Below are 57,671 nucleotides of genomic sequence, written 5' to 3'. Positions count from 1 at the left end.
GCGAACTTTTTCGCCTACGAGAGGGCTTTCCGCCAATATATAGCGGTTTTTTCCCTTTTCGTTCCGGATTTTTTGCAATAGTTGGACTTGCGAATTCGGAGTCAATTTGGAGAAATTCTCTACGACAATCAGAAAGCCTTCTTTTCCTTCGAGAGAAGAAAAGATCTCGTTCGACTCCGCATCCGATTCCGCCAAACCGAAATCCACGAACTGAAAGCCGGGAAACTTTTCCCTAGACAAATCGTGAAAGATACGTCCGATAAAACTCTTACCGGTTCCGACATCGCCTAAAACCAAAACCGGAAGTTCGGACGTAGAAGTTTGCCGGATTCGATCCAGAAGCTTCTTCGTCAAGGGAGAGAGGGCAACGAATTCAAAATCTTCCATTTGTAGTTTCACGGGCGGGCGAGCTCCAGGATTTCTCCGCGGACTAGGCAATCAAACTTGGACTTTTCCGTGTTTTGAAAGTAGTTTCTCACAACCGAAGGATCGCAATCCAAAGTTCGGGGAGGGGAATAAGGATAATTTTCCACCGACTCGGGCAATACTTCCACAGCTTCCGAAGAATAAGGCGAGGAAAGAAAGGTGGCCTTCCAGATTCCTTTTTTTCCTTCCGAAAGCTCGAAGAAGCTGGGAAATTGCATCCAAAATGCTTTTCCTTTCGCTCTAACTAATGCTTTTTTCCCCGAAAAAAATTCGGGTTCTTTGGACGTGTAAGTTACCGATTTGCCGAACAAAACGGAGAAGTTGCTGCGAACCGGTTCGGAGGAAATCACCTTTTCCTTACGAATTTCTTCGTACAGGCTCGCTAGAGCCCAGGGATTCAGACTGTCACCAGAAGAATAAACCCCGCTCAAATCGACTTTTTCTAGGACACTTTCGTCGATTTCCGCCCCGGAACCTAAAACTTGGGGAGTTACGTACAATCGTCCCCCCTGAAAAACCAATGTCTTGGAATCCCGACTCGTCGCGATTCTCTGAAAATAGGTAACTTCTTTAAAATCCGCTCCCCGTACGGACGCCTCTTTCTGCGCCCTTCTAGATTCCGGTCCGGAATATGATGAATATAGAATAGTCACTTTACACCCAATTTGTCGAAGCGCTTCGATTGCAGCGGAATAACTGCCATCCGATTTGCCTTCTTTTGCGTTGGTTAGTATGATTACGGATAAAACCGGTTTGGTTCCCATTTTATCTTGCGAAATTAGAATTCTTCTCAGTCTTACCAGGGCATTTGCGATATCGGAAGTGACCGACTTTCCGGCAGGTTTCCACTCCTTCCATTGGGCAATCATCTCTTTACGAGTCGATTCGGGATAAATTTTAGAACCGCTCTCTCCGAAAATCGCCAATCGAAACTTCGTTTCAGGTCGCCAAGAGAAAGACTCTATTTGGGACATAAATTCTTTTCTCTCCGGAGCGAAAGAGAAAGATCCGTCGACGACGAAAATCTGGATTTGAGGAAGCGGCTTGGATTCTATTTTAACTTCTTTTTGGGATTTACGCGGAACGAAAAGGAGAGAGTTGCGGGTCAACCTTTCAAGGACTTCGAACAAATCCTTTTTACCAACGGCGGAGAATTCCTCCCAACGATACAGATTACAATCGAATACGGTGCGGTCGATTCGGATATTTATTTGAATCTCGATCGCATCTCGGACGACATAGTCTGTTTTAAATCTTAAACAGGCATCCTTGAAAGATTCCTTGGAAAGTTGCGGGCGAAGGTATTCTTGCATCTCGACCTCGGCACGACTTGAAAACACTTCTTTGATTTTTACGGAATAGACGTTGTTAGCGTAAAATTGACCCAGTCTAGCCAACTCGAACGGCTTCTCTGTCGTACCTTCGATGGCTTGCGGCGCCAACCCTTGCCAACTGCCGGGAAGAAATACGATGGTCGTCGCTATTGCGTCGCTTATCGGGAGAATTAACAGAAAAGTCCAATAAAGGCAGAAATTTTTTGACAATTGTGCGCTGCGAAGAAATTTTTTATTCCTGACCGCCGTAGCAAAAATAATTTTAAAACGATTCATTAAAAATAGCTTGCGAAATCCGTTTATTGGATATATTCCTCAAATCCATCTGATCAAGGAGAAAATGATGATCAAGAAACTAATCGCTATTTCACTAGCGGCTGTACTCTTCTCCTATTGCGGGCCTAACACTGCGCAAAAGGATGCTACCTCCGTTGGTGACGGCGGATGGTCTTTCGAAGGTTGGGGCGGACCCCCTGAACAAAGAAACGATGGGAAAACTCCTAAGGATACCAATCCTAAAGACTACTACTACATGAAGTTTTCTTCTCGCGCTTCCGCTAAAGCTGTGGCTAAAAAAAGCCCTGCGATGATGCAATCCACTTGCCGAGAAGCGTCTCGTTTACAGGGAGCTTCCGACGTAGTTAAGAAGATGGTTGGAGAAACCGTTGAATCGGCTTCCGGAGTGTCCGACGGTGAAGCAACTGCGAACGTAATCGTTTCGCAATCTGCTGGTATCGTTAAAGGTGTGGGAGTTTACGAGTGTAAAGCTACCGGTCCGGGTTCCGATCCGAAAGATGTTTCTAAAGACAACTGGGAAGAATGTCAGTGTGTAATCTACGCTAAATTCCCCGGTGGTCGCGACGCTCTTGTTGCAAAAGCTCAGGAAGTCGGAAAATAATTTAGGGTAACTTTTTTACTTACTCATTTTAAAGAAAACCCCGCCTTAATATAGGCGGGGTTTTTTATTGTACGGATTATTTTATAGAACCGTTTTAAAAGAAAAAGCCCGGGGAAAATGCCGCCAGGCTCACTCATTCCTTTTAGTTACCTTTTTCTATACCAATCCGTTCCGAAATAAAGTCCAGTGTGCAGATCGCGATTGAATATTGTTACGGAAACAAGAGGCGATTTTTCCTCATTCGGTTAGGGTAAGGCCGTACTCGGTAGCGATTGAATTCGCATCATCCAAAAACTGATCCCCTTTTTCGACGACCGACTTTAAGGCTTTCGTCGCTTCCGATTTTAACTGCTCTTGCTTAGTCGCATCCTGCATCTTTGCCGCTTCCAATAACTTGGTGCTCGCACTCCGCAGATTCCTGAGCGTATCTCCCAACAAAGGATCTCTGGAGAGGCTCGGGGAAGACGGTTGGATCCAAACGTCGTGCAAGTCGATAAGCTTACCGCCTTTTACGATCGATTCGTAGCATTTTACTTTAGCGAATTCTCCGCTTTCCTCTATTTCTAGACAGTACATTCCTCTTTGCAGCTTTCCCTTTGAAGGAGAAGTTAAGGAATTTTTAGCGAAGGCCTGCCCACCTTCTCCCACAACGAACAAGATCGCGTCGAAGAAATTCTTAACCGGAGCGAATCCTTCCTTATTGTCTACCGTCTTAAGTTTTAAGTATTCCGTTACTTTCTTATTTCCTTTTTTGTCGATCTCTTCGTGAGTAATCACTTCCAGACCGGTCACCTCTTCCATACCGTAAACGAGAGTGACCTGTTCCGCTTTACCGGTAGTCCCGGGTTTCTTATAAATCCACTGGTCCGAACCGGAATACTTAGTCCCTACGATCTGGCTCTGCGGTGCAGGTTGCTCTTTTTTGCATGCGGAGAACATGAAGGCGATCATAGCAACCGTGAGGAAATTTTTTATATTCATCGGATCTTATACTCCTTGATTGAACGGGTTTAATGAAGGACGAGCGATGATTCCTGTCAATCGGAATCGAAGAAGAAAATTAGACGGCGAATGCGGTCGTCGAAAACGATAACTCTTGTAAGCTTGATAAGGATTCTTTGATTTTTTCCGGAACCGTCTCTTGTAGAAGCCCTATTTTGAGCGGAATAAATTCGGGTCTTCCGTGAAAATAACGGACCATATGTTTTCTGAATAGAATCGGACCGAATTTTTCGCCGAAATTTTGGACCATCAGATCCAAGTGTTGGATCGCGACTGAAACCAACTCTTCCAGCCGAACCGATTCTCGAGAACTTTCAGAAAAAACCCAAGGATTTCCGATCGAACCTCTTCCGATTAGTACCCCGTCCACTCCGGATTCCCGTTTTCTACGAATCGCTTCCTCGTAACTAGTCACGTCTCCGTTTCCGAAGATGGGAACCTTTCTGGCGGCTTTGATATCCGCGATGGCATCCCAATCCGCTTTTCCGGAATAGCCCATTTCTCTCGTTCTTCCATGCACGGAAATCGCAAGCGCTCCCGACTCTTCCAAGATTCGGGAAACTTCCATATAATTACGGGATGTATCGTCCCAACCGAGACGGATTTTTGCGGTTACAGGTATGTCGAGCGCGGCCCGCATTGCCTCTATGATCTTTCCGGCATAGACAGGTTTTCTTAAGAGCCCGACTCCGGAACCTCTCATAGATACGTTTTTCGTAGGACATCCCATGTTTAAATCAATGATGTCCGGATTTAATTCGCGGATCCTTTTTGCCGCTTCCACGATAATCTCCAGTTTGTTTCCGAAGATTTGAAAAGTGACGGGCCTTTCTTCTTCCTTAAATTTAAGTTGTGAAAGCGCTTTTTTCGAGCCGACCGCCAAGGTGTCCGTAGAAACGAATTCCGTGTAAGAAAAGGCGGATCCGAATCTTCGTGCAATCGTACGTGTAGGACTGTCGCTGATGCCAGCCATAGGAGACATGGCCAACCATCCCGGAATTGCGACGGACCCGATACGAATCATTTTTCCTTACTCTCGCCGATCACCGTGCAATCTTGGACTCTATCCGTTCCTTTAATATCCACCACGCGTACTCCTACGGCAGTGCGTCCCATTTTGGAAATTTGGTTCGCTTCCGTCCGAATGATCATCCCTTGTTGAGTAACTAGAATGATCTCATCTTCGGAACCGACGGAACTCACTCCGACCGCAGACCCGTTCTTTTCTCCGACTTTTAGGAAGGCCATCCCTTTTCCTCCGCGACCTTTCGTGGAAAATTCCTCGAATCCGAGTCTTTTTCCGTAACCGTTTTCGGAGATTACGAATATATCATCCCCATCTACAACTTTGGACAATCCGACGATCGCGTCATCTCCGGCGAGACGCATTCCCGTCACTCCTTGTGCCGCTCTCCCTTGTGCCCGAACGTTATCCATTTCGATCCGTAAAGCCAATCCTTTTCTGGAGAAGATCATGACATCGTCGCCTTTGATCACGGATTGCACTGCGATCAATTCGTCCTCTTCCCGAAGACCGATCGCGATGATTCCTGATTTTTTCACATTCGCGAATTCGGATAATTCTACACGTTTTATGAATCCCTTTTTCGTTACCAAAAGCAGATCTTTGTGTTTGTCTTCCTCGCGGAACGTGAACACTGAGGAGATGTATTCGTTTTCTCCCAGACCTATGATCGCTTTTAACGATTTTCCTCTGGCTTCTTTGGAAGCCTGGGGAAGTTCGTATGCCTTCATCATATACGCTTTTCCGACATTGGAAAAGAACATCACGTTATCGTGCGTCATCGCCGATTTCATGATTTTTATGATATCATCCCGCTTCTGGGAAAGTCCTTGGATACCTTTTCCGCCTCTTCTTTGCCGCTTGAACGTATCGATGGGTAGGCGTTTTACGAATTGGTCGAAAGTGATTTGAAGAACGATTTCCTCGTCGGCGATAAGATCTTCCGCGTTAAAACCGGAGGACTCCACGCTTTCCAAGCTGATTTCCGTTTTCCGGACGGTTCCGAATTTATCCGAAACTTCCAGAAGTTCCGTGCATACTATATCCGAAACCCGATTCGGACTGGATAAGATATCCTTCAAATCCAGAATCAATATGCGCACTTCTTCCAATTCATCGATGATTTTCTGCACCTCCAGAGAAGTAAGTCTCTGGAGTCGCATTTCCAAGATCGCTTCCGCTTGGACTTCCGACAATACGAATCGGCTCATCAATTGTTCTTTCGCTTCGGGGGCATTTTTAGAAGCGCGAATGACCTTAATCACTTCCTCGATATTTTCGAGAGCGATTTTCAAGCCTTCCAAAATATGAGCGCGTTTTTCGGCCTTATCCAAGTCGAACTTGGTTCTTCTTACGATGACTTCTTTGCGATGCAAAGAATAGGCGACCAGGATCTCCTTTAGGTTAAAGATTTTAGGCTTGTTATCCAGGATAGCAAGCATGGTGATTCCATAACTTACCTGAAGCTGGGTCAGTTTCAACAGCTGGTTTAAAATCACTTGAGCGTTGGAATCCTTTTTACAATGGATCTCCACTCTAATCCCCTTCCGGTTGGAGAGGTCCAGGATTTCCGATATTCCCTCGATCTGTTTTTCGTTTACCAGTTCGCCGATTCTCTCCAAGAGAGTTCGTTTGTTGACTTGGTAAGGAATTTCGGTGACTACAATCACCTCTCGTCCCTTCTTATTCTCTTCTATCTCCACCTTGGATCGGATTCGGATCGAACCTCTTCCGGAGTGATAGGCGGAAAGGAGCCCTTCTCCCCCGATGATGGTTCCGCCGGTCGGAAAATCCGGTCCCGGCATGATCTTTAGGAGTTCCGGAATCGTAATCTCAGGGTTTTTTATAACTGCGATGACTGCCTGGATCGATTCCTGCAGATTGTGAGGGGGAATATTCGTAGCCATCCCCACTGCAATCCCCGAAGAACCGTTTACCAACAAGTTCGGAAAATTAGCGGGAAGTACGTCCGGCTGTTCCTTGGTATCGTCGAAGTTCGGAGAATAATTTACCGTCTCTTTCTCGATATCTCGAAGCAATTCCTCCGCGATTTTTTCCAGCTTCGCTTCGGTGTATCGATAAGCCGCAGGATTATCTCCGTCTACGGATCCGAAATTTCCTTGGCCGTCTATCAAAGGAACTCGCAAGGAGAAATCCTGTACCATTCTTACCAATGCGTCATAAACGGCGCTATCGCCGTGAGGATGGTAATTACCGATCACTTCTCCCACGATCTTAGCGCATTTCACGTAAGGTCTATCGCTTCTCCAAGCACGTTCGTTCATTGCGTGAAGAATCCTTCTATGTACTGGCTTAAGACCGTCCCTTACGTCAGGAAGCGCTCGGCCCACGATTACGCTCATCGCATAACCCAAATAGGCCTCTTTCATTTGGTCTTCGATTTCCACCGGAATTACACGAACTCCGTTTTTAAGCGCGTCACCGATATCGGGTTTAGACGCAGGACTGAATCCCAATGTTTTTACTTCGTTTTCCATCTCTTGGCTCATTCGCTTTTAGATCTCCTGTCTTTCTATTTTTCAGAGGTCCAGGTTTGCGACTTTTGCCGCATTTACCTCGATGAACCTGCGCCGAGGAACGACCTCGTCGCCCATAAGAATATTAAAGGTGTCTTCCGCTTCGACATAGTCGTCGAGTTTGACCTTCAAGACCACTCGCCTCTCGGGATCCATCGTCGTTTCCCACAATTGCTCCGGATTCATTTCCCCTAGTCCTTTGTATCTTTGGATGACGGCTTTCTCGGAACCGATCGTTTTCAAGTATTCCTCTTTTTCCTTATCGGAATACAGGTACGTGGAATTTTTTCCGTGTCTGATCAAATACAGAGGCGGCTGGGCCACGTATAAATATCCTTTTTCGATCACGGATTTCATATATCGAAAAAAGAACGTCAACAAGAGAGTCCGTATATGCGAACCATCGATGTCGGCGTCGGTCATAATGAAAATCTTATGGTATCTGATTTTATCCACGTTGAATTCGTCCTCGCCGATACCGGTACCCAAAGCCGAAACCAAAGTCCGAATTTCCTCGTTTCCTAAGATCTTATCTAAACGTGATTTTTCCACGTTCAAAATCTTCCCTTTCAAAGGAAGGATGGCTTGGTAATTCCTGTCTCTTCCTTGTTTAGCGGAACCGCCGGCGGAATCCCCCTCGACGATGTACAACTCGGAGGCAGCAGGATCTTTTTCGGAACAATCCGCGAGCTTTCCGGGAAGTCCTCCACCTTCCAATACGGTTTTTCTTCGGGTCAGATCCCGAGCTTTGCGCGCGGCTTCTCTTGCTTTAGCCGCAAGAATGCACTTTTCCAGAATCTTTTTAGTGACCGAAGGATTTTCCTCGAAGAACAAAGACAGACCTTCGCCCGTGAGTGTTTGCATGATTCCTTTTATTTCGGCATTTACGAGCTTCTCTTTTGTCTGCGAATTGAATTGCGGCTGCGGAATCTTTACGGAAATAACCGCAGTCAATCCTTCCTTCAAATCGTCTCCCGAAAGGCCGCTTGGTTGCTTCTTGGAAAGTTGCTGCTCTTTTTTAAGATAATCGTTCAGCGTTCTGGTCAGTGCGGCTCGGAATCCTTCCAAATGGGTTCCGCCAAGGTTATTGTTTATATTGTTCGTAAAACAAAAAATATTTTCGGAATAAGTGTCCGAATATTGGATCGCGATTTCCGCAACGACATCGTCCTTATTTCTCTCGAAATGGATCGTCTTGTGAAGAGGGTGTTTGTTTTCATTCAGATATTCGACGAAAGAAACAATCCCACCGTCGAACAGGAATTCGTGAGTTTCCGGCTCCGGTTTTCTGTTATCTTTCACGATAAGTTTCAGGCCTTTATTCAAAAAAGCCAGTTCTCGGAAACGGGTGGTTAATACGTCGAATTGGAATTCCGTAGTCGTAAAAATGGAGGAATCCGGTTTGAACCGGACTAAGGTTCCTCTATCTTGAGAATCTCCTCGTACGGATACAGGCCCTTGCGGGACCCCTTTTGCGTATTTTTGATAATGCACTTTTCCCTGTTGGTAAACTTCCACCTCAAGCCATTCGGAAAGAGCATTTACAACGCTCACCCCGACCCCGTGAAGCCCGCCCGAAACCTTGTAAGCATCGTTTTCGAATTTTCCACCTGCGTGAAGGATAGTCATAACGACTTCGATCGTGGATATGTTTTTGTCCGGGTGGATCGCAGTAGGAATTCCTCGACCGTTGTCTCGAACTTCTATAATGTTATTGGGAAGAATAGAAATAGTAATCTCGGAACAATGGCCGGCCATCGCCTCGTCAACGGAGTTGTCCACGACTTCATAGACCATTTTATGGAGCCCGCTCTCGTCCTGTGTACCTATGTACATTCCTGGACGTTTTCGAACAGCTTCCAAACCTTCTAAAATCTTTATCTGACCGGCGCTGTAACTATTGTCTGATTGGCTCACAGGGTCCTCCAGGATCTAGGAATAGTTTTCTCGAAAACGCTAGGGAGGCAAGGAAATTCGTTCTGGTATAGGGAAAGAATAGAGTTCGATTAAAGGTATTCTATCAGTTCCAAAAGACGCTTTTTTGCAATCGGATCGGTCTCTTTTTCCAGGATTTTAAGCAAGTCGTCTTTCCCTACCAATCCCGTCTTAGGGGCCTCCGAGAAGGTCTTTCTTCTTTCTTTTTGGGATAAATTTCCGATCCGAACCTGTATCGCTCTTAACACACCCATTCCTAACAATCGTTTCGAGTGAGATAATATCCTTTGCTTCAAAAAGAACAGTTCCTGTTTATACGCAGCATGAGAGACTATTATGATTAAAGTATCACCCGAAATGGAATGAGGTTCCGATTCCAAAGAAAAAATCGGACCTACGATATCTGACCATCTTTGGGCAATCGTTCTAAGCGAAACCTGAGAATGGATATTTTCTTCGGACCAACCCAAATCCTCGAGTAAGTCCTTTAAATCGCTTATTTCGATTTTTTCGGGCTCTTCAGGCCCTTTTGTCGTAGGCATGGACGATTCCCTTATCTACCGAAAAAATCTGTTTTTCATGGGCAAGTTTGCCTACGTATTCCGAGATCCCTTCTAAATCCGTCGTGGTAAAGAAAGCCTGCCCCGCGTTCAGGACTAATTCTACGAAATATTCCCTTCTCTTAACATCGAGTTCCCGTATGACGTCGTCTATAAGGAGCACCGGTGTAATATCCAAGGTCTTACGGTAGTATTCAAAAGACGCAGCCTTTAGAGAGATGACGGTACTTCGTTTTTGTCCCTGGGACGCGAATTCCGTTATGTCCTTATCATCTATGCCGATAAAGATATCATCCCTATGCACGCCTACCGAGGTGTATCCTAATCTTTGATCTCTTGAGAAATTTCTTTGTAGTCGGGTTTTAAAGTCGTCCGGATCGGAAAAACTGGGTTTATACTTGATAAACAGTTCGTCTTTACCTCCGCTAAGCTTTATCAGATTTTGCCGATAAATTCCATCGAAGTCGTTTATCAATTTATATCTTTTTTCGTGAACAGATACGCCCTTTTCCACCAGCCTGGAATCCCAAATAGAATAGAGTCCCGCATCTTTCGATCCGGATTTTAACAAAGCGTTTCTATGTTTTAATATCTTATTATAGTCGATCAGGTCGTTAAGATAATCCCTGTCAATGGAGGATAAAAGACCGTCTATAAATCTTCTCCGTTCGGATGGTCCTCCTTCTGCGATCTGTAAATCGAGAGGTGTCATCAAAACGGTTATGAATTTTCCGATCAAATCTGATCTTTTTTTGATTTCTTCCTGATTGAATTTTAGCTTTCTTCTGACAGTAGGCCTTTTGGAATATCCGATTTCTATAAAGTCGACTTTATGGTCGGATTCCACTTCCGCCTTTAAATAAAAGCCGTCCGATTCCCAGCGGACTAAATTTCCGTCTTCGGATTCCCGAAAACTTTTCAACCAGGAAAGCAGAGCTATTGCTTCGAGAAGGTTCGTCTTTCCTTCTCCATTTTCACCTACGAAAAAAACCAATCTCGAATCGAATTCGAGGCTGACGTTTTCATGGTTCCTGAAATTCAGAAGCCTAAGGCTTCGTAAAAACATCGCGGAGCCGTTTTATATCTTCATCGGCATAATCACGGAAATAAAGTCCGGATCCGACGGGTCTTTGAATACTACCGGAGAACTTGAATCGCTGAATTCTATCTTAAATTCGTTATCATCGATGGATTTAAAGACGTCGGACAAATATTCCCCTTTAAAAGCGACGGTAATTTCTTCTCCGGAATATTCTATAGGCATATTTATACTGACTTCGTTTACGCCTTGCGTCTGCGCGTAGAAGTTCAGATTGTCCTTGGAAAAAGTAAGACGTATTTGTCGAGTCGGTTCCTCGGCGGCGATAAGAGCCTGCCTAAGATAGATTTGAAAATTCTCCTTAGGGATAGATGCGGAAAATTTGGAACTTTTCGGAATGACTTGTTCGTAATTCGGAAAATTGCCTTCTATCAATTTACAAAGTAATTCGGCCTGATTTGCGGTAACGTATATCTGATTATCCACAATTCCGATCTTACCGGTTTCGGCAGTCGTAATCATCTTGGAAATTTCCCGTATCGCTTTTGCAGGAATGATAACCGGATCTTTGAACATCAAAGGGGAAGGAAGATTCCTTTCTATCTTACAAAGTCTCCTTCCGTCGGTGACCGCAAAGATCAGTCTATCCTGTTTCGGAACCATATACAAACCGTTAAAGATATAACGTTGGTCCTCATGTGCGATGGCATATCCCGTTTTACGTATCATTTCTCCCAACAAGGCGGTGGGAAATTCCGAAATCAAAGCTCCATCCACTTTCGGGATCGTTTTGATTTCATCCGCATCCATACCGTTTAACTTGGTCTTATAATCGTTCTTCTGGGTGGCGTCCGTAATATATGTTACGCTCGAATCGGAATCGCTATCTTCTTTAGTAAGAGAAGTTTCCTCGAAGTGAATCGTTTTGAAAATACTAGACAACTGCTTTGCGGGAAGAGAAACACTTCCTTGTTGTTGAACTTCCGCATTCAAAGAAGTCTTTATCGAGATTTCTAAATCGGTTGCGGAAATTGAGACCATAGACCCTTCGGCTTCAAGTTTAAGATTTGATAATATAGAACGAATTTCCCTAGCGGAAATAACTCCTTCGACTGCGTGTATCGATTTTAAAAATTCGGATGTATTCACTTTGATCTTCAATTTACTTACTCCCTTTTAAATGCGTTAGCTTTGTATAAAGGTACTTCTATATATATTGTTGTTGTAGTTGTACTTGTTAATATGTAAAAAAACTATGTAGCTTTAGAGAATAAGGAAATATGTCGCATTTATATTGAAAAGAACAATTTCCAGAGGTTGGAAAAAACTCCGGATTCTCTGTAATAATAGCGGTGCCTTTTTTGAATATAAGGGACAGTAATTTGTTTTTATGTCTTATTAATAGTTTAAGCACATACAAATCAGAGTTTATTGATAGTTTATCTACACTCATTTCTCTGATTTTGTACGTATCATCGATAGGGAATTCATTGGAACTGGAAGCGCATTAGAATTTCTTCTACCTTACTGGAGAAATTCTTATCTTCTTTCATCAAAGATTCGATTTTACGAACGGCATGGATCACCGTCGTATGCTCTCCCCCAAAAATTCGACCAATCTGACTTTTGTTCATACGATAGCATTTGTGAAGAATGAACATGCAGAGATGCCTGGGGATGATGAGTTCTTTTTTACGGCTCTTTCCCATGATTTCTCTAGGATCCAGATTGTATAAGGAAGAAACGTATTCGATGACTTTGTCCTGGCTTAACTGAAGGTTTTTCTTTCTGAAAATTCTGTTCTTCAGGATTTCTTCGATCATCGAAGCGGTAAAAAATAAATGGGAAAAAGCGCGTTTGTGCAGAGCTAAATCGTTCAAAGCGCCTAAAAGAGTTCTCGTATCGTCTTGGATCAAATCGGCGATCAATTCCACCGCTTCCGTGGAAAGACCGAGATTTAAAACATTACCTTGTCTTTCCAAAATCCGGATTCGAATTTCGCGATCGGGAGGTTGGATGTCGGCTTGGACTCCGGTTACGAATCTGGATTTTAACCGATCTTGGATCGGCAATTCGGAACTAGGCCGATCCGACGCAATTACGATCTGTCTTTTCCTCTCGAAAAGAAAATTAAAGATCGTAAAGAATTCTTCCTGAGTTTTTTCCGCGCCGGTATTCAGAAGTTGAATATCATCTATTAGAAGACAATTGTACGACTGGTACTTGATTTTAAAGGATTCTATAGCTTCGCGAGATTGTAGCGCGAATAAGAATTCGCTCATGAACGTTTTTATGTCTACGTAGTAAGCCGTTTTCCAAGGATCTTTTTTTAGTATTTCGGATCCGATCGCATGGAGAAGGTGAGTCTTGCCCACTCCCACTTTGCCGAACAAATACAACGGATTGATTTCGGCAGGGCTGCGAACACAGTCGATAGCCGCGCTGTAAGCGAGACGATTCGAATTTCCCACTACAAAGTTTTCAAAACTATAATCAGGATTAAAGGAATAGGAACCGCCTCTGAAATTTTCGTTTAGAACTGTCTTTAAAGTTCCCGAAGATTCCAAAACGAGTTCGACAGGAATCCGAGTACCTATCGTTTTAAAAATCGCATCTTCTATGTAAATTTGGTATTTCTTTTCTACATGTGTTTTGATATTCGAAGACGGTGCGATCAGGATACATTTTTGATCGCTCAAGCTATCTAACTGGAGCGTATAAATGAATTTATCGAAATAAGTAGGCGGAATTTCTTTAGAAACTTCGTCTAGTATACGCTTCCAGCTTGTGTCCAAGCAAAACACTCCTTCCTTGAGTTTTAAATTCGCGATCCCCGGTCGTTTTCTTTTTAAAAGTTGGATACGCCGGAATGTAAAATAGGAGAAGTCGGAGAAAGAAAATACCCTCCGACGAGAATACACTATTTTTCCGAGGAGGGTCGCCTACAAATGAAAATTCGGAAATCGTTCGAGAAAGCTTAGTAAAAACGAATGAGATTGGCGATAGATAAAAAATTATGTCCCTTTCTTATATAGCAAAGATTCGAGTAGTAAAACCTAATCATTGTTAAACGAATATAGAGCTATAAACCGTAATTATCTTACGAAAATGGCAGACGAACCGATGTTGATTTACCGGCTAATTAGAACGGAGAATTTATTTTGCGGCTAAGAGACTCAGCTCGTGCATGAGTTTGGACAGGATGATGTTTTCCTGACCGTGAATTCTTTCATGCAGTTCTTTTTTGAATCTGAAAATAGCATCGAGCTTGGGAAAATTTTCTTCAACCTGCGTTTTCGAAAATTCCTGCAATAGAACAAGTCCGACTAAATCCAGTAGATCCTTAAAGGAAAATCCTTCTTTCCATTCCGGATGATCGTCCTTATAATCGATAATCCATTCCTCGAGATGCAATATATGTAAAGGTGTGAAAACTTTATCCCGTACTTTAGAAATGATTAAATCCAGTGCTTCTTTGGGACAGTCGAAGGTTTTCATACTGCCCCCTTGGAATGTAAAATATTCTTTTTCTTCTTTGCGATGTAATTCTTGGACGACTTTTTGAGGTAGATATTCGAAAGGAATGCAGACGCCCCGGCTCACAATCGTCTCTTTCAGAGATTCGAGGGAGTCCACCAAGAAAAGAAACCGAGTAAACGCGGGGGCTTCCTCCAGACTCTTTAAAAGTGCCGTTTCCGCTTCGTTACCGATCATTCCGGCCTCGGGTATTACGATAAACCTTAACTTCGATATATGAGGTTTATAATAAAGCCTAGTTCGAATCAACCAACGTATCGTAAACTCTTCGGGATTTTCTTCGTTCCCGATGGAGATCTGTTTATTTTTATCGGGAGGAAACCATACGATATCCGGATGTGAATGATGCATGAACGCTTTGCAGGAAGCGCAAACTCCGCAGGAGTTACCTTCCAAACAAAGCGAATGCCTGATGAATCTTTCCGCTGCGGATTCTTTTCCAGTACCTTCCGGTCCGTGAAAGATCAGTAAGGGTGGGATTAGGTTCGGCCGATTCGCGTATTTTTTTAGAAATACGAGGGCTTTTTCCTGACCTCGAATTTCTTCCAGCTGAAAGCCGATGCTCATATCTAGATTGGAATACTACGCGTAAACGGGAGTCAACCAGTGTTTGTAGTCGGGAATCTTTCCCTTTACCAGATCGAAAAAAGTGGTTTGTAGTTTTTGAGTGATCGGCCCGATTTTCCCGGATCCGATCGTCCGCCGATCTACCTGACTTACCCAAGCGATCTGAACACCCGTGCCGGAAAAGAATATTTCGTCCGCAATATAAAGTTCGCTTCTTGTGATGTCCCGTTCTACGATTTCGTATCCTAAATCTTTTGCGATCTGAAGAACGGATCTTCTTGTGATCCCTTCTAAAAGAGAAGAAGACAAGGAAGGCGTTAGGATTTTTCCTTCTCTCACTAAAAAGATATTTTCGGCAGAGCCTTCGCTTACGAAACCTCTTCCGTCCAAGAAGATCGCTTCGTCGTACCCGTTTTGTACCGCTTCGGACTTTGCTAGCGCGGAGTTGACGTAACCTCCTGAAACTTTGGAAAGAGTCGGGATCACGGTATCATCGAACCTTCTCCAGCTCGAAACCATGGTAGTAAGTCCTTTTTTCGTATCCAGATAGTCGTCCAGTTCCAGAACATAAATTGCGATTTCCGTAGGTACGTCGTGGAAGCGAGGCGATAGTTGCAAGGCGGAAGTATAAACGAAAGGACGAAGGTAGATGTTCCTTTTATATCCGGATTGCTTCAACAAGTCCAAAGTGATGTCGCGCAGTTGCTCCGGAGTCTTATCGCATTTCAACTGCATGATTTTCGTGGAATTCACCAGCCTCCGATAATGATCTAACAGCCTGAAAACGTAAATATCATCCGAAGTTTCGTCGTAGTAACCTCTGATTCCTCCGAAAACCGTAGTTCCATATTGGAGTGCATGGGTTTTGATATTAATGTTCGCTTCGTTTTCGGGGACGATTTTCCCCTCGAAATAAGAGAGTTTCTTGATGGATTCGGGCATGTACAAGGAACCTGAAAGGAGATTAATGATTACATGATTCTTTTCCCCTGTTTAGCTGTCGACTAATCCACCGGTAACGTGGGTAGGACTTGGGAAATGAGTCTAAAAGGATATATGAAAACTTCCTTCTTTCCGAATCTGTTCGATTGTATCGTTGTAGGGGCAGGTCATGCAGGAGCCGAGGCGGCCTATGTCGCATCGAGAGGAGGCGCCAAGACTCTACTTATCACTATGAACTTGGACACGATCGGACAAATGTCCTGCAATCCGGCGATCGGAGGAATTGCGAAGGGTCACATGGTTCGGGAGGTCGATGCTCTAGGCGGACTCATGGGTAAGGTCATAGATGCGACCGGAATCCAATTCAAAATGCTGAATACTTCGAAAGGTCCGAGCGTTTGGGCGCCGCGTGCACAAGCGGAAAAGAAGGAATACCAGCTCAAGGTGAAGCACACCCTCGAATCCATTCGCAATCTTTCCATTCGACAGGATACAGTAGAAGACTTGCTTATCGAAGACGATCGTATCCAAGGAGTGAGAACCGGTAGAGGATTCGAAATTTATTCGAATCATATTATTCTTACTACGGGCACGTTTCTTTCTTCGATCGTTCATATCGGAACGTATCAAAAAGAAAACGGGCGATTCGGCGAGCCGACCGTCAAAGGTCTTTCCCGCTCTCTTGCTAAGTACGAATTGAAATTAGGAAGATTGAAAACGGGAACTCCTCCGAGAATCCATATGAACTCCGTGGATCTTTCGGTGATGACCGTGCAAGAAGGAGATTCCGATCCTTCCCCTTTTTCCTTTAGCACGGATAAGATCTCGAGAAGACAAATTCCTTGTTACATCACTTACACAAACGAGAACACACATAAACTGATCGGTGAAAATATCCATCTGTCTCCGATGTATTCTGGCCAGATAAAATCTACCGGTCCTCGTTACTGTCCTTCCATCGAAGATAAGATCGTTCGATTTGCGGATCGAGAAAGGCATCAGGTTTTTCTAGAGCCCGAAGGATACGATACTCAGGAAATCTATCTCAACGGAGTATCTACGAGTTTGCCCGAGGAGGTCCAATGGAAGCTGGTTCGTTCCATAGCGGGTCTTGAAGAAGCGGAAATTCTTCGTCCGGGATATGCGATCGAGTATGATTATGTGGATCCGACGGAATTAAAGCCCACTCTTGAAACGAAAAAGATCCGCGGATTATATCATGCCGGACAGATTAACGGCACAACGGGTTATGAAGAAGCTGCGGCCCAAGGACTAGTTGCGGCTTATAGCGTACTTGCTTCTTTAAGAGGCGAGGATCCGATTTTGTTTTCTAGAAACGAATCTTATATCGGCGTTTTGGTCGACGACTTAGTACATAAAGGAGTGGAAGATCCGTATCGGATGTTCACTTCCAGAGCCGAACATAGATTGCTACTTAGGCAAGACAATGCCGACCAAAGATTGATGCAGTATGCGTTTAGAATGGGCCTAGTAGATGAAGGAACTTACGGGAAGATGCGTGAAAAATATTCGCGTATTTATGAAGTTAAAGGAAAAATACAATCTCTACCGCTGAAGCCGACTCCGGAATTCGAATCTTTATTGCAACGAAAGTCGATCCAGGGATTCAAGTATGGATCCAAATTGGATTCTTTTTTAAAACGTCCGGAGATAATTTTCGAAGATATCTCGTTTATGGTTCCTGATTCCGAATTTCTCACCGCCCAAGACAGGAAGGTGATAGAAATGGAAGTAAAATACGAAGGCTATATCAAGCGGGAGCAGGAAACGATAGAGTGGAAGAATCGATTTATGAAAATAGCGATCCCGGAAGATATCGAATACGAGCAAATTCCCGGAATAAAAAAGGAAGCGATTCAAAAGCTAAATAAGCATCGTCCTTTAAATCTTGAAAAGGCTTCTCAGATTTCAGGTGTCGATCCGAGCGATATAGATATGCTCCTTTTTTACATTAAGGGTAAAAGACCGAATCCTGTTTAAAAGTTCGATAAGGAATTTTTCACTAAGTTTGGGAGCGCGTTTTTAAGGGTTTTGCCAGCCCTTTGTTTCACGTGAAACGGCAAGATTCGTTTCCGGAAAATCTAGGAAAAACGTTTCACATGAAACGGAGCGATGGGGCCTCATTCTTCCGATCGCTGCTATGAAAATAAAATGCCCGTGCATTCATCACGGGCGAGTTTATCCGAATAAAGTCCGAACGGTAAATCTTAAGAAAAGATCAGCGATAAACTAGCTCATGCGTTTTTTCGAGAGTCCATTTGTCTCCCTGTTTAACCAGGAAGGTGAATTGCTGTAGGCGATTTTTATCGTCCCACACCATCCTATTCAAGCGCTCCAAGTCTCCCTGAACGTTCATGCGACTTACGAGTTTCCCCCGGGAATCGAAGGTAAGAACCGTCGATGCCACTTGCTGCTTATCTTCATTGTATATGTTTTGTTGATAAAGTCCCGGCTTGTTCGCGTCTTTAACCACGGAAAAACGTTCGATCTCTTTGGAGTCGGCCCAATCGGTTTGTCCGTCTTTTACGAGCCCGTTCTCCCCCCAAGATAAGATCGTACACTTTAATATTAATTTGGAGTTTTGGTCGAAGAGTTCTACGGAAGAAAGGATCCCGCTTTTGTCATAGAGGAAGCTTTTCATTTCTACGTTTTTTCCATCTTTGTCGAAGAGTTCTTCCTTCTGAATTTTCTTATCCTTGTAGGTAAATTTGGTAAATCCGTCCGATTTACCTTCTTGAGTTATATAATCTTCGCGAAGTAATTTACCTGACTCATCGTACGAATATTTCGCCGTATAGATGACCTTACCTTGCGCATTCTTAACAACTTCTTGGGCTGGACCCCCTTTCTCGGAACCGATAACGAAGCGGTCTGTGTGAGACCATTTTCCCGGCGTAAAGGAGTAGAGTGATGAAGCAAATAACAGCGTGATGAAACAAATTCCGGAGCGAAGCATGAATATTATCCTCTAGTTAGACCATCGGCTTTTCCCCAAAAAGGTTGAGACGGTTTTGCCTTCGTAAGATTCTTCGCCATGACGAAACCCGAATTGTCCTTGCCGATGCGCATGACCGGGCTAACTTTCGTCGCGAACTTAAAGCTTTCCTTCATTTTAGACGGAATGCATAACTGAAAACAAAAGCGAAAGAGCTCCCGACAACCATTAAAGGAAAATTACTATGTCCCTAAGAAAAATCGGGTTTGGGATTCTCGGCTTACTGGGAATTTTTCTCTTATACACCGTTTTCATCACGGAGCGAGGCATTCATCCGATTCCTCCTAAAGCGGGAGAAATTCCGAATATAGATTACGGGACGCTCAGTGAGCAGGCCGCGAAAGATCTTCAGTCTTATATACGCATCGCGACGGTAAGAGGTAGAGAAAAAGAAGGTGCCCTTTTTTTGAAATCCATCTTGGACAAGCGAGGCATTTCTTCGCGAGTCATCGAATTTCCCGGTAAACCCGACAGAGCCTCTTTGGTTGCGGAGATAAAAGGAAAAGACCGAACAAAAGGCGGCTTAATACTTACAAGCCATATCGATGTTGTTGAAGCTGATCCGAAGGAATGGACGGAACCTCCGTTTGCAGGAGTAAGAAAAGGGGAAAGGATTTACGGTCGGGGAGCAGTGGACGTAAAGGGACTGGGGATCATGCAACTGTATGCGTTCTTTCTAGTGCATGAAAAGAAGATTCCCTTAACCAACAATTTGATGTTCCTAGCTCTTGCGGATGAGGAAAGCAGGTCCTTACACGGAGCGAGATTTCTTATTCAAAAACACAGAGAACTGTTCAACGGATACGAATACGTATTGAACGAAGGCGGTACAGGGACACGAGATATTGCGATTAAAGGGTCGAAGATATTCAACATTCAGCATGCGGAAAAGGGAGCCGTATGGCTGGACTTGAAAACGAAAGCTGATCCGGGGCACGGCAGTACTCCCCCATTGAAATATGCTGCGAAATCCATGGTGGATTTTTTGGAAGAGGTGCAAAAGTTAGGAGATAAGACTACGATAGGAGAAGAAACGGCAGCCTTCTTCTTTTCTCTCGGCGACTTAAGCTCATTTCCGAATTCGTTTGTTCTCAAGCGCTCCAGAAATCCGGTTTTATTCCTAATCCTTAAAGGAGTGATTCAATCCAACAGACATTTACGTGCGATGACCAGGAATACGGTAAGTATCACCGGCATCGATAGTCATCAAGCGGGAATAAATGTGATCACTTCGGAAACTACGGGTTCGGTAGATATGAGAATCCTTCCCGGTCAGGATGAAAAAAAAATCTTTCAAGAGGTCAAAACTTTGGGGGAGAAATACGACGTAGAAGTAAGCGCCAGACATCTGGAGCCCGGCACGATTTCACCGATGGACAGTCCGTTATTTCGAATACTTGCGGGAGTCGCGATGTCCGTCGAACCTGGTTCGGTCGCTGTTCCGTTTTTATCTCCGGGTACTACGGACAGTTCTTATATGCGGGCGATCGGTTTGAAGTGTTACGGCCTGATTCCCGCCTTACTTACTTCGGAAGAAATCGATGGAATACACGGCAAGAATGAAAGTATGACCGTTACCCAACTCAAGATGGGAATCGAAATCCTGTTCAAGACGGTAATCGAATACAATCAGGTTGAAAAGGAGAAACATTGATTCGTGGAAAACTCAGAAAATTTTTCCCATGATGCTTCCGGGATATGTTCGGCGATCCGTTATAGATTTCCGAACGAAAGCGGGGAAATATTAGATCTGTTCGATTGGGATTTAGCGGCGAAGTTTGTCGCATTTTTGGAGGAGAAGAACGAGATCGGCGGTTTCTTTTCCAAAAGGGACACGGATGAAATTCTAGACCGTCATGTATTGGAATCCGTTTATCATATTTATGCGATTAGAAAGGAACTCGGATCGCTTAACAAAATGAAGGTGGGAGACGCCGGGACCGGTCCTGGGTTACCCGGTTTTTTTTTCCGGTGTTTGATTCAAAAAGAAAGGCCCGCATTAGCGCTCTTGGATTCGCAGCGGAGGAAGTTGGCGTTGACCGAAAACTTTCTGAAGGAACAGGGAATCGACGGGGTAGAGTGCGTTTATGCAAGGGCGGAGGAGGGAAAAAGCGACTGGGATTTGGCAGTTTCCCGCGGGTTTATTCCCTTTCCCTGGAGCGCCGAAGTCTTAAGTAGATGGGTAAAACGAGGAGGAACTTATGTCCCATTTTTAGGGAAAGACGAATTTGATAAGAATCTTATAAAGAAAATTCTAGAACCCACCGGTTTTCAACTGATGAAAACGATAGAACTGCCCTCTCTTCGATTTTTAGGGATGCGACATATTAAATTCTTGAAAAAGGTCGAATCGCCAAGGCAAGGTATCCCCAGAGCTTGGAAAATCCTGGTAAAGGAGAGTAAGGTGGAACATGGGAAAGATCGTATCGATTAGTAACCAAAAAGGGGGAGTTGGAAAAACCACCACATCGATCAATCTCGCCGCGAATTTGGCGGCCATTGGGAAGAAGGTCCTGATCGTCGATTTCGATCCGCAAGGAAACTCCGGCTCGGGTCTTGGTCTCGAAATCAATACTATTCCGAAGACTTCCTACGAATTACTCATCGGAGAATGTTCGGCCAACGAGTGCATCCGTAAAACGGAAATAGAGAACCTACACATCGTTCCTTCTAATATCAATCTTTCCGGGGCGGAAGCGGACCTCCTCGCGGAAGAAAACCGGGAATATCGTTTAAAAAATGCGATCGGATCCTTGAGAACAGAATACGATTATATACTGATTGATTGTCCTCCTTCATTAGGAGTACTGACGATCAACGCATTGTCCGCCGCCGACAGTGTGATGATCACTTTGCAAACGGAGTATTTCGCTTTGGAAGGGCTGACCCAGCTCATGAAGATTATTTCTTTAGTTCAGGAGAAATTGAATCCTTCTTTGGAATTGGAAGGAGTGCTTCTCACTATGTATGACAAGCGGACGAATCTTGCCCAACAAGTGGCGGAAGACGTTAAGGCGTATTTTAAGGATAAAGTTTATACCACCGTGATACCTCGGAATATCAAACTTTCCGAAGCTCCTTCCTTCGGAAAATCCATCTTATCCTATGATCCGGAAGGGGTCGGTGCGCAAAGCTATCGCAATCTGGCATTGGAAGTGGCGGGGAAAAACTGATCCATGAGTGCAAAACCGAAAGCTCTAGGTCGAGGACTCGGGAACCTAATTCCGGTCGCGGAGGAAAAATCTTTCCGCGAGGCAGGCGGAGAAGGAGCCCTGAGAGAAATTCGACTTTCGGAAATTCGTCCTAATCCGGACCAACCGCGTAGAACTTTCTCCGAAGAATCCTTAAAAGAATTATCGGAGACGATTAAGGCTCACGGAGTGATCCAACCCATAGTGGTAAAAGATACTGGATCCGGTTACGAAATCATCTCGGGTGAAAGAAGATATAGGGCCTGCAAACTCGCCGGGTTCATGAAAATTCCCGCAGTGGTAAAGAAAGCCAGCGAAAATCAGGCTTTAGAAATGGCCTTGATCGAAAATATCCAGAGAGAAAATCTAAATCCGATCGAAGAGGCCCTCGCTTATAAAACTTTATGCGATAGGCTCGGGTTAAAAATAACCGATGTCGCGACACGGGTCGGAAAAAATAGAGCCACGGTGTCGAACCTGATTCGTCTCCTCCAACTTCCGGATTCCGTAATGGATCTGGTAAAGAACGGTAGAATTTCGGAAGGTCATGCGCGTCCTTTGCTAGGTATCGCGGATAGAAAGAAAACGGAACAGTTAGCGTATCAGATTGCTGAAAAAGGACTCACAGTTCGGCAAGTAGAAGAAATCGTTTCCCATTTAACGGACGAAGCTCCCGTAAAAGAAAAAAAGAAAACGAAGAGAAAGGAGGTGGATATCGTGGAATTGGAAAATAAGTTTCGAAAGAAATATTCCATGAAAGTGGATATTGCCCACAACTCTTCTTCCGGAAAAGGAAAGTTGTCCATCGCATATCCTAATTTGGAAGCTTTGCAGAAAGTTTTGGACGCCTTGGGTCTATAAAAAGACCGGATTTCAATTCATCAAATCGACTAGAAGTCCGCGAATATTCTCCATTCTCTTCATCAAGTCGAAGGTCGAATTTTCCGGATGAATGATAAAATCGGCGAGAGTCTGTACCTTTTCGTCGATGACCGTGACGATTTGATACATCTTTTCGGAACCGCCTTTTGCCCTGGACCGAAGGGTTTCCACCCTTGCATTGCGGTCCATGGCCTCCCGTAATATGGATTGCACGATCTTTTTATAGACGTTCAGATTCTCATAGGTAGGAGACTTCAAAAAATTACGTTCCGCATCCGGAAGATCTCTAAGAAGCGAATTCAAATCCCGCGTCTTTTCTTGGCTATAAGGGAGTAGATTTTCCACCAACTCGAAGAATTGCGATTTGGAATCGGGTATCTGAGACTCGGGCACTGCAGCCGGGATCGGACTGTACAAACTCGAAGAAAGAGAGAGGCCGAAGTCTCGTTTGCGTCTGTGATTTCTATTCGGTTCCGGAGTTACTTTCAATTTGCAATCGGGTTGATCTTACAGTTTCCCTCGAATTGCACACCTTCTTCCATCACGACTTTAGGCGTTATGATATCGCCTTTCATTCTGCAACTGGCTAAAAGAGTGACTCGTTCGGTGGCGAAGATATTCCCGTTGATCTCACCCCCGGCAACGACAATCCGAGCTCTAATATCCGTATCGACGATTCCCGATTTTCCGATTAGGACTTTTCCGTCGGTTTTGATCGTTCCGCGAAAAATACCGTCGATTCTCAAAAGGCCGGAAAGTTTGAATTCTCCGTTGAACTCGGCGCCTTCTCCGATGATACTATTTACCGCTAGTTGCTCTTCCGTATGGGCCATTAGTCTTGGATTTGATTTAAGAACGCGAAAGGATTGATCGCTCTAGTACCGACATGGATTTCGTAATGGAGACTGTATTGCGGACTGTTTTCCGACTTTCCTACGAATCCGATCACTTCGCTTTTGGATACTTGTTGGTTTTGTTTTACCTTAATGCGATCCAGATTGGAATATATGGTCTTCCAACCGAATTTATGACCCACCTTAACGAAGTAGCCGGTGTGTCTGGTATATCCGATTTCATAAACGGTTCCCGGGGCGGTCACGACGACTTCGGATCCGGGAAAGGCGCCGATATCGATTCCGTTATTCGTTTCTTTACGAGCGGTCACCGGATTCAGATATTCTCCGTAAGGATAGAGGACGTACCCGCGTACAGGCCAGATAGACGGTGTCTGACGAATCACGTTCTTTCTTTTTTTTAATATACTGATGATTTCATGGGTTAGCTCGTTGGCCACCTTGAGGTTGTGCACGTCTTCTTTTAGACGAAAAACTTCGGTGCCCGGTGGGAGAGGCTTTCCGTCTTTGGATATGTTTTGCGAGGAGAGCTTTTCCGCGCCGCCGATTCCTTTCGCCACTTTGGAGGAATCTCCCGTTAAACGACCATACAGGGCGCCGACGTGATTGTGATAATAATCCACGTGTTCGTGAAGACTATTGATCTCTTCCTTCATTTTAGCGGATTGTCTGATGAAGTCCTGATTGGAAAGGTTCAGTTCGGTCAATTGATGGATGGATCCTGAGTGGCTTAAAACGTTAACCGAACTGATAAGAAGTAGGACTAGAATCGTGCCGATGAAGATCGTAATCGCCCGATAGGAAATATGGAAATTGATGGTCTTTTGTTCGGAATGAGGGATCACCATCACGGTGAGACGTTCTTTCCCTTTTTTATTCCAGTTGGCGACTTTCACGTCGAACTTCAACCTGAGATCCTGGTATTTATAACGAAGCCGATAATAAATGAGAGCGAAATATGATTTTAAGTTCACGGTTTATGTCCCAAATCCATCGGACTCCTGCCGGACGGCATATGCTGTAAGGATTCTTAAAAATTCTCTTTTCAGTCAATCTAAATCACGAAAACTGTTCCTTAAAAGCCGTTTTCAGCATGTATTCTATCGTAGATACTCATTGTCATTTGGATATAATCGAAGAACAAGGGTTAACGATCGAACAAAGCCTAAGAAATGCGAAGGAATCCGGTATCAAGAAAATCGTCCAGATAGGGATCGATCTTGAGAGTTCGGTTAAGGCAAAAGGATTATCCGAAACATATTCCGAGCAGGACTTGGAGATCTTTTATTCGATTGGTTGTCATCCGACCGAGTCCCACGAATTTCCGAAAAAAGAGGAGATCCTCTCCTTAGTGAAGGAGAACCTTTCCGACTCTCGACTTTGTGCGATAGGCGAGATCGGATTGGATTATTATCACGACGCGTCAAAAAAAGCGGAACAAGCCGATATTCTTCATTCGTTTTTGGACGCTTCGGGAGAATATAAACTTCCGGTAGTCATCCACTCTAGGGACGCGGGTGAAGATACGGTATCGATTCTGAAAGATCACCGCGACCGAGCTTTCGGAGTCATCCATTGTTTCACGTACGATTACTCGACTGCAAAAAGATTGGTGGATTTGGGTTATTATATTTCCTTTTCCGGAATCTTAACGTTTAAAAACGCGAGAGACATTCAGGAGGCGGCTGAAAAACTCCCTTTGGAATGCATGTTGATAGAAACAGACGCTCCGTTTTTAGCTCCCCCGCCCTTTCGAGGAAAACGCAACGAACCAGCGTACACTAAATTCGTATTGGAAAAAATGTTTTCACTTAGAAAGGAACCGAATGCGGAAGTCGAGCGATCGCTTTTTCTAAATTCGGAAAAATTTATACAAAGGAAACCATTCCATCATGCTTGATCTCCGCTTCATTACCGAAAACACGGAAGCTTTAAAAGCGAACCTGGATCTTAGAGGCTTCAAAGACCTCGGCCTTCTAGACGAACTTACTAAGATAGTTCATAAAAAGAAGGAGCTGCAAAAAGAAGTCGAAGCTCTCCGCGAGGAGCGAAATAGGGCTAGCAAGGAGATCGGTAAGGTTAAGCAGTCCGGCGGAGACATAGCCTTAGCTTCCGCTGCGGTAAAAGAAATCGGAGATAAAATCAAAGGATTGGAATCCGATCTTGAAGTTCAGGAAAGTCTACTCAATGAAATAAATTTAGGTCTTCCTAATATATTAGATTCCGAAGTTCCCAAGGGCAAAAACGAGACTGAAAACAAAGTCCTTTATGAAGTCGGTGAAATTAGAAATTATGCTTTCGAGCCTAAAGCTCACTATGAACTGGGTGAAAATTTAAAATGGATCAATTTCGAAAAAGGGGTAAAACTAGCCGGAGCTAGAGCGTACACCTATTTCGGTTTCGGTGCCAAATTGGAAAGAGCGTTGGCGAATTTTATGTTGGAGACGCATACTCTGGAACACGGTTATACGGAAGTTTGGGTTCCGGTTCTGGTGTCCGACGAATGCATGCTAACGACGGGCCAATATCCTAAATTCAAAGAGGAGTATTATCGTCTGGAAAAAGACGACCTCAACTTGATTCCGACTGCGGAAGTTCCGCTGACGAATTTGTATAGGGATGAGATCATTCCGGAAGACCAACTGCCGATTTCTGTTACCGCCCACACATCCTGCTTTCGGAGAGAGGCTGGTTCTTACGGAAAAGACACCCGCGGCCTTGTGCGAGTGCATCAATTCCAAAAGGTGGAACTCGTCAAATTCGTGAAGCCGGAAGAATCGGAGGAAGAGCATAAAAAAATGCTCTCTCACGCGGAGAATATTCTGAAGAAGTTAGGTCTTCGTTATAGGGTAGTATTGTTATGCAGCGGGGATATTTCGGCGGCTTCTTCCAAGACGTATGACTTGGAAGTCTGGATGCCGGGGCTGAATCGCTGGATGGAAATTTCTTCCGTGTCGAATTTTAAGGATTTTCAGGCTCGTAGGGGAAAAATTCGTTACAAGTCCAAAGACGGCAAAAATCAACTGATACATACCTTAAACGGTTCCGGCCTTGCAATCGGAAGGACAATGGCAGCGGTTTTGGAAACGTATCAAAAAGAGAACGGCTCCATCGATTTTCCAGATTGCTTGAAAAAGTACCTTTAATTTTATCAAAAAAAGTTCAGGTTTTTCGATAAAAGGAGGATAGTACGAATATGCGTCCTCCATCCCGCTTTGCCTACTTCCCGGAGTCTTCTTTAAAAAAGAATTTTGGAATCTTCCTTATTGCGATTCTTTCCGTGTACATGGCGGATCTTTTTCCGGATCAAACGAACGGATCTTCCGAGGTTAGGAGATTGGAAGGGGGAATTAATACTTCGTTAAACGAATTCGGAATCAGTCTCTCCGACGACGGAAACACTTTATATTATTATTCCAAAAGAAACAACTCGAATTATACGGATCTTTATAAATCCGTACGCGAAGGAGAAATCTGGCCGCAAGGTAAGGAATTGTCGGAAATCAATTCCCAGTTCGACGACCAGAGTCCTTTCGTATTGAATAAGGAGGAAGGTATCTTATTTTCCTCGAATCGTGACGGAAGTATCGAATTTTCTCTTTCGAATGGAAGGATCGGAGTTTCCAGGGATTTGTATTTTTCGAAAAAAGGGGAAGGTCGTTGGCTCAAACCGATCGCTTTGCCGAAAACCGTAAACACTCCTGAGATCGAAGAGAATCCCTTTCTTTACGATAACAAACTTTATTTCACCCGTTATCCGTTCGGAAACGTAACCGAATCGGATATCTTTATTTCTGAATATTCTAATAAAACTTGGAATAAGGCCTACCGACTTCCCGCACCGATCAATACGGATTTTGCGGAAATCGCCGCGACGGTAAGTCGCGACGGAAAAACGATATATTTTTCCTCCAATCGTCCTGGCGGTTTCGGGGGCTTGGACATATATAGGTCGCATATGTTGGAGGACGGAAGCTACTCCGAACCTACGAATCTAGGCCCTCAAATAAATTCCAAAGGAGACGAGGCCTTTTACATTGAGACGCCGGACGGGAAGAACGCCTATTTTTGCAGAAGGACGGATTCTTCCAATTATGACATTTATGAATTCAAGGCTTCGGTTAACTGGGAAGATTTAAAGACGGGTAAAAAAATCTCTTTGGAATCGATTCATTTCGACACTGCCTCCTACGAGTTGGAGTCGGATTCCTTACCTGTATTGGACGAGTTGGCGGATTTTTTACATAAAAACAGGAATGTGAAGTTGAAAATTACAGGCCATACCGACTTGCACGGAGATCCTAAGGATAACCTCTTATTAAGCAGAAAGAGAGCCGAGTCCGTTTTGAAATACCTCCTCAAAAAAGGTTTATCGGAAGACCGTTTTTCCGTGGAAGGCCTGGGAAGTTCTGCACCGATCTTTCCGGAAAAGAATCCGGAAACCGATCGAAGAAACAGGCGTACGGAATTCCAATTAGTCGAGTAGCTTCCGTAAAGTTCGGATTATCGGAAAACAAAAACTCCTTTTAAAGCATATGGTTGCCGATAACTTAGGTAACATGAAGAGACCGGGCAAAGCCATACGGGTTCTCCTCTTTACCCTTTTTATAACTCTTTCTACGACTCTTGCTGCTCAGTCGAAATTTTATGGCAGTCGTTTGGACCAAATTTTGACAAAGAAAGAGATTACGGTCGGAGTCAATAGAGTATATGAGCCCTTTTATATCCAAGACCCAGTGGAAGGCTATCCTGGGTTCGATGTGGAATTGGCGAAACTCTACGCGGACTATCTCGGAGTCGCGCTTAAGATAAAACCGCTTAAAACGTTCAGACAATTTTCGGATGAGATCGCGGCCGGGACGATCGATATCGCTCTGGCCGGTATGTCTACGGATTTGACTAGGGGTAAGACGGTTACTTTTTCGGACCCTTATTTGCTCGCAACTCCGGCGGGATTGGTCTTTAAGAAAGCGCTACCGCCGGAACCGGAAGGAAATATCGTTACTACAAGATCGTTCAAATCCTTGGACGATCTTTCGGTCGTGAACGGTATTTCATTTGCCGTTCGTTCGAATACTACCAATCATAATTATCTCCTAAAAAAATTCGGAAAAAATAAAATATATAGTTATCTTTCCGATTCAGTGGCGATGGATGCGCTTCTGAAAAACGACGTAACCTGCTATGTCGCGGACAGCCTCTTTATACTTGCGATGCTCCAAAAGCAACCTAGCTTACGAGCGAGGTACACCCCGCTTATCAATCCGGTAATGGAGGATTATATCAGTGCTGCCATGCCCCTTAACGATTTGATTTTTGTGGATAACTTCAATTTTTTCGTTAAGGAATTGAAACGAACGGGAGTTATAGAAGGCATTCGTACAAAATATTTTCTTGGAAAAGATTGGGTAAAGTAGTTGCTGAAAACGAAATTCCATCAACTTGGGGGGTCGGCCTTATTACTTTCCGTCTGTCTATGTTGGCAGTCTTTATCCGCACAGGAAATAGAAGAGAAAACCAAGATCGACATTCAAGGGAACTATAGGGTCCGAGGTTTCAATCTTGGAAGGGACATTTATACTTCTAGGCAGACTCCGGGTACTCCTTTCGACAAGCAGACTTGGCAAAACCAATACCAGCAAAATCTGAATAATAAAGTTCAAAACGATATTAACGCACTTATGCAAGGGCTACCTTCCACTATTAGCCCGACGAGGGAAAACGTCACCTACTACGATAATCGTATGACCCTAAATATGAACTTTGCATCCTCCAAATATTTCGAGGCGCTGGCGGGTGTTCAGATCGGAGACATCATTTTCGGAGGAAGAGGAGTCGGCCAAAGTTCCACCGTAGGTCCGGGGCAAGGTGGAGAAGCCACCTTCAGTTCGTCCGTTAATATACAAACCAACTTTCTTTATTTGAATTTCAAACTTCCGGAAAAAAGTTTTACGACGAGAGTCGGTCTACAGCTTTTCACTTCGGCGCAAGGAAGGGTCGTATTCATCCCGGGAACCGGCGTCAATATGACTAAGGACATCCGCGACTGGAATATGACTCTGGAAGGAGGTTGGTTCGTGGCAAAACAGAACAACCTCACGGATTTGGATAATAACGGTTTTGCCGACAGGAATTATCGGGGAAATAATATCTACTTCTACAAGGTCAAAACGAGTTTTATAAACAACGCTAAACACGAACTTTACAGTTTTTATATGGATGACACTCTTAAGGACGTTCAGGATACGACGGGAGTGTACGGATTAGTCAACCGACAAAGTCAGATGGGGCAGCTTTTCTGGCACGGTCTATTCAACGAATTCAACTTTTCGGATTTTACTCTCGTAGTCCACGGAATTTACAACCACGGAGTTTTAAACGCGTTAAATCCGTATCGTGATTCGAATGGCAACGAAATCTTCAGAAAGTACGATAGATACAATATCAAAGGCGGTTTTTTCGATACGCAAATTACGTACAGATTCAACGAATCTCTGACTTTAAACCTGATCGCTTTAGGATCTACCGGTCGCCCGGGATACGAAAAGGATGGCACTCGATCGAGTCTTCATGGATCCGGGTATCAAAATCTTTTTCCGGGATACTCGGTTTCCAACATCGCTATCGACTTTACGGGAGGTTATGCCCTATTTTCCGGAGGAAGAGATGTGAGCGGGTTATACGAATATGGAATGTATTCGGATGTAGTAGTTGCGGGTCCCCTTGTTTTCACTTTGGGATATTATCGTTTGTACGGGAGTAAATCTCCTCTTTTGGACAATAACAGATTTTACAACTCGGACAATTTTTATCAGACGTCCGCCTACTTCGGACAGGAATATAACTTAAATATCCGATGGAACGCCTTTAGAGACATGCAGATTTTATTAAGATCCGGTTATTTTATTCCCGGTGACGGACTTAAGGCCTATTTAGACACCACAAACGGATCCTTTTTACGGGAATTGTTCGTAACTGCAGAGCATAGATTCTAATTCGAAACGTTAAAGTTTCAATCTAGATCGAATCGCCCTTCCTAAAGTGTACTGATCCGCAAGTTCGATCGAACCTCCGACCGTGATTCCGTAAGCGATACGGGTTACGGCGATGTTCAAAGGATGAAGCTGTTGGTTCAGGTAGTCGGCCGTGGCATCTCCTTCCAGGGTCGGATTCGTGGCGACTAAAACTTCCTGTATTTCTTCAGGTTGGATACGTGCGATCAATTCCTTGATCCGCAAATCCTGGGGTCCGATCCCTTCCAAAGGAGAAATGACTCCGTTCAAAACGTGGTATCTACCTTTAAATTCGCCGGTGTTTTCGATAAAGAAAACGTCTTCCGGTTGTTCGACCACACAGATCGTATGCCCGTCCCGTTTGGAAGAGAGACAAAGATCGCAGAGTTCCGCTTCGGAATATGCTCCGCATCTGGAACAGAAGCGGATTCTTTCCTTCGTATCGGATAGGCTTCGAATGAACTCGTGGAATACTCTGGAATCCTGGCGCAGTAAATGAAAGCTGATCCTATACGCGCTTTTTTTTCCGATGCCCGGTAAGGAAGATAAGGCACTCACCATTCCTTCGATTAGGTGCTCAGCCAAAGTTTCCGCCGAGCAATTTGGAGATTTGCGAGAAGTCGATACCGCCGGTCGCAGTTTTTAGTTCGTATTCAGCGGCGTCTTTTGCCTTTTTCAAAGCGTCGTTTGTCGCGGCAAGGACTAAGTCTTCTAACATTTTATTGTCTTCCGAATCGAGCAAAGTCCGATTGATGAGAACATTCGTGATAATCCCTTCCCCGGTGCTCGTAACTTGAACGATCCCGGCTCCGGCGTCGCCCGTAACTCGAATTGCGGAAATCCTTTTTTTGATTTCCTCCATCTTACCGCGCATTTCCCCCATTTTAGAGAAAATATCGGACGCGTTCTTTAGGTTCTCGAACATTCTTATAATCCTTATTTTTCCAGTTTAGGAACTTTCGACGGGTCGACATCCGTTCCTAAGAATTCGTTTTTGAAGGAGGTCTCCCACTCCATGTCTTCCGAAATTCCATCCTTAGCCAATTCTTCCAATGAAGAAAGAGCGGAAACTGCCCCTTCCGCTTTAACGGGATTCTCTTTCTTAGTATTAGACTGGGAAAGGTCCGGGTCCTTACTCTTGGTTTCCGGACCGGGGGAGAAAAAAGAAGGATCCGGTTTGCCTTGCTCTTTTCCGGTCATTTTGTTCTCGCTCGACCTCGTCAATCCTCCGTCCTGATTTTGGACCATAAGAATAACGTGATTGATGCGATCTACTAGGCCGGACAAGGACGGTTTGCCCAGATCCTCCACCAGCTTCTTAATTTGGATTTCCGTAAATATTTTGATCTCAAAGGAATTCCGGAGGCGTATCGTTTTAATTTTTTCGTAAAGATCGAAGAGACGGAAAGAAAGATGATTCAGAAGGATCGGATCGGAACTTTCGAATTCCTTCCTCATCCGTATCAGATCTTCGCGGGGATAATTCACGGATTCCGAGTCCGCAACGGATTCTTTTAAAAGACAAAGCGTATGGGTAAATTCGATGGAGTCCCAAAGAAATTTATATACGTCCTGTCCTTCTTGGTACAGATTTTCGACGATTTCCAATGCCTTAGAATGGTTTTCCGGCTGAATCAAACTTTTGATAAAGTCAGCCAGGAAATCGATCCCGTGGTATCCGATCATTTTTCGGATTTCGACACCCAACAGTTTATTGTCTGTAAAGACCAGCGCTTGCTCCATAAAGGAAAGCATATCCCGCACGGAACCGTCCCCTTTTTTGGCCGTCCAAAACAATCCTTCGCTATCGTACTGCGTCTTTTCCTCTTTGCATAAATTCTCGGCGTAATCCTGGAGCACAGTCAAAGGTACTTTTTTGAAGATAAAATCCTGACATCTGGAAAGGATCGTTTCCGGTATCTTATGATACTCCGTCGTCGCGAGAACGAAGACTACGTGAGATGGCGGTTCCTCCAGCGTTTTTAACAGCGCGTTAAAGGATTGATCGGTCAGCATATGAACTTCGTCGATAATGTAGACCTTGTACTTTCCCCCCATCGGAGTGAATTTTACGTTATCTCTAAGTTCGCGGATATTCTCTATCCCGCGGTTACTCGCCGCGTCAATCTCCAAAACGTCGCTGGAGATTCCCTTTGCAATTTCCACACAGGAATTGCATCGGTTGCACGGCTCGTTATCCACCGGATTCTCGCAATTCAACCGTTTTGCGAAAATGCGTGCGATCGTAGTTTTGCCTACGCCCCTCGGACCGAAAAAAATATATGCGTGACCTATTTTGCCGGATTTAACCGCGTTTTGGAGCGCACCTATGGCAAGGTTTTGGTGAATTACGTCCTGGAATCTTTGCGGACGATATTTTCTAGAAAGGACTTCGTGGTTTCCGGCCATGACTTACTATTTTACCAAATACTTCGGACAGATAAAGAAGGAAAAGTCTAAAAGCCGGGTCTAGTTTCGTTTGTTCCGAAAGAATTCTCGAAAAGAATCCAGACTTTCCTGAGTCCGCATTAGAAGAAGTTCTGGAAAAAAATTTCGGCTATAAATCGTCTCAAAACTTAAGGAAGAAATCCCTTCTCCTTGCTTTGCGGGAAGAAGGTACGCCACTTTCGGAATCCGGGACAAAAGGATCGTACCGGCGCACATCAAACAGGGTTCGAGCGTGGTGAGTAAAAGGCAACCGGACAGATAACGGTCGCCTAGTATCTCTTTCGCCTTAGCGATGGCGATAATTTCGCTATGCTTCGAAGCGTCTTCGGATACTTCCACGGAATTGGAAGCTTCACAAACGAATTTCGAATCCCTATAAATTCGAGTGAAACTGGGAATTTCCTCCGTGTTTTTTCCTCGTAAAATTCGAAATCGGTCCAAAAATTCGGGCAGATAAGGCAAAATTTCGTTTTGATCCATTTGTTCCGCCTGTTTCCCGATGTATTGAAAATTCTACTTGATAAGCGGGAAGGCAAATGGTTTTTTCAAGCGCATGATTCTTTCGGCCAAACTGCTTAGACCGGCCGGTTCATCTTCGAAGACGAATTCCTTACTCGTACGATTGAATTCGCCTCCCGGAGGTACGAACCAGCAAAGACGCCCGTTGGTTTTGGGCTTAGCGCTAGACAGAAGTTGGTCGATGAAAGGGGAAAAATTGGAAGCGGTGATCCAAGCTTCTTCCTCTCTAGTCAACTGGCTTACGCGACGGGATTATCTGACTGCCGTGGCTTATGCGGAAGATATTCAGGTTATTCAGCCGATCGTTCCATTGGCGGAAAAAAATTCCGTCATTCATAGACTCGGTACCATACAAGTCGGAACTTCTACGAACTTAAGCGGCGGCTGGCTCCATGTGCTACGTTCCCTCGAATTATTTCCGGATACGGATGTTTATAAAAGGGCAATTCTTTTAACGGACGGAAATCCGACTCTCGGGATCAAAGATCCCGTTCAGCTCATCGAAATAGCTGCGAACGCATATAAAAAAGGGATCACGACGACGGTAATCGGTTTCGGAAACGACTTTAACGAGATCCTTCTGAAGGAAATCGCCGAATCGGGCGGAGGTAATTTCTATTTTATCGAAAGTCCGGAAGAGACCGGAGATATTTTTTTCCGCGAATTCGGAGACATCGGAACACTCTATGCCCAGTCGATAGAAGTGAAGATTCATTTCCCGAAAGGGATGGAATATTTGGATTCGGTTTCGGAAATCGCTTCTTATACGGAACCGGATCCGGAGGAACCCGGCAGAGTCAAAACCTTGGTTTTAGAAGTCGGGGACATGAGAGCCGACGACGTGAAGAGTCTTGTCGTTCACGTAAAACCTAACGGCAAGGACACGCCCGAGTCTATGTCGATCGAAGCGAGTTACTACGATCTTTCCGACGGGATGAAGTTGGAGCAGAAAAGTAAGGATCTAAATCTGGATTGGACTTCCGAGGAACCGAAAGAAGACGCGGATGTCGTCGTCGAAACTTTGATCGCGAGGGCCGGTCGCGGTCTTAAAAAAGCGGGAGTTCTCCTGAAGGAAGGATATTCGGAAGAAGCGATCACTCTCTTGAGCGATATGTTGAAGGACATAAACGAGAAGGAAGAGTTGGCGCCGGACGTCCTGCAAAGCTTGGGTTTTCGGATCAGCGCCTTGAAAGTGAGAATTCTGGAAAATTCTCCGACGGCTTCCAAACACCTTGTAGCCTCCGCCTCCGAGCTAAAATCCGGAGGCGTTATGGATTTTCCCGTCGACGACGGAATCGAATACCACGACGAGATCTTTTCCTATCGCACCTCCGAGGATATAGATCTTTATAAATGTCCCGATATCAAGAATACGATACAGGAAAAGATGAAAGAAGGATACAGATACGTGGTCTTTAATCTAGGTCGTTCCTCTTATATCGATTCTTCCGCGATAGGAATGCTGATCCAGGTCGCCGGTTGGCTACGGAAAAGAGGCGGAGAACTGGTAGTCAGCAATCTACGCGATTCCGTGAAAAAAGTATTCTCGATTACGAGGCTGGAATCGCATATCCGGGCAGTGGAAGCCGAGGAAGATGCGGTTCACTTGCTACAGAATTGGATTTTAGAAAAAAGAGTTTAAAAAAACTTAATTCAATTGGCTTTCTGCCGCGAGAATGGCGTCCTTCACTTCGGAGTACAGACCTACGGGAATCGCAATCCCTTTTTGAGTGGGTTTGTACTCTCCTTCACTGTCGGTATACCAGACCCGGAGATTCAGGTATTTATTTCCTTTAAATTCGGAAACTTCCACCCGTATGATTTCGCCTTTTCCTTTGTCGATGTCCCTTACAAAGCTCATTTTCAAATCTCCTAAATCGCTTGAGATTACAGGGTGTCTTACGAATTTCCAGTCGTTTTTCCGAAGAAAAAAGGAGTCCTTTCGGACTCCTGATTGCACGTTACCGATTCGGTATCAATACGTTTCCACGAACAATTGGTGGGAATGTTCCATATGATGTTTGTAATCCTCGTAACTGGACGCATCTCCCGCTATCTTTTGGATCTCTTCAATGACCCCTTTTTCCATTCCTTTCGGGCCGCCGCAGATATAGAATCTTCCGCCGCCGGTAAGTATGCGTTTTACTTCCGCTTCCAGTTGGCGAACTCTATGGGATATATACATTCTTCCGCCGTCGAAAGGATTCTTCTCTTCCCTGGATATCGCAGTGATTAGTTTGAAGTTCTTATACTTCACTTCCAGGTTTTTCAGATAATCCATCATGACTAGCTCGTCCGAATAAGGAGCTCCGTAAACCAAAGTGATATTTCCCGTGAATCGGATAAGGTTATGCTCAAGCAATTCCTCCGACATTCCTATAAAAGGCGCGAGTCCGGTTCCGGTGGCCAAAAACATGATATCTCCGGAAAAATCGGAATTCGGAAGCAGGAATTTTTTTCCGGAGGGTCCGGTCATGATCACTTCGTCGCCGGCTTTTAAATCGCAGACGTAATTGGAGCAAACTCCTTTGAATTGGATGTTTCCCTCCGAATCGTAAACGTTGTCCCGTTTGATGATGAATTCTATATTATCTTCCTTCATTCCGAACGAATAACTGGGAGAAGCGATGGAATACAAACGAACGGTATAAGCGGCGTCCGCCAATCCTTTTGCCTTTTTTTCGGGGTCTTCGCCGGGAGGAATAATACCTGCCGATTGTCCGATTACATAAGGATAGACACTGTGATCCACTGCCAAAGTGATACGGTGGATTTCGGAGCCTCCTTCTTTTTTCGGCCGGTTACCTTTTCCCGGTTCCGGAGTGAGGCAAACATTGCTCACCACTTTCGCTTTGTAAGGATTGGATTTCTTAAAGATATTGATTTGCGGCTCTCTAACGGGCTTCATACGCTTGGAAGATTCCTAATTTCGATATAAGACTGAATACAGATTTTTTCCGAAGCTCAATTCGTCAAACGGGATATTTAACATCTTCCACCGGCTCGAAATGATTTGGCCGATTATGTCGGTTTGTAAACAAAACCTCTCGGGTATGAAATGAGCGTAGGCCCTTTCCTATGAAACGGTAAGCGCCGACAAGGCCCGCGTTTTCGGATAGTAAGTAATCATAGACCCTCATAGGCTGACACTTTAGATCAAAACCCAAAAGAGGAATTTCATGGCTAGATATACTTTGGAAGAATTGTCGGCAAAGATATCCGGATCGAAAATCGCGAATTGCAAGGAACCTTCTAAAATCGTCATCGAAACCGTTTCGCCCGTCAGCCCGGGAGCCCCTTCTAGTATTAGTTTTTTAGCAAATAAGAAAATTCTATCGGATGCAAAAAAGACTTCTTCTTCCGCGGTACTTACGACGGAGGAATTTGCCAAGGAACTGGAAGTTCCCTGTTTGATCGTAGCAAAACCCGATTTGGTTTTGGCCCAAGTTCTGGATCTGGTATATCCTCCACATTCCTATCCGAACGTCGTGGAACCCACGGCGTTCGTGCATCCAAGCGCCAAGTTGGGGAAAAACTGTTACGTCGGGCATCACGTTTCCGTCGGAGAAATGACCGAGATCGGAGACAATACGATCCTGGAAAACGGAGCCAGAATCGGACGGGGAGTGAAGATCGGAGAAGGTTCTCACGTAGGACCTAACAGCGTTATTCATCACGGTGTGATCATCGGTAAAAGATTTATTTCGCACGGAAATAGCACGATCGGCGGAGACGGGTTCCGGTTCGTTTTTGCGGAAGGGAAACACAATAAGATTCCTCAAGTCGGAACGGTTCGTATCGGAAACGATGTGGAAATCGGCTCTAATTCCGCAATCGATCGGGGAGGTCTGGAAGACACGGTTATCGGCGACGGTTGCAAATTCGATAATTTGGTGCATATCGGACACAATTGCGTTTTAGGAAAGAACGTAGTCATTGCAGGATGGACAGGGTTAGCAGGCTCTACGGTCGTGGAAGATAATGTAACGATCGGAGGAGGTTGCGGCTTGGCGGATCATATACGAATTCCGAGCGGCACGATTATCGGCGGAGGAACCTCGGTCAGAAACACTCCCCCCAAAGCGGATATCTATGTGGGTTGGGATTACGGACTCACATTTCCGGAGTTTCAAAAACTTCGTGTGAATATCAGGAATGTGGTCAACTTCCAAAAATGGGCCCGTCGCATCAAAGCTATGGAGCAAAAATTAGGTTTGAGTTCCGAAGAATAAAATTCGGAATTCTTGCTTGAAACGTCGATTCTCGTATGTTTGATGATGGTACTTAGGATTGCTTGACAGCGAAAAAAGGGGATTTCAACCTTCGCCTTATCCATTTTTTGCGGAGGCAATCGTGAATACCAGACCGACCGACGAGATCCAGCCGGAAGAACAGGAACTCATCCTGTCTGGGCCGGACCTTCCTCATACGAAGAAGATCGGAAAGTTGCTGGATAGATATGCCGCTCAGTTATTAGAACAAAAGTTCGAAAAAGTGATTTCTATCCAGGAGCGGCGCAGTCTTTCGGATCGGATTTGACCTTCAATCGGTTTGGGGGCTATGAACCTTCGGTCTTAAGATCGTCAAGGATAGTAGGGACAAAATTCCCGAACCGGCCATCACTAGAGTCATCGGTAAGGACGTTCCGTCGTGAAGAAGACTGACTCCCCCCGTAGCGAACACTGCAAATACCATCTGTAATGCACCCATCAATGCGGAAGCGGATCCCGCGTTTCTACTGAAAGGTGCCATGGCCAAAGCGGAAGAGTTGGGCACTATGAAGCCGAATCCGCTTACCAGAAGAAAGATCAAAACGATCATCGGAATCATTCCCCATTGGAACATCGCCGCGAAAACCAACAATATTCCGACAGGAACGTAAAAAATGGAGACCGCGTTTATAATCGACTCAGCCTCGAATTTTTTGAGAAGCAAACGGTTTAATTGACTGGATAGGATCAGACCGGCGGCATTAGATCCGAAAAACCATCCGTACTCGGACTCGCTCAGACCGAAAATTCCCATGAATACGAACGGCGATCCTGCGATGTAAGCGAACATGACCGCGGCTGAAAAGCCGGAAGCGATCACATATGCGTTAAAACGCGGAACCATTAAAACTTCATAATATTCTTTCATTACTTGGGAAAATTTGAGGGAAATTGACGAATCTTTTAATCCCGTTTCAGGAAGATAAAGCCAAGTACCGACTGCTATGATTGCGCTAATTACGGTCAAAACTGCAAAAATCATCCTCCAATCCGTGTAAGTCAGCAAAAGTCCGCCGACCGTCGGGGCAACGATGGGTGCGACGCCCATAACCAAAATGATTTGCGAGAAAACTTTGGCCCCTTCGTGAGGAGAAAACACGTCTCTGACAACCGCTCTGGAAACTACCATACCCGCGCAAGCCCCGAAGGATTGTAGAAATCGGAAAAAAACCAGACTCCAGACCGAAACGGAGAGAGCGCATCCAATCGAGCTGATGATATATGCAAAAATCCCGATTAATAAAGGAGTCCGCCTTCCGAACTTATCGATCAAGGGACCGTAAATCAACTGTCCGAAGGAAAAACCGAAAAAGAAACTGGTCAGCGTAAGTTGGACATTCGAAATTGGGGTACCAAAATCCTTCGAGATAGACTGTAGTCCGGGAAGATACATGTCTATAGAGAATGGTCCGATCGCCGTTAAGGCGCCTAAGAGAAGAATCAGGAAACGGCTGGATTGAGACACGTATCTAGATTGTGATACGTGCCTTTTCCAGTCTATTCTTCTAAAAGCTTTCTTAGATTTTTCTTATCGAATTTTCCTACGCTCGTTTTCGGAATCGCCGTAACGGTGCGGATATCCTCTAATTTCGGAAGTTGCCAGTGAGCGAAATTACTCTTAAGATGGTCATGTACTCTTTTAGCGTCTATTTTCTTGCCTTCTACCGGAACTACGAAAATCACCGGTGCTTCTTCCCGGACGGAGTCTTTTCTTCCTACTACTGCGGCTTCCAAAATATCCGGATCCGCCATGACTAAATTCTCCATGTCTACACTGGAGATCCATTCGCCTCTTGTTTTGATCAGATCCTTTTTTCTATCCGTAATTTGCATGTAACCGTATTCGTCCAGAACGACTACGTCTCCCGTTCTAAACCAACCGTCGGGCGTAAATGATTCTTTGGATACGCCCTCGCGATAAGAGCCCGTTATCCAAGGTCCTCTAACGAGCAGCTCTCCGGGGGTTTTTCCGTCTTTCGGGACGTCTACGCCGTCGTCATCCACGGCACGAATTTCGACTCCCGTAACCGGCACTCCCTGTTTTGCCCGGTAAGCGAACCGTTTTTCATCGCTCCAATCCTTCATAAAACTTCTGAGATGGGAAACGGTTCCGATCGGTGAGGTTTCCGTCATCCCCCAAGCGTGTAAAATTTCGATACCGAAGTCCTTTTCGAATCCTTCGATCAAACCTCTGGGAGCGGCCGAACCTCCGACGACCATGGTATGTAATTTTAACTTATAGGAATTCTTCTTAAGATGTTGGTAGAGAACGTTCCAGACCGTAGGAACCCCCGCCGTGATCGTGACTTCTTCCGCTTCCAGCAATTCCGCCAACCCCGCTCCCAAAAGATGCTTTCCCGGAAACACTAGCTTGCAACCGGACATCACGGAAGCGAAAGGAATTCCCCAGGAATTTACGTGGAACATGGGAACAACGGGAAGAACGACCTCCTTCTCACTTAATCCTAATCCATCACCCATGCAAACCGCCATGCAATGCAGATATGTGGAACGATGGGAATAAATGACGCCCTTCGGATTGCCGGTAGTACCGGAGGTATAGCAGATTCCTGCCGCTTCCAATTCGTCTATGACTTCGAAGCGTTCCGTGTCGTCTCCTTTAGATAAGAACTCCTCGTACGTGATCGTGTTCGGTAGGGAAGCCGCTTCACAATTTTCTTTATCGTCTATGATGACGAATTTTTCGACTCCTTTGATTTCAGGGAGTATTTTCTCCAGAGCGGGAGTAAGGGATTTGTCTACAAAGATGAATTTATCTTTCGCTTCGTTAATGATGTACGTCAACTGTTCGGGAAATAGTCTGACGTTGATCGTATGCAGCACCGCTTTGATGCTCGGGATCGCGAAATACAATTCTAAATGCGCGGAATGATTCAAACAGAACGTTGCAACCGCGTCGCCGGGTCGAACACCGGAATTGCGTAATGCATTCATTAAGCGAATCGTTCTTTTGTAAAAATCCCCGTATGTATAGCGTTGAACGGAATTGTCGTGCCATTTGGTGACGATTTCCTTATGAGGATGGACTTCTTTGGCACGTCGTAATATCGAAGGTAGGACTAATGGATAATCCATCATCGTTGATCGCATATATCATCTCCGCTTTTCTTCTTAACGCTCAAAAAGCGGAAATATTTTTCGCCTTAAAATAGGAAAGAGTCAAGGAGAATTCGCGCAAACGGTTTACATAAGCCCTGGATACGATGGATGGAATTTTTCGTAAAGAGAAGAGGCGCCCGTTTTACCGTAGTCGTTCCGACAAATTTGGTTCTACGGCACATAACATCGGTCGCAGTGCTTCCGGTACTTCGATTGCGAAAAGATGCGATCCCTAAGGGGAGTTATTTTCACGTTCCGGCCCGACCGTTCGAGTTCCTAGATTTTTGTTCGATGGAATTTTGCCGAAGAAGGGACTCGAACCCCCACGGTGTTACCCGCTGGTACCTGAAACCAGTGCGTCTACCAATTCCGCCACTTCGGCTTTTTAGAGGGATGAAATTCCCTGATGAGGATAATTTTCGAAATCGCGTCTTTCCGTCAGCTTATTTTTGGAATTCATTGACACGATAATCGAGAGGAAAGTAGGGTTAGGAAGGTATGAAAGAAGAGAGGAAAACAACCGAAACCGAGATCAAGCTGAGTCTGAACCCGAGAGGGAGCGGAAAATATAAGTTCGATACGCAAATTCCTTTTTTCGACCACATGCTTTCTCACGTATCCAAACACAGCTTGATGGATTTAGACCTTTGGCTACGAGGAGACATAGAAATCGACTGCCATCATAGCGTGGAAGACACGGCCATCCTCATGGGAGCTACTCTGCACAAATTATTGGGGGATAAAAGCGGCATTCGTAGGTACGGCCATTTTACTCTTCCGATGGATGAGGTACTTACGACCGTTGCCGTGGATCTAGGGGGAAGGTTTTTCTTTAAATATTCCGGGCCGGAACTAATCGGAAAATTCGGAATTTATGACGCCGAACTTTCTCTGGAATTTCTACAGAAATTCGCGTTGAATGCCAAAATGAATCTACACGTAAACGTGCATTATGGCGAAAACCGCCATCACATTCACGAATCCATATTTAAAGGTTTCGGAAAAGCTCTTAGGATGGCCATGGAAATCGACCCCCAATCGGCAGGTTCTATTCCGTCCACTAAGGGAGTGTTGGAGTGATCGCAGTCCTAGATTACGGAATGGGAAATATCCATTCCTGCCTGAAAGCGGTTTCTCTTTACACGAAAGATTATAGTTACACAAAAGATCCGGAGGTGATCCGGAATTGCTCCGCGCTCATACTTCCCGGGGATGGACATTTCGATAAAGCCATGTCCAATCTTCGGGAATTCGGCCTCAAAAATATCGTCGACCAACATGTGGAGTCGGGAAAACCCTTATTCGGGATTTGTATCGGTTTTCAGATTCTGTTCGAAGATTCCGATGAAACCTTATCTTCGAGCAAATCCGCGACCGTGGAAGGCTTGGGGTATTTAAAAGGAAAGATCCGTAAATTTCGGGGAAAAAATTTTAAGGTCCCTCATATAGGTTGGAATCAACTTTTCAAAAGAAGACAGAAGGAAAGTATACTTCTTAGGGATATTCCCGACGAGTCCTTCTTTTACTTCATACATTCCTACCGATCGGTGGAAGTGGAAGGTAAGGCCATCACGGGTCTTTGCCAATATTACGGGGAAAAATTCCCCGCAGTGGTGGAAAAGGGGAATATATTCGGGACCCAATTCCATCCGGAAAAATCACATTCCTTCGGCTTAAAAATTCTGGAGAATTTTATAAAATCATTATGATCTTAATACCTGCTATCGACTTACTGGATAATTGCGCCGTTCGACTTTTTAAAGGGAAGTACGAAGATAAAACCGTATACTCTACGGAGCCGTGGAAACTTGCGGAAGGATTCGAAAAAAACGGAGCATCCATTATTCATTTGGTGGATTTGAACGGAGCGCGGGGTAGTGCGGGAATCAATGAGGAATCCATTTCTAAAATCCGGAAATCCACGAAACTTAAAATCCAATTAGGAGGCGGGATTCGGGATAAGGAAAAACTGGCATATTACGATTCCATCGGAATAGACAGATTCATTTTGGGAACCGCTGCCGTTAAGGATCCTGGTTTATTGGATTTTGCTCTGGAAAAGTACGGAAAAGAACGGGTAGTGGTAGCGGTCGATGCTCGCGACGGAATCGTAAAGATAACCGGCTGGGAAGAAGATTCCGGTATTCGCTATATGGATCTTTTGGAACGGATCGAGCGGACAGGAATACGTTCTATCATATTCACGGACATCGCCCAAGATGGAACTTTGGCAGGCCCGAATTTAGATGCATATCGTGAAATCTTGAATAAGTTCCGATTCCAAGTCATCGCATCCGGCGGGATATCCTCCTTAAAGGACATCATGGCTCTATCCGCCTTAGGTACTCCTACGCCGGTATTCGGAGTAATCACCGGAAAGGCCTTGTACGAGGGTCGTATCGATCTAGCGGAAGCGATTTCCTCGCTCGGAGAAGATTAACTCGGAATCTCTCGGCTTCCTTTCCAGATATTTTTCTTTCCTTCCGCATTTATCGTCGGTATTAAGGTAAATTCTAAACGGGGGAAAACCGGATGAAAAAATTCCAATCCAATTATGTTCTGGCGGGTATCGCCGGAATCGGTCTCATACTTTCCTTTTTTTTGATCCAAAAGTTCTTCGGAGGAGACGGAGCGGCCCAAGCTCTCTGTAACGCTCTGAGCGAAACGGGGTCCTGCGACAAAGTGTCGGAAAGTAGTTTTTCCGCAATTCGTAATATTCCTTTCTTCGGAGATGTTCCGATTGCATTGTTCGGTTTTGCGTTCTACGGTTTTCTCGGATTTCTATTCGTTTGGTCGGAAAGAGATAAAAATTCCGAAACGGACTATCTTCGATTCGCATTTTACATGATCGCTTTAGGAGCGGTAGTCGATCTCGCCTTACTTCTGGTCTCCGTATTCGTTATTAAGGCGATCTGCGGACTTTGTGCAGCCACTTATGTGGTCACTTTAGCTCTTTTGGCACTTACGTATTCTCGGTTCCAGGAAATCAAAGAAAAATCGCCTACAAAGATTCTGCCTGTCGTATCTAAGGATTTTCTTAATTTCGCAATCGCGATCTTAGCTTTCCTTTTGGTCGGCCAGGTTTTCGGGAAAATCACCACTTCTTCTTTGACTGCGGGGGAACACTCCGGTGCATCTCAAGTCTCTCGTGCTCTTGCGGATTATGACGCGGCTCCGATCACTCCGATCGATATCGTCGGATCTTCTGTCGAGGGGGATCCGAAGGCCCCCATTACGATCGTGAAATTCGCGGACTTTAATTGCGGACATTGCATGCATACCTCCCATATTCTCAGGGGAATCTTAAGGGATTATGAAGGAATCGTAAAAGTGGTTTATAAGAACTTTCCTTTGGACGGAAATTGCAATCGTCTCGTCCAAAGGTCCTCTCCCGAAGCAAGCTCTTGCGTCGCCGCCTCCGCCGCGATTTGTGCGGATAAGCAGAATAAATTTTCCGTCGTCTATGCAGGCCTTTATAAGGATACCGAGTTGGGAGTCATGCATACTCCTGCCACCGTTTTAAAGTTGGCGGAATCTAGCGGACTCAATATGAATTCCTTTCGATCCTGCTTATCTTCTCCGTCCGTTAGGCAGCAGATTTCCAAGGAAGTGGACGAAGCGGAAAAGTTGAATATACGCAGCACGCCGAGTCTCTACATTAACAACAAAGCGATACGCAGCGGTACGCCTGACGAACAATTCCTAAGGGAATTGATCAATAAGCTGATGAAGAAAGTTTAAGGCGATTATGGTGACATCGGGAATCGAGGAAGGAAAGAAGCAAATCTCTTGCCGCAACTGCGGTTCCCTTATTCCGGCGGAATCCGAACGTTGTGTTTTTTGCGGAGCGTATCAGATTGCGGGAAGAGTGCCCGTGTTGAAATATTTTTCGGAAAGTAAATTCTTCCGAAGATTTTTGCTCTATCCTTTTTCCGCCTTGCTCTCTCCCGGACTTCCTTTGGTTCTGTATTTTTCCGGCGTCCGCTTTGCGGACAAGACTTGGCTGATCGTTTTTTCGTTTTTCGGAATTTTGTTCTGTATCTTCGGTTATATATCGGAATGGATTTTTCTACATAAAGCGAGAGGAGAAGCGAAGGATTTTAGACAGGGTTTTTTCGAATGGCAGAAGAAACTCTTTGACCGCTCGCCGGCTCTCTCCTATGCGGGAATGTTCCTCTTCGTGTGCGTTCCGTTGGTGGATTGGCCCAACCCAATTCCGTTTTCGTTGTCCTCGTCGGCGATCTGGACCGCGATTCTGATCTTTTTGATTAAAATTCTATTTCCCCTATTCTAAGAATAAAATTCGGTCCGTTTCCTAAGAGAGTCTGAAGATGAAAAAAATCCTATCGTCCCTATTCCTTATCGGGATCGTCGTTTTACTTGGTGCGGCAGGTTTGGTTTTGCATACCGCATATTTCAGACCCCTGACACTCTCCTTATTTTATGAAAAGATATTTTGGGAAAACGTACTCGATGATCCGGAAACCCTTTCTTCATTGAGGATTTTGGACTCCTGGGGAATCCATTCCCATAATTCGAAATGGACCGACTCCTCTCCGGAGCGGGAGGTAGAAATCGCCGATAGGAAAAAGAGACAGTTGGCGGTCCTTCGCAGTTACGACGTCGCAGGGTTGTCGGAAGAGGAGAGAGTGTATTTTCGATCTTTGGAATGGAGCCTCGATTTGGCGACAAAAGGGGAAGCTTTCGTATATTATGATTATCCGGTAAACCAACTGTTCGGCATTCAGAACCAGATTCCGACTTTTCTCGCTTCCGTACATACGGTAGACAATTTCCAGGACGCGGAAGCGTACATCGACAGATTGAAAGGGATACCGGCGAAATTGAGCCAATGTATGCGCGGTTTAAAACTCAGACAGGCTAAAGGTATCGTTCCGCCTACTTTCGTGCTTGAGAGGGTATTGTATGAAATCGGGAATTTTAAAAAATCCGATCCGAAAGAAAATATATTATATTCGAATTTTTTAAATAAACTGAATAAGATTTCATCCGAAGAAGGCCCCGATAAAAAGAAATATCTGACCGAAGCCGAAAACGAGATTCGAAAGAACATCTATCCGGCATACGAAAGCCTGGAGGAATTTCTAAGAACCCAAATCAAACTTTCGGATAAGAAAGCGGGAGTCTGGAAACTGCCGGACGGAGACGAGTATTATGCGCACGTTTTGAAATATCACACTACCACGTCCCTCGCACCGGAAGAAATACACTCTTTGGGACTTTCCGAAGTCGGACGGATTCAAACGGAAATGAAGGAGATATTGACTTCCCTGGGTTTTAAAAGAGGGGACATTCCCTCTGCTTTGAAAGAGTTGCGTTCCAGACCGGAATTTCTTTTTCCCGATTCGGATCAGGGAAGAGAGATGATCTTGGTCTCTTATTCCGAAATATTAACCGATTCGATTCGAAAATCTAAGGAACTTTTTCCTAGATGGCCCAAGGCAAAGGTGGAAGTTCGTAGGATTCCCGCTTTTAAGGAAGCCGGCGCCCCCGGTGCATATTACGAGGAACCTAGTTTGGACGGAAAACGTCCGGGAGTCTTCTATGCGAATTTACGGGACTTGAAGGAAATTCCCAAATTCGGCCTGCGAACTCTCACCTATCACGAAGCGGTTCCGGGACATCATTTACAGATCGCTTGGGCCCAGGAATTGACCGATGCACCTCGAATTTTACGAACCACTCATTTTACCGCCTTTGTGGAAGGCTGGGCTTTGTATGCGGAGCGATTGGCTAAAGATTACGAATTTTTTAAGGAAGATCCTTATTCGGATTTGGGAAGGTTGCAAGCCGAATTGTTTAGAGCGGTCAGGCTCGTGGTCGATACGGGGATCCATCGTAAAAGATGGACTCGGGAGCAGGCAATCGAGTATATGAGTAAGAATACCGGATTACCGCCGAAAGACGTCACGGCGGAAATCGAACGTTATATCGTATATCCCGGACAAGCCTGCGCCTATAAGATAGGAATGATTTCCTTTTTGAAATTGCGTGAGGATTGGAAAAATAAAACCGGTGAGCGCTTCGACATAAATGCTTTTCACGAATTTGTGTTGGGAAAAGGTTCTTTACCTATGGAGATCTTGGAGGAAGAATCGAAACGATTCCTATCCTCGAAGAAATAACAGGAGCCGACTTAACGATACTCTTTCGGAAAGTGGTTTAACGTTTTGGATCTTCCGATCGAATACGCCTCTACGATCGTAGAGTGCAAAAAATCCTTTCCTTTGGAAACGGAAGCTTCGAGAGAGTTTCCTTGCGCCAAGTAGGAAGCGATGGCGGAAGAATACGTGCATCCCGTTCCATGCGGATAAAAATTCCTGATAAACGGCTTGGAGTAGATGATTGCCGGTCGGCCGGAAATCGCCAAAGCGTCCACAGCTAATTCCGCGTTCTGTAGATGACCTCCTTTTAAGAGCACATTCGTTTTTAACTTATCGGACAAAGCTTCCGCCGCCGGCCCGATTTCCGTACTATTCTGGATATTTCCTATCCCTAAAATCCTTCCCTCGTCCAGATTCGGTGTGACCAGATCGGCCAAGGGAAGCAATTCACTTATTAGGGAATCGACGGCATCTTCGCGTAACAAACCCGCTCCGCTTGTGGCAACCATTACGGGATCCAGTACAAATCGAAATGCCCGACCCTCCTTTCGGAATTCCCGAAGGAGAAGTGCTACTCGCGAAACGATCTCTTTCGACAGGAGCATCCCGGTTTTTACCGCTCCTACGGAAAAATACGAAAAAACAGCACGGATCTGTTTTTCCAGAAAATCAGGATCGATTTCCAAAATTCCCGAAACTCCTTCCGGATTTTGAGCGGTGAGACAAGTTATCGCGGAAGTTCCGAAACTCCCCGTGCTCAGGAAGGACTTGAGATCCGCTTGGATTCCTGCCCCTCCTCCGGAATCCGAACCGGCGATCGTCAACGCCACAGGTCGGCTTTTTACCACAGTTTCCTCCGGTTCTACGGCCATCCGAATGCTTTCCAATCGATGGTTTCGTTGTCGTCGAATTTGATTCCTTCCGACTCTAAGATTTTTCTCTGGAGGATGGCTCGGTGGGAATCGCCTCGAAAGGAAATTCTACCCTTGCTGTTGATCACTCTTTGCCACGGGATTTTTCCTTCGCGATTTTTCGGAATCGCGTTTAAAGCATAGCCCACTGCTCTTGCCGCTCTGGGATGACCGAGAATGACTGCGATTCTACCGTAACTCGTCACTTTTCCTTTGGGAATTTTTTTTGCGATCGAATAGACGCTTTCGTAGAAGCTAGGTTTTTTCTCTTCTTTCTTCGATTTCTTTTTTAAGGCGGGACGGGATTTCATTTCTAAAGAGCTTTCTTTCTATTTTCTATGCGGAGACGGCAGGAGGGCGAAGAGGAAGTTCCACGGTAAAGACGGTTTTTCCCGGACGGGACTCGAACGTTATCTGACCTTTATGTTTTTCTACGATTCCTTTCACGATGCCCAAACCTAACCCTGAACCTTCACCCTGGTCCTTCGTCGTAAAGAACGGATCCCAAATCCTGTCCTTAATTCCTGGATCGATCCCGGGGCCGTCGTCCTGGATTTCGACAAATACTTTTTCGGCTTTCGGATAGACCGAGATTTCGATCACTCCTTGGCCTCGGATCGCTTGGTTCGCATTTTGAATCAGATTGGTCCAGATCTGATTGAGTTCGTCGGGATTGCAGACGACCATCGGTATCGAGGCGAAATTTTTCCGGACTTCCACTCCGTATTTCAGTTGGTTGTGCATAATAACTAGAGTGTTCTCGATTCCTTCCACTATGTCTGCGCTGATGAAGGATTTGCTTTGGTCCAAATGCGAATAATATTTCAGCGCCTTTACGATTCTTACGATGTTTCGGATGGAATATCGAATATTCTTGATGTTTCGATTCGTGTTCGACGCGTGCTTCAACATATAATATCCTTTTTTTTCGCCGTGAACGATCACCTCGAAGATATGTTTACGCACTTCCAAAACGTCGTTTTCGATCACGAATGAGGAAACGTCGCTGGCCAGTCCGGATTCTATACCGAGAGCGGTCATTTCTTCTCGGATATCCTTTTTCACCCGGAATTTGTCTTTGGATTCCATCGGTGCGGATTTTTTACGATCCCGGAGCAAATACAGCAAAGCGATTTCGAACGACTTCCGGAGTTTCTTATTCCTTGCGAAGCGAACCACGTCGAAAACGTTTTTAACGATATAATTCATGTTCGATTCCAGGTTGTCGGCGGATCCGTTGATGACTCCCGCGGGAGTATTGATCTCATGAGCGATTCCCGCGACCATGGTTCCTAAAGACGCCATTTTTTCGGACATGATCAATTGGGACTGTGCGTTTTCCAATTCTCGGGTGCGGTTCCGGACTTTTTCCTCCAAAGTCTCGGTAAGTTCTATCAATCTTTCGTAAAAAATGGAATTGGAAAGGGACATTACGGAAACGGAACGGACTTCGTTCAATTTGTCCAATTCGTCCTTGCTATATTCTCTCCGCACATCTCTCGTTCCCAATACCATCATACCGAGTAGGCTACGATTCAATATCAACGGAACTAAAAGTTCCGCACGGGTTCTTCGGGTAAAAGAGATCGCGTGTTCTTTAATTTGGGATAGATTCGGATTCGTTTCGAATTCCGAAGTATGAAAGATACGATCGTGTTCGGTGATCCAGAGTAAAAACGGATCGAAGATATAAAAATGTTCCGCTGCCCCGTCTTTAGGAAACGGGGAAAAAGTTCCCAAATCTTCTCTCCATAAATAGATCTTTGTGGATGCTTGTGGAACGATATTCGGAACGAATTTGAGTATCTTTTCGCAAACCGAATCCGTAATATTCGTGGCGATCAAATCGCTTTTAAATTTATCCAAAACGGAAAGGTATTTCAGATATTGCCTGTCCCGAACGGTTAATCTGTCGATCGTTTGGGAAAAGCTCGTGTCTCCGGTTATAAGAGAAAAAACGATATAAAACAGAGTAGCCGCGGCCGCGGATATGAGTAGACTTCCGATCAGGACTTCCTTCTCTTTAGCGGTGGCGGATCCGATATTTAACGTCAAAATAACGACGGTTTGCAAAAAGGTTATGGCAAGAACCAAACCGAGTAGAGGTCCGAATTTGCGTATGATTTTCATCGGCGGCCCGAAAAACTAGGCATTACAATGACGACTTCGACCGGTAGAGTAAAGGAGTTTTTTACCATTGCCAGAGTCTTTGGCGCCTTCTATGATTTGTATTCTCCGGAAAGAGGAAGACAGCGCGCCGTTTTACGCGGAAAACTCCGGACACTCGTATCCAAAGAGCGTCATCCTTTCGTGGTGGGCGATTCCGTGCTCGCCGAAGAATCCGGCGGAGAATGGGTGATTTCGGAGAAACTTCCGAGAAAGAATGAGCTCCTGCGAAAAAGCAAGGAAGGGGACGCTCAAGTTCTTTGCGCGAATGTGGACCAGATCGCAGTGCTCGTTTCTTTGCGAAATCCGGAGACGAAGGACGGATTTTTGGACCGATGTCTAGCCTCCGCATATTCTGCAGGAATTCCCGCTTTGATTCTCTTTACAAAAAAGGATTTGGTCGACGAAACCGTCTTGGCAAATCGAATCGAATCGTATTCAAATTTGGGCTATGATGTGGTGACGGTCTCCTGTAAGACGGGGGAAGGGATTCCGGATTTGGTTTCGAAAATATCGGGCAAAACCACCTTTTTGGCGGGCAACTCTGGGGTCGGAAAATCGAGTCTGGTAAACGTCTTATCGGAAAAGGAATTGCAAAGGACTTCGGAGGTCAGCTTTTCCACGCGGAAAGGAAAACATACGACCACGAATTCTAATTTTCTAATTTTGGAAAAAGATATCATCTTGATAGACTCTCCGGGAATAAAGGAATGGGGAATTCTCCACCTTACGAAAGGGGAGATTTTATTGAGTTTTCCGGAATTGAATCGATTCAAGGAAGAATGCATGGAACCCGATTGTTGCCGAGCGGACTTATCCTGTCGGTTGCTTCAGGTTTTGGAATCTCGGGAAGGGATCCGCGAAGAGAGGAGAAAAAGTCTCGAATCTATGCTTGCCAGTCTGGATAACCCTTTTAGAATCACACGCAGGGATCATCTTAAGAATGAAAGTCTCTCCTAAATCGATAGAATTCGAATCAATCGAAGACTTACTTTTCTTCGTAAGGGATTACGGAACCGGGAATATGCTCCGTTTTCTTAACCCCATTTCGGATAACAGCGGAAACGTCCTCGTAAAAGAGGAAGTTCAGGTCAAAGAATCCGCCTTAACCCGTCTCAAGGAAATCAAAGGGCAGTATACTCCGGAGTTCAAAGTAAAACTTACCAAGGAACTCACGGGCCAAATCCAGGACAAGATCAGCGAAAAGATTGTTTTCCAGCTGAAGCAGACGGACAAAAAATTCCTCAAATTCGTGTATGAGGAAAACACGTTTAATTACAAAGGAATCATCCGGAATTCCCTTTCTAACAAGAAACATTTACTCGCCCTATTCAAGGTCTATCAGGTCAACGGACCGTTCTTTAAGCATATCTGTGAACTAGGTTTGTTGTCTTTAGGCGTGGTTCTGATTCCGGATGCGTTAAAATACAAAATGCTCCGACGTTATTCCTTTTTGGGCGGAATATTCATGGATATCGTTAGGGTGGATTCCGAGCACTGGAACAGACCTTTTCCCGACGATTCGGAAAAAACCAGGATCGCAAAGTTATGTGCGAATTTTATGCAAAAGCTGGACCTTCCGGAATTCGTGTGTTCCGCAGCATCCAATCATGTTCCGCTCGGACTCCAGGACAATAGCGACCCTAGTACTTATTCGACCAAAAAACTGGACAAAGAGCAACCGAACGAAACCTTCTTTTCCGATCTGCTCCTGGACGACGGGGAAAGCGATTCCTCCTCGGACGAAGAAGAGGAGGAGGAGGAAGGAGCCGACAAATCCGAAGATGTATTGCGGGAATTGCTGACCGATTCCATGAAGATCGCACGTTATATTCATACGGTAAGTTCGTTTAGCGCGGATAAGGATTACGTTATGGAGGAACTGGTTTATTATCTAGCTTACAATACCACAAGAGGGTATTTTAACGAGGTACTCGCGAATCCTCTAGTGAATTTATTCAAGCGATTCGAAGAAAACGTCAAACGGATGAGAAAATTGGCGGAAATCGAAATGCAGTGCCTTCACCCCCCTGCCGCCTGGGCTTACCCGAAACCGAAAGCAAGCCAAGTACTTTGTAAAAACAAGGTTTGGGATTGCCCGAATATCGTTCGGGGATGGGATATACACGTAATTTCCGCGCAAGAGGCATTTGGCTGGGTTGGTTCTAGCCTGCCTGCCGACCATTATCCGAAATGTAAATTAGAAGAGGATTTAGAAGATACTCCTGAATCAGAAGATTCCAACAAGAAAGAAAAACCGGCACCCTAGCTTTTTCGAGTCTTTTTGGCATGATTTTCTGTGGTTTCTGCTACCACTTTTCCACTAGAACTCGTTATTACATTTAGGAAATTTTTTTCCACGATTGCCTCGAAACCCTTGTGAAAAGATCGCATTCTTTGAATTTTGGAAAAAAAATCCTTGTTAGATTGTTTTTAATATAGCATTCTTTCAGCTAATAGGCGGGGCATAATATGTTTCGAATCAAAACTAATTTAATCTTATCCTCGGCCCTTGCGATTTCTTTTCTAATTGCCTGCGGTCCTAAAACCGGACGCGACCAAGTCAAGTCCGAGGCTCGGGTATCGCCTGCAAAAATCGTCTGGGTAGTGGGAGACGTTAGAATCCAATCTGCCGCAGGCGAGAAAAAAGCCGAACAAGGTCTGACGGTTTCCGCATCCGACACCATACTAACCGGTGCGAACGGTAGTGTTGAAATTATCGTAGCAGATAGTGGGATCATCAAGGTTTCAAAAAATAGTGAACTTTCCGTAGCCACCCTAGTAACGGATTCCGGATCGGACGTAAAAGTAAACGTAAATTACGGAAAAATCGTAACCATGGTTCGTAAGGAACAAAAGACGTCGGACTTCCGAGTCGTGACTCCTACGGCATTGGCAGGGGTTCGGGGAACCACGTTCCTTACCTCGGTGGAAAATCCCTCCGGAAATCGGATGAATTGTGCTAACGAAGGCTGCGAAGTAAGATTTGCAGTTCTAGAAGGATCCGTAGCGGTAACGAAAGTCGGAGAAGATTCGGAAGTGATTTTGGATCGTAACCGGGAGTTGACTCTGAAAAAGAACCAGAAGTTGACGGATAAGTTGATTTTAACTCTTCGTTCCGAATCTTTGAAAGAACTCAAAGGCTTGATCGTACTGAAAAAGAACGATGTTCTGGAATACAATCGTTTGGTCGACGAACTCAAGGCATCCAGCGAAGAATTGCGTATCTTGAGTCAAACCTCCAGCGTGGAGGAAGCAAAGGTTCAACTTCAAAAACGGGAGCTATCTAGAAATAGCGCCGATGAAGTTACCCAGACTGCTAGAATCGTAAACGAAACGAAATACGTTCAGCAGGATGTTCAAAAGGAAAAACTGAAATTAAATCCTAAGGAAACGTTCTAAACCGGAATTCCTTAGATTTGTTTTCGAGTATTTGCCGGTAAACTTTTACCGGAGTCCCGCCGTCGCGCCCACCTTTTCACAAAAAGGTGGGTCATTCCTTTTATTACAAATTAACCTAATTTATCCGTTTATCCCGACCGAAGTCGTTGGATTCTTGGAAATTCAATTCGCTCGATTTAGACTCATTCCGGAAAAGGTTTGCTAAAACGGACAGAGAGAAATTTTTTTACTGAATGGGGACCATCTATTCACGTAACCGTTCGTTCTTATCCCTGCTCGTATTCCTTCCGATTGCGTGCTCTACCGTCCAGAAATTGGAGGAACCTCCTCGGGCAATCCAAGAGCCTTATTATAGAGCGCTCGGAGAAAACCCAGGCGGTTTTCTATTCCGGGAATCCGAATCTGATTATAAAATCCGCAAGTCCGGTCATGAGAAACCGATCTTGGCCTTCTCTCCCGTCTCCTACCCTAAGTCCGTCGATAAAAAGTTGATCGCCTATTTTGAACAGGAGATCGGCATTCCGTGGAGAGAGGTCCAATTTTCCGGAGTAAAGATCCCTTCCGATATTTGGTCCAATCCCGACGCTTTACTTACCGCAGCCAAAAATGCGGAAGTGGACGCTTTCGTCCAAGAGAAGATCGTCGAAACCGACAATGGATGGCTATTTCAATTTTCCGTAATCGATCCGATCAACGGTTTTAAATTCGGCGAGTTTGAAGGTTCCTTTAAACGTCCTGTCGCGAACTCGGAAGATACGGGAAGTTGGAGCCAGGTCTTTTTCTGGAAGGCTGGGGACCGTATCATTTCTCTGGATGCTCGTAAAGCGACGGTTCCGGTTTGGGAGCGAAAGCTTTTTTCCTCCGAAATTAAAGAAATTATAAACTCTTCCGTCCGAGGAAAATTGAATATCCGCGCTTCTTCCGGGGATACCGACGTCTTCCATAAAGGCGTTCATTTGGGAAAAACTCCCCAGTTAGACTTTTCAGTCGGTGAAGGTTTGCAGGAAGTGGAGTTTCACTTAAAGGGAAAAAAACCGGTCGTTAAAACCGTTCTCATCCGTGCTGGAAAAAGGTCTTCGATCTTTCAGGAATGGGAAGAAGATAAAACCTTGGGTTCCGCCAAGATCGTAAGCGTACCGGCTGGACTTTCCGTTTCCGTCGACGGCTTTAGGCAGGGAGAAACCCCGTTTTTCCGAAGCGGCCTGAATCCGGGTAATTATCAAATCGAGCTGATAAAGGATAATCCGGAAGGATCATTAGTATATTATGAATCTACGTTAGAGGTGAAGTCCGATAAAGTTGCTGAAATAGGATTTCCTTATTCCGGAGGATCGCTACTTTCCGAAACCGAATTTTGGAAAGGCTCCGGAGAAAGTGGATTTAATCCTTTTGGCATCGGTAATCTGGAATTCACCAAAAGTAAAAACTTGCCGCCGGGCTGGAACGGAGTCTATTCTTTGCCTATCCCTGCGGATGATTTGGAAATCGCCGGTAATTTTCTTTTACCGTCGGACCACAAGAGCGGTACGGTGGCGGTAACCTTTCACGGTCCGGGTTTCAACCTAGGTTTCGAAGCGGGACCGGAAAAAGTCTCGGTTTTTCATTTTCCCTCGGAAGGAAAAACCGTCGGAAGTTATAAGTATCTAAAATTGGAAAACGACGTAGGACGGACCTTCTCTTTTCGTACCGATGCAAAAGAAAAGCGAGTGCGGCTATATCTCGGTAATGATATGGTATGGGAAGGACAAATTTCCTTTCAGGGACTCTGGACGATTTCCGTCCTTACGAGAGGGGACGATTTCAAGGAAAACTCGCCTTTGAAAGATTTGAAAATTCGATATAGGGGATACAAATGAAAATTCTGAATCATTTTCCTAAAAAGGAACTTTTCTATCCGGCATTCGTACTCCTTTTCTTTGTTGCTTGTAGTTCGCGCGATTTTCGAAAATCGAACGCTCAAGATGCCGTTCTGGAAAAGGACTTTCTTACAAGACAAAATATTAAAAAATCCTCAAGTTTAATCAACGAAGGAAACGCGGCTTACCAAAAGGGAAAATTTGAGATCTCTTTGGAAAAAGGCAAACAAGCGGTATCCGTGTATCCGACTGCGGAAGGTTATTACTTAATCGGATCTTCCGAATATAGACTCGGAAAATCCGAAGAAGCTTTGGTATCCCTTAAGAAAGGAACCGAATTGGATCCGGAAAACGAACAGATCCTTTTGACTTTAGGTATCCTTTACACGGCTCAAGGTTCCAATAACGAAGCTATCGAAGTGTATTCCAGGCTGGAAAAACTTCCGAAAATCGACGCTTCGTCTTATTCCTTCAAGAAAGCGGTTCTTTTAAAGGCTGTCGGGCGTTACGAGGATGCATACGCCGCATTAAAATCCATTCCCGAGGAAAAATTCAAATTCAAAGCGCAGCTTTACATGCAACTCGGAGATGCCGCCGTACAATTGAAGGAATACGAGGAAGCGGAAAAATATTTTGAAAAAGCCAGAGGCATTGATCCGGAATTGGCTTCCGCCAAGCAATCCGCGTCCGCTACTCGAGTCGCACATTTGCTTGAAAAAGGAAATTCCGCATTAAAAAATAAAAATTATAAAGAGGCGATTTTTTCCTTCTCCGCAGCTTCCCAATTGGATCCGAAAAACCCGTCCCCCTACGTATTTCTCGGAAACGCGAAGATTTTGGCCGGTGATACGGACGGGGCAGTCAAAGCCTTCGAAACTTCTTTGAAATTAAAAGCGGATTATTGGGAAGCGTATTCGGGTTTGGCCGCTGCATTCAATAAAAGCGGAAACTTTCCCAAAGCGATCTCGGTACTCGAAAAAGCTCTGCCTTTTTTCCCGAAAAACGCCGCAGTTTACAATCAGATCGGCTTAAACCAAAAATCTCTGGGAGAAAACGCGAAAGCGTTAGTTTCCTTTACTAAGGCGAGAGAACTGGATCCTGGATATAAGGAACCCGTTCTGAATTTGGCCTATTTACTTGCTTCTGACAATCGATTCAAAACGGCAAGAAACGAGCTGGATAAATTAAAATCGGACGACGAAGTCAAAAAAGCCCGTCTGTTTTTGGACGTGGCCGAGTTGATCTACGAAGGGGACCAGCGACTCAGAAAAGGGGAAGCGAAAGCCGCAAGAGGCTTTTACGACCAGGCTAAATCGAAAGATTCTAACGATCCTAGCGTGTATACCGCGTATGGGCGTATGTTTCAGATCTCGGGAGATCAGAAACAATCGGAGCAGAACTTTCTAAAAGCGTTAAGTTTACAAAAGGGAAATCTTCCCGCCCTTCAGGGATTGATTCGATTATATTCTTCCCAAAAAAACCAATCCAAAGTTGCCCAATATACGAGAGAACTCGAAAGTCAAACCGCAAACGATCCTACTTCGGGGATCGTTTTGGCTCGTACTTATGAAGATAAGAAGGAATACGAAAAAGCGGAAAGCGCGTACAAAAACCTTTTGAAGAAGTTTCCTTCGAACGATGCGCTTCAATTCCGACTGGCTCATTTGTATTATAAAATCTCACTGGAAGAAAACGAAAAAGCGAACTATGACGCCGCCACTTCCTGGCTGGCTAAGGCCGAGAAGCTCACAAAGGATCTTCCTGAAATCGCCGAAGCGAAGCAGACTATCGAGCAAAATAAAAAATTCGCGGAAGTAATCCCGACCATCAGGAAAGCGAACCGATTCTTTGATCTGAAAGCGTACGATAAGGCATTGCCTCTTTACCAAACGGCGTACGATAAAACCAAGAAACTGACTCTATACATAAAAATAGCGGAATGTTACTTGGCGATGGGAAATGAGGAAAAAGGAATCTCCCTCTTGGAGAATTCTCCGGAAGGCGCCAAAAACATCGCGTCTCAGGAAGCGATCAATGCCTTTCTTTTACGCAAAGGAGAAGCGGATAAGGCCGAAAAGGGATTCAGAAAGATTCTA

The 57,671-nt window shown here is 44.9% G+C and carries 52 protein-coding genes and 1 tRNA gene (2 of these 53 running past the window's edge); 25 read left to right on the top strand and 28 right to left on the bottom strand.

Annotation, left to right across the window (positions count from 1 at the left end; all coding sequences use genetic code 11):
- Positions 1 to 399 carry the beginning of an AAA-type ATPase lid domain-containing protein gene (locus EHO61_RS04535; RefSeq protein ID WP_246032000.1) on the bottom strand. Its footprint begins 510 nt before the window's first position, so 399 of the gene's 909 nt are visible here — the first part of the coding sequence; its start codon is at positions 397 to 399; its stop codon lies beyond the left edge, outside the window.
- Positions 396 to 1,970 (bottom strand): LIC10012 family protein, encoded by a 1,575-nt coding sequence (locus EHO61_RS04530; protein WP_135812583.1) that lies wholly within the window; start codon positions 1,968 to 1,970, stop codon positions 396 to 398. Before EHO61_RS04530 ends, EHO61_RS04535 begins: the two co-directional genes overlap by 4 nt.
- 133 nt (positions 1,971 to 2,103) lie before the next feature.
- On the opposite strand from EHO61_RS04530, the gene EHO61_RS04525 reads away from it, so the two are divergent.
- Positions 2,104 to 2,658 carry a lipoprotein LipL21 gene (locus EHO61_RS04525; RefSeq protein ID WP_135767960.1) on the top strand — a complete coding sequence of 185 codons (555 nt, stop codon included), beginning with the start codon at positions 2,104 to 2,106 and terminating at the stop codon, positions 2,656 to 2,658.
- 237 nt (positions 2,659 to 2,895) lie between these two features.
- Here the strand turns inward: EHO61_RS04525 and lenA are convergent, their stop codons facing one another.
- The 10 genes from lenA to EHO61_RS04475 all read right to left on the bottom strand — a co-directional run bounded on the left by lenA (position 2,896) and on the right by EHO61_RS04475 (position 15,801).
- Positions 2,896 to 3,639 (bottom strand): lipoprotein LenA, encoded by a 744-nt coding sequence (gene lenA / locus EHO61_RS04520; RefSeq protein WP_135812416.1) that lies wholly within the window; start codon positions 3,637 to 3,639, stop codon positions 2,896 to 2,898.
- 79 nt (positions 3,640 to 3,718) lie between these two features.
- Entirely contained in the window at positions 3,719 to 4,684 is a 966-nt protein-coding gene (locus EHO61_RS04515; RefSeq protein WP_135812415.1) for a tRNA dihydrouridine synthase, read from the bottom strand.
- A complete protein-coding gene (gyrA, locus tag EHO61_RS04510; RefSeq protein WP_135812414.1) occupies positions 4,681 to 7,194 on the bottom strand; it encodes a DNA gyrase subunit A in 2,514 nt (837 codons plus the stop codon). The genes EHO61_RS04515 and gyrA overlap by 4 nt, the downstream gene beginning before the upstream one ends.
- A gap of 30 nt (positions 7,195 to 7,224) precedes the next feature.
- Positions 7,225 to 9,138: a DNA topoisomerase (ATP-hydrolyzing) subunit B gene (gene gyrB / locus EHO61_RS04505; protein ID WP_135812413.1), complete on the bottom strand. Its 1,914-nt coding sequence runs from the start codon at positions 9,136 to 9,138 to the stop codon at positions 7,225 to 7,227.
- Between the two features lie 89 nt (positions 9,139 to 9,227).
- A complete protein-coding gene (locus EHO61_RS04500) occupies positions 9,228 to 9,698 on the bottom strand; it encodes a DciA family protein (RefSeq protein WP_135812412.1) in 471 nt (156 codons plus the stop codon).
- On the bottom strand, positions 9,676 to 10,782 hold the full coding sequence (gene recF, locus EHO61_RS04495) for a DNA replication/repair protein RecF (RefSeq protein WP_135812411.1): 1,107 nt from the start codon (positions 10,780 to 10,782) through the stop codon (positions 9,676 to 9,678). The genes EHO61_RS04500 and recF overlap by 23 nt, the downstream gene beginning before the upstream one ends.
- 12 nt (positions 10,783 to 10,794) lie before the next feature.
- Positions 10,795 to 11,916 carry a DNA polymerase III subunit beta gene (gene dnaN, locus EHO61_RS04490; RefSeq protein WP_135812410.1) on the bottom strand — a complete coding sequence of 374 codons (1,122 nt, stop codon included), beginning with the start codon at positions 11,914 to 11,916 and terminating at the stop codon, positions 10,795 to 10,797.
- Between the two features lie 326 nt (positions 11,917 to 12,242).
- On the bottom strand, positions 12,243 to 13,550 hold the full coding sequence (dnaA, locus tag EHO61_RS04485) for a chromosomal replication initiator protein DnaA (RefSeq protein ID WP_135812409.1): 1,308 nt from the start codon (positions 13,548 to 13,550) through the stop codon (positions 12,243 to 12,245).
- Positions 13,551 to 13,911: 361 nt separating this feature from the next.
- Positions 13,912 to 14,859: a hypothetical protein gene (locus tag EHO61_RS04480; RefSeq protein ID WP_135812408.1), complete on the bottom strand. Its 948-nt coding sequence runs from the start codon at positions 14,857 to 14,859 to the stop codon at positions 13,912 to 13,914.
- 15 nt (positions 14,860 to 14,874) lie between these two features.
- Positions 14,875 to 15,801, bottom strand: a complete 927-nt coding sequence (locus EHO61_RS04475; RefSeq protein ID WP_135812407.1) for a branched-chain amino acid transaminase — start codon at positions 15,799 to 15,801, stop codon at positions 14,875 to 14,877.
- A 114-nt stretch (positions 15,802 to 15,915) separates the two neighbouring features.
- Between EHO61_RS04475 and mnmG the strand changes: the two genes are divergently transcribed.
- Positions 15,916 to 17,802: a tRNA uridine-5-carboxymethylaminomethyl(34) synthesis enzyme MnmG gene (gene mnmG, locus EHO61_RS04470; RefSeq protein WP_135812406.1), complete on the top strand. Its 1,887-nt coding sequence runs from the start codon at positions 15,916 to 15,918 to the stop codon at positions 17,800 to 17,802.
- Between the two features lie 238 nt (positions 17,803 to 18,040).
- Here mnmG and EHO61_RS04465 read toward each other — a convergent pair whose 3' ends face one another.
- A complete protein-coding gene (locus EHO61_RS04465; RefSeq protein WP_135812405.1) occupies positions 18,041 to 18,778 on the bottom strand; it encodes a hypothetical protein in 738 nt (245 codons plus the stop codon).
- 223 nt (positions 18,779 to 19,001) lie between these two features.
- On the opposite strand from EHO61_RS04465, the gene EHO61_RS04460 reads away from it, so the two are divergent.
- The 4 genes from EHO61_RS04460 to EHO61_RS04445 are packed head-to-tail and all read left to right on the top strand — an operon-like array spanning position 19,002 to position 22,869.
- Positions 19,002 to 20,471: a M20/M25/M40 family metallo-hydrolase gene (locus EHO61_RS04460; protein ID WP_135812404.1), complete on the top strand. Its 1,470-nt coding sequence runs from the start codon at positions 19,002 to 19,004 to the stop codon at positions 20,469 to 20,471.
- Positions 20,472 to 20,474: 3 nt separating this feature from the next.
- Positions 20,475 to 21,251: an RsmG family class I SAM-dependent methyltransferase gene (locus tag EHO61_RS04455; protein WP_135812403.1), complete on the top strand. Its 777-nt coding sequence runs from the start codon at positions 20,475 to 20,477 to the stop codon at positions 21,249 to 21,251.
- Positions 21,229 to 21,990 carry a ParA family protein gene (locus EHO61_RS04450; protein ID WP_135812402.1) on the top strand — a complete coding sequence of 254 codons (762 nt, stop codon included), beginning with the start codon at positions 21,229 to 21,231 and terminating at the stop codon, positions 21,988 to 21,990. Before EHO61_RS04455 ends, EHO61_RS04450 begins: the two co-directional genes overlap by 23 nt.
- Before the next feature lie 3 nt (positions 21,991 to 21,993).
- On the top strand, positions 21,994 to 22,869 hold the full coding sequence (locus tag EHO61_RS04445) for a ParB/RepB/Spo0J family partition protein (RefSeq protein ID WP_135812401.1): 876 nt from the start codon (positions 21,994 to 21,996) through the stop codon (positions 22,867 to 22,869).
- A gap of 12 nt (positions 22,870 to 22,881) precedes the next feature.
- Here the strand turns inward: EHO61_RS04445 and EHO61_RS04440 are convergent, their stop codons facing one another.
- The 3 genes from EHO61_RS04440 to EHO61_RS04430 are packed head-to-tail and all read right to left on the bottom strand — an operon-like array spanning position 22,882 to position 24,718.
- The gene (locus tag EHO61_RS04440) at positions 22,882 to 23,379 is read right to left on the bottom strand and encodes a YaaR family protein (RefSeq protein WP_135812400.1); all 498 of its coding nucleotides are present in this window, start codon (positions 23,377 to 23,379) and stop codon (positions 22,882 to 22,884) included.
- Entirely contained in the window at positions 23,376 to 23,723 is a 348-nt protein-coding gene (locus EHO61_RS04435; protein ID WP_135812399.1) for a bactofilin family protein, read from the bottom strand. Before EHO61_RS04435 ends, EHO61_RS04440 begins: the two co-directional genes overlap by 4 nt.
- On the bottom strand, positions 23,723 to 24,718 hold the full coding sequence (locus EHO61_RS04430; RefSeq protein ID WP_135812398.1) for a M23 family metallopeptidase: 996 nt from the start codon (positions 24,716 to 24,718) through the stop codon (positions 23,723 to 23,725). The genes EHO61_RS04435 and EHO61_RS04430 overlap by 1 nt, the downstream gene beginning before the upstream one ends.
- Before the next feature lie 119 nt (positions 24,719 to 24,837).
- Here EHO61_RS04430 and EHO61_RS04425 point away from each other — a divergent pair, with 119 nt between their 5' ends.
- The 5 genes from EHO61_RS04425 (at position 24,838) to EHO61_RS04405 (ending at position 30,739) form a co-directional block, all read left to right on the top strand.
- Positions 24,838 to 25,644, top strand: coding sequence for a TatD family hydrolase (locus EHO61_RS04425; RefSeq protein WP_135812397.1), 807 nt, complete (start codon positions 24,838 to 24,840; stop codon positions 25,642 to 25,644).
- Positions 25,637 to 26,890 carry a serine--tRNA ligase gene (serS, locus tag EHO61_RS04420; protein ID WP_135812396.1) on the top strand — a complete coding sequence of 418 codons (1,254 nt, stop codon included), beginning with the start codon at positions 25,637 to 25,639 and terminating at the stop codon, positions 26,888 to 26,890. Before EHO61_RS04425 ends, serS begins: the two co-directional genes overlap by 8 nt.
- Positions 26,891 to 26,940: 50 nt before the next feature.
- Positions 26,941 to 28,230, top strand: a complete 1,290-nt coding sequence (locus EHO61_RS04415) for an OmpA family protein (protein ID WP_135812395.1) — start codon at positions 26,941 to 26,943, stop codon at positions 28,228 to 28,230.
- Positions 28,231 to 28,303: 73 nt separating this feature from the next.
- Positions 28,304 to 29,161: a substrate-binding periplasmic protein gene (locus EHO61_RS04410; RefSeq protein WP_135812394.1), complete on the top strand. Its 858-nt coding sequence runs from the start codon at positions 28,304 to 28,306 to the stop codon at positions 29,159 to 29,161.
- Between the two features lie 87 nt (positions 29,162 to 29,248).
- Positions 29,249 to 30,739: a hypothetical protein gene (locus tag EHO61_RS04405; RefSeq protein WP_167884807.1), complete on the top strand. Its 1,491-nt coding sequence runs from the start codon at positions 29,249 to 29,251 to the stop codon at positions 30,737 to 30,739.
- Positions 30,740 to 30,748: 9 nt separating this feature from the next.
- Here the strand turns inward: EHO61_RS04405 and recR are convergent, their stop codons facing one another.
- From recR to EHO61_RS04385, 4 genes are read right to left on the bottom strand one after another with little or no spacing between them, the layout of a single operon-like run.
- Entirely contained in the window at positions 30,749 to 31,342 is a 594-nt protein-coding gene (gene recR / locus EHO61_RS04400) for a recombination mediator RecR (RefSeq protein ID WP_135812393.1), read from the bottom strand.
- On the bottom strand, positions 31,335 to 31,682 hold the full coding sequence (locus EHO61_RS04395; protein WP_135767165.1) for a YbaB/EbfC family nucleoid-associated protein: 348 nt from the start codon (positions 31,680 to 31,682) through the stop codon (positions 31,335 to 31,337). The genes recR and EHO61_RS04395 overlap by 8 nt, the downstream gene beginning before the upstream one ends.
- An 11-nt stretch (positions 31,683 to 31,693) precedes the next feature.
- Complete coding sequence (gene dnaX, locus EHO61_RS04390) at positions 31,694 to 33,166, bottom strand: DNA polymerase III subunit gamma/tau (protein WP_135812392.1); 1,473 nt, start codon at positions 33,164 to 33,166, stop codon at positions 31,694 to 31,696.
- 60 nt (positions 33,167 to 33,226) lie between these two features.
- On the bottom strand, positions 33,227 to 33,685 hold the full coding sequence (locus EHO61_RS04385; protein ID WP_135812391.1) for a nucleoside deaminase: 459 nt from the start codon (positions 33,683 to 33,685) through the stop codon (positions 33,227 to 33,229).
- Between the two features lie 73 nt (positions 33,686 to 33,758).
- Here EHO61_RS04385 and EHO61_RS04380 point away from each other — a divergent pair, with 73 nt between their 5' ends.
- Positions 33,759 to 35,366, top strand: a complete 1,608-nt coding sequence (locus EHO61_RS04380; protein WP_135812390.1) for a VWA domain-containing protein — start codon at positions 33,759 to 33,761, stop codon at positions 35,364 to 35,366.
- Between the two features lie 6 nt (positions 35,367 to 35,372).
- On the opposite strand, the gene EHO61_RS04375 is transcribed toward EHO61_RS04380, so the two are convergent.
- Both EHO61_RS04375 and EHO61_RS04370 read right to left on the bottom strand, forming a co-directional pair.
- Positions 35,373 to 35,585, bottom strand: a complete 213-nt coding sequence (locus EHO61_RS04375) for a transcriptional coactivator p15/PC4 family protein (protein WP_135812389.1) — start codon at positions 35,583 to 35,585, stop codon at positions 35,373 to 35,375.
- A gap of 114 nt (positions 35,586 to 35,699) precedes the next feature.
- A complete protein-coding gene (locus EHO61_RS04370) occupies positions 35,700 to 36,632 on the bottom strand; it encodes a ferredoxin reductase domain-containing protein (RefSeq protein ID WP_135812388.1) in 933 nt (310 codons plus the stop codon).
- 271 nt (positions 36,633 to 36,903) lie between these two features.
- Here EHO61_RS04370 and lpxD point away from each other — a divergent pair, with 271 nt between their 5' ends.
- Both lpxD and EHO61_RS04360 read left to right on the top strand, forming a co-directional pair.
- A complete protein-coding gene (gene lpxD / locus EHO61_RS04365; protein ID WP_135812387.1) occupies positions 36,904 to 37,956 on the top strand; it encodes a UDP-3-O-(3-hydroxymyristoyl)glucosamine N-acyltransferase in 1,053 nt (350 codons plus the stop codon).
- Between the two features lie 121 nt (positions 37,957 to 38,077).
- Entirely contained in the window at positions 38,078 to 38,263 is a 186-nt protein-coding gene (locus EHO61_RS04360; protein ID WP_135812386.1) for a hypothetical protein, read from the top strand.
- A gap of 3 nt (positions 38,264 to 38,266) precedes the next feature.
- Here EHO61_RS04360 and EHO61_RS04355 read toward each other — a convergent pair whose 3' ends face one another.
- The 3 genes from EHO61_RS04355 to EHO61_RS04345 all read right to left on the bottom strand — a co-directional run bounded on the left by EHO61_RS04355 (position 38,267) and on the right by EHO61_RS04345 (position 41,497).
- Positions 38,267 to 39,460, bottom strand: a complete 1,194-nt coding sequence (locus EHO61_RS04355) for a multidrug effflux MFS transporter (RefSeq protein WP_135812385.1) — start codon at positions 39,458 to 39,460, stop codon at positions 38,267 to 38,269.
- Between the two features lie 32 nt (positions 39,461 to 39,492).
- Entirely contained in the window at positions 39,493 to 41,106 is a 1,614-nt protein-coding gene (locus EHO61_RS04350) for a long-chain fatty acid--CoA ligase (protein WP_135812384.1), read from the bottom strand.
- 309 nt (positions 41,107 to 41,415) lie between these two features.
- Positions 41,416 to 41,497, bottom strand: a tRNA-Leu gene (locus EHO61_RS04345).
- A 116-nt stretch (positions 41,498 to 41,613) separates the two neighbouring features.
- Between EHO61_RS04345 and hisB the strand changes: the two genes are divergently transcribed.
- The 6 genes from hisB to EHO61_RS04315 all read left to right on the top strand — a co-directional run bounded on the left by hisB (position 41,614) and on the right by EHO61_RS04315 (position 47,261).
- Positions 41,614 to 42,195, top strand: coding sequence for an imidazoleglycerol-phosphate dehydratase HisB (gene hisB / locus EHO61_RS04340; protein ID WP_135812383.1), 582 nt, complete (start codon positions 41,614 to 41,616; stop codon positions 42,193 to 42,195).
- Entirely contained in the window at positions 42,192 to 42,824 is a 633-nt protein-coding gene (gene hisH, locus EHO61_RS04335; protein ID WP_135812382.1) for an imidazole glycerol phosphate synthase subunit HisH, read from the top strand. Before hisB ends, hisH begins: the two co-directional genes overlap by 4 nt.
- Positions 42,821 to 43,555 carry a 1-(5-phosphoribosyl)-5-[(5-phosphoribosylamino)methylideneamino]imidazole-4-carboxamide isomerase gene (hisA, locus tag EHO61_RS04330; protein WP_135812381.1) on the top strand — a complete coding sequence of 245 codons (735 nt, stop codon included), beginning with the start codon at positions 42,821 to 42,823 and terminating at the stop codon, positions 43,553 to 43,555. The genes hisH and hisA overlap by 4 nt, the downstream gene beginning before the upstream one ends.
- A 92-nt stretch (positions 43,556 to 43,647) precedes the next feature.
- Positions 43,648 to 44,856 carry a vitamin K epoxide reductase/DsbA family protein gene (locus EHO61_RS04325; RefSeq protein ID WP_135812380.1) on the top strand — a complete coding sequence of 403 codons (1,209 nt, stop codon included), beginning with the start codon at positions 43,648 to 43,650 and terminating at the stop codon, positions 44,854 to 44,856.
- A 7-nt stretch (positions 44,857 to 44,863) separates the two neighbouring features.
- Entirely contained in the window at positions 44,864 to 45,409 is a 546-nt protein-coding gene (locus tag EHO61_RS04320) for a hypothetical protein (protein ID WP_246031999.1), read from the top strand.
- Between the two features lie 37 nt (positions 45,410 to 45,446).
- Positions 45,447 to 47,261, top strand: coding sequence for a DUF885 domain-containing protein (locus EHO61_RS04315; RefSeq protein WP_135812379.1), 1,815 nt, complete (start codon positions 45,447 to 45,449; stop codon positions 47,259 to 47,261).
- 11 nt (positions 47,262 to 47,272) lie between these two features.
- Here the strand turns inward: EHO61_RS04315 and thiD are convergent, their stop codons facing one another.
- From thiD to EHO61_RS04300, 3 genes are read right to left on the bottom strand one after another with little or no spacing between them, the layout of a single operon-like run.
- Entirely contained in the window at positions 47,273 to 48,112 is an 840-nt protein-coding gene (thiD, locus tag EHO61_RS04310; RefSeq protein ID WP_135812378.1) for a bifunctional hydroxymethylpyrimidine kinase/phosphomethylpyrimidine kinase, read from the bottom strand.
- Complete coding sequence (locus EHO61_RS04305; RefSeq protein ID WP_135812377.1) at positions 48,103 to 48,462, bottom strand: MGMT family protein; 360 nt, start codon at positions 48,460 to 48,462, stop codon at positions 48,103 to 48,105. The genes thiD and EHO61_RS04305 overlap by 10 nt, the downstream gene beginning before the upstream one ends.
- Positions 48,463 to 48,487: 25 nt before the next feature.
- A complete protein-coding gene (locus EHO61_RS04300; RefSeq protein WP_135812376.1) occupies positions 48,488 to 50,281 on the bottom strand; it encodes a sensor histidine kinase in 1,794 nt (597 codons plus the stop codon).
- Positions 50,282 to 50,308: 27 nt separating this feature from the next.
- Between EHO61_RS04300 and rsgA the strand changes: the two genes are divergently transcribed.
- The 5 genes from rsgA to EHO61_RS04275 all read left to right on the top strand — a co-directional run.
- The gene (gene rsgA, locus EHO61_RS04295; RefSeq protein WP_135812375.1) at positions 50,309 to 51,277 is read left to right on the top strand and encodes a ribosome small subunit-dependent GTPase A; all 969 of its coding nucleotides are present in this window, start codon (positions 50,309 to 50,311) and stop codon (positions 51,275 to 51,277) included.
- Positions 51,261 to 52,586, top strand: a complete 1,326-nt coding sequence (locus EHO61_RS04290) for a hypothetical protein (protein WP_135812374.1) — start codon at positions 51,261 to 51,263, stop codon at positions 52,584 to 52,586. Before rsgA ends, EHO61_RS04290 begins: the two co-directional genes overlap by 17 nt.
- 203 nt (positions 52,587 to 52,789) lie before the next feature.
- On the top strand, positions 52,790 to 53,719 hold the full coding sequence (locus tag EHO61_RS04285; RefSeq protein ID WP_135812373.1) for a FecR family protein: 930 nt from the start codon (positions 52,790 to 52,792) through the stop codon (positions 53,717 to 53,719).
- A gap of 233 nt (positions 53,720 to 53,952) precedes the next feature.
- Positions 53,953 to 55,575 (top strand): LIC10124 family lipoprotein, encoded by a 1,623-nt coding sequence (locus EHO61_RS04280; protein WP_135812372.1) that lies wholly within the window; start codon positions 53,953 to 53,955, stop codon positions 55,573 to 55,575.
- Positions 55,572 to 57,671, top strand: partial view of a tetratricopeptide repeat protein gene (locus EHO61_RS04275; RefSeq protein ID WP_135812371.1) — the 5' portion only. The gene runs 1,491 nt beyond the window's last position; only the first 2,100 of its 3,591 coding nucleotides appear in the window; the start codon lies at positions 55,572 to 55,574; the stop codon falls past the right edge of the window. The genes EHO61_RS04280 and EHO61_RS04275 overlap by 4 nt, the downstream gene beginning before the upstream one ends.

The sequence above is a fragment of the Leptospira fluminis genome, from assembly GCF_004771275.1.
GTDB classification, from domain to species: Bacteria; Spirochaetota; Leptospiria; order Leptospirales; family Leptospiraceae; genus Leptospira_B; species Leptospira_B fluminis.
This window is presented reverse-complemented; position numbering and strand designations above follow the sequence as displayed.

Bases quoted from the DNA above. Each gene is read 5' to 3' on its own strand.
- EHO61_RS04480 (WP_135812408.1), bottom strand. From the start codon at position 14,859: ATGAGCATCGGCTTTCAGCTGGAAGAAATTCGAGGTCAGGAAAAAGCC.
- EHO61_RS04375 (WP_135812389.1), bottom strand. From the start codon at position 35,585: ATGAGCTTTGTAAGGGACATCGACAAAGGAAAAGGCGAAATCATACGG.
- hisA (WP_135812381.1), top strand. From the start codon at position 42,821: ATGATCTTAATACCTGCTATCGACTTACTGGATAATTGCGCCGTTCGA.
- EHO61_RS04370 (WP_135812388.1), bottom strand. From the start codon at position 36,632: ATGAAGCCCGTTAGAGAGCCGCAAATCAATATCTTTAAGAAATCCAAT.
- EHO61_RS04380 (WP_135812390.1), top strand. From the start codon at position 33,759: ATGATTCTTTCGGCCAAACTGCTTAGACCGGCCGGTTCATCTTCGAAG.
- EHO61_RS04525 (WP_135767960.1), top strand. From the start codon at position 2,104: ATGATCAAGAAACTAATCGCTATTTCACTAGCGGCTGTACTCTTCTCC.
- EHO61_RS04410 (WP_135812394.1), top strand. From the start codon at position 28,304: ATGAAGAGACCGGGCAAAGCCATACGGGTTCTCCTCTTTACCCTTTTT.
- EHO61_RS04385 (WP_135812391.1), bottom strand. From the start codon at position 33,685: ATGGATCAAAACGAAATTTTGCCTTATCTGCCCGAATTTTTGGACCGA.
- EHO61_RS04280 (WP_135812372.1), top strand. From the start codon at position 53,953: ATGGGGACCATCTATTCACGTAACCGTTCGTTCTTATCCCTGCTCGTA.
- EHO61_RS04475 (WP_135812407.1), bottom strand. From the start codon at position 15,801: ATGCCCGAATCCATCAAGAAACTCTCTTATTTCGAGGGGAAAATCGTC.
- gyrA (WP_135812414.1), bottom strand. From the start codon at position 7,194: ATGAGCCAAGAGATGGAAAACGAAGTAAAAACATTGGGATTCAGTCCT.
- EHO61_RS04325 (WP_135812380.1), top strand. From the start codon at position 43,648: ATGAAAAAATTCCAATCCAATTATGTTCTGGCGGGTATCGCCGGAATC.
- EHO61_RS04320 (WP_246031999.1), top strand. From the start codon at position 44,864: ATGGTGACATCGGGAATCGAGGAAGGAAAGAAGCAAATCTCTTGCCGC.
- lpxD (WP_135812387.1), top strand. From the start codon at position 36,904: ATGGCTAGATATACTTTGGAAGAATTGTCGGCAAAGATATCCGGATCG.
- EHO61_RS04445 (WP_135812401.1), top strand. From the start codon at position 21,994: ATGAGTGCAAAACCGAAAGCTCTAGGTCGAGGACTCGGGAACCTAATT.
- EHO61_RS04460 (WP_135812404.1), top strand. From the start codon at position 19,002: ATGTCCCTAAGAAAAATCGGGTTTGGGATTCTCGGCTTACTGGGAATT.
- EHO61_RS04450 (WP_135812402.1), top strand. From the start codon at position 21,229: ATGGGAAAGATCGTATCGATTAGTAACCAAAAAGGGGGAGTTGGAAAA.
- dnaX (WP_135812392.1), bottom strand. From the start codon at position 33,166: ATGGCCGGAAACCACGAAGTCCTTTCTAGAAAATATCGTCCGCAAAGA.
- EHO61_RS04300 (WP_135812376.1), bottom strand. From the start codon at position 50,281: ATGAAAATCATACGCAAATTCGGACCTCTACTCGGTTTGGTTCTTGCC.
- EHO61_RS04285 (WP_135812373.1), top strand. From the start codon at position 52,790: ATGTTTCGAATCAAAACTAATTTAATCTTATCCTCGGCCCTTGCGATT.
- EHO61_RS04465 (WP_135812405.1), bottom strand. From the start codon at position 18,778: ATGCTTCGCTCCGGAATTTGTTTCATCACGCTGTTATTTGCTTCATCA.
- recF (WP_135812411.1), bottom strand. From the start codon at position 10,782: ATGTTTTTACGAAGCCTTAGGCTTCTGAATTTCAGGAACCATGAAAAC.
- thiD (WP_135812378.1), bottom strand. From the start codon at position 48,112: ATGGCCGTAGAACCGGAGGAAACTGTGGTAAAAAGCCGACCTGTGGCG.
- EHO61_RS04350 (WP_135812384.1), bottom strand. From the start codon at position 41,106: ATGCGATCAACGATGATGGATTATCCATTAGTCCTACCTTCGATATTA.
- EHO61_RS04425 (WP_135812397.1), top strand. From the start codon at position 24,838: ATGTATTCTATCGTAGATACTCATTGTCATTTGGATATAATCGAAGAA.
- EHO61_RS04290 (WP_135812374.1), top strand. From the start codon at position 51,261: ATGAAAGTCTCTCCTAAATCGATAGAATTCGAATCAATCGAAGACTTA.
- lenA (WP_135812416.1), bottom strand. From the start codon at position 3,639: ATGAATATAAAAAATTTCCTCACGGTTGCTATGATCGCCTTCATGTTC.
- mnmG (WP_135812406.1), top strand. From the start codon at position 15,916: ATGAAAACTTCCTTCTTTCCGAATCTGTTCGATTGTATCGTTGTAGGG.
- rsgA (WP_135812375.1), top strand. From the start codon at position 50,309: ATGACGACTTCGACCGGTAGAGTAAAGGAGTTTTTTACCATTGCCAGA.
- hisB (WP_135812383.1), top strand. From the start codon at position 41,614: ATGAAAGAAGAGAGGAAAACAACCGAAACCGAGATCAAGCTGAGTCTG.
- EHO61_RS04435 (WP_135812399.1), bottom strand. From the start codon at position 23,723: ATGGCCCATACGGAAGAGCAACTAGCGGTAAATAGTATCATCGGAGAA.
- EHO61_RS04395 (WP_135767165.1), bottom strand. From the start codon at position 31,682: ATGTTCGAGAACCTAAAGAACGCGTCCGATATTTTCTCTAAAATGGGG.
- EHO61_RS04415 (WP_135812395.1), top strand. From the start codon at position 26,941: ATGCGTCCTCCATCCCGCTTTGCCTACTTCCCGGAGTCTTCTTTAAAA.
- serS (WP_135812396.1), top strand. From the start codon at position 25,637: ATGCTTGATCTCCGCTTCATTACCGAAAACACGGAAGCTTTAAAAGCG.
- EHO61_RS04305 (WP_135812377.1), bottom strand. From the start codon at position 48,462: ATGAAATCCCGTCCCGCCTTAAAAAAGAAATCGAAGAAAGAAGAGAAA.
- EHO61_RS04315 (WP_135812379.1), top strand. From the start codon at position 45,447: ATGAAAAAAATCCTATCGTCCCTATTCCTTATCGGGATCGTCGTTTTA.
- EHO61_RS04515 (WP_135812415.1), bottom strand. From the start codon at position 4,684: ATGATTCGTATCGGGTCCGTCGCAATTCCGGGATGGTTGGCCATGTCT.
- EHO61_RS04500 (WP_135812412.1), bottom strand. From the start codon at position 9,698: ATGCCTACGACAAAAGGGCCTGAAGAGCCCGAAAAAATCGAAATAAGC.